The organism is Pseudomonas sp. GWSMS-1, assembly GCF_049847425.1.
Lineage (GTDB): Bacteria > Pseudomonadota > Gammaproteobacteria > Pseudomonadales > Pseudomonadaceae > Aquipseudomonas.
The window spans coordinates 2,110,050-2,166,008 of the sequence record NZ_JBMHHV010000005.1 but is presented as its reverse complement, the minus strand read 5'-3'; the positions used below and the strand labels follow the sequence as shown (position 1 = coordinate 2,166,008).

The window sequence follows — 55,959 nt, the reverse complement described above, 5'->3', positions numbered from 1 at the left end:
CTGGTCTATCTCTCTGTCGTATCCCTCACTTATTTGGTTTATCCGCTGATGAGCCATCACGTCAGTGGCTGGCAGGGGCTGGGTGACTTGGTACAAAAGGAAGAGTGCGTACACTAGGGTCATAAAAGTGAGTAGGCACAGCGAATTATTAAAGAAATTGAGCATATGGGAATTATTCCTATTTTAAATGTCTGTAAATTTGAATGATGGTGCTAAATTTATAAGGTAGAAGCATCCTGCTTAACAGATAGTGTGCTAAAACCTGATAGTATGGGGCTATAGACGTGCTACAAATAAAGACTCATTGTAGATACCTTCAATACTGACAATAATTGGCATGTTAAAGCAGGTTTTAGTTAGTTAAATTGCTTTACATCAGTCGGTACTGCGAGTACGCCAGCTTGTAGCTTTCAAGTTCCTCAAGCGTGGTGTGTGTGGCATTGCGTGGATTTGCGTACAGCAGACGTGTAAAGGTCGGGAAGACTCCTATATCAAACTGTTCTTCGATGAGCCCTAATGGAAATTCTGTAGAGAGTGTAAATTCTACAATGTTATCCGTGTGCTGTTTCTGGTCGAAGTATTCCGGGTTGAAGACTCGCTTGATGTAGTCCGTAGTGTTCGGAATGTGCGTTGTACTTACCCAAAGCCAAATGTAGAACATGTTGCTCCTTATTTTTGTGTGTGAAAGGGGTTGTATTTCAAACCCCTATCGGTAGATTACTTGTATTTAGATTTCAGAAGAGCCATCACGCCATTGAAAGCTGGTGATGGTGTTTTCTCTTTAGCTTCTTGAGCTTTAGCAATCTCACTCTTTGTAGAAGCAAGATTCTTTTCGATAGCTTCTTTTTCGGCTTTTACTTTCTTGATCTGAGCTTCAACGCGGTCAATCTCAAACCTGAGTGCATCCATACTCATCTTGCCCTTTACAAGAATAGTTTGAATGTCTGTAGGGAGGGATTGCATCGATTTACTGAAGTCTTGAATAGTGCCTTTGCCGGCTGCTTTATCCATTAGCACTGTTAGAAAAGACATTACTTAGCCCCCAGCTGCGATTGAATAAACTTCTCGGCTTGTGCATGAGCTGCCGCTAATGTTTTAGAATCCTTGTCTTCTTGAATCTTGCGCTCTTTAGCTTTCTTTTGTTCAAATAGCTGAGTAGTAAGAAGCTCGATCTGCTGTTGATTGAATGCCTCAATATCGGCCTTGTACTGCTGTTCTACATCAAGATCAGATTGGGTTAGTAGTACGTCGATTTCTTCTTGTGGGCGATAGAACGTAATGCTCCAGTGAGCTGGGCTGTGGCTTGGACTATCAAAAGGAAAGATAGGAATTCCAGCAACTGCCATTTCACCGACATAGGCAAGGAACTGTTCAAAGTTATTGAAGAATTGACGCTCTGCTGCTGCTGGGTAAATCCATCGGCCTGCACCGTAATCAGAAGATTGATAATGTCCTTCCATCACTGTGTTGCGAGCTTCGGCCTGAAGGGCTTCAAGGTCAGATTGATTGAATTGCTTAGCCATCTGAACGTGCTGCTTAACTTGGTTTGTCATTGTGTTTCCTCTTCTTTATTTAAATTTGGGCTATGCACAGGATGCACAAAGCCCGGTAGTTTGATTATTGCTAATCAAATTCTGTTTGTTGTTTAGATTGTTGGTTGTCTGAAAGCCTTATGGGAGTAGGCTTAGAGTTAGTTAAATGTACATATTTACATACTACCTATTGATTAAGCATTGCACTTAAAATGGTAGTGTTTGGAGCCAGCTATCAGAACTAGAAAGATGTGTGTGATTATCGTCTTCTACCTGAATGTTGTACTCGCTATAGTCGTATTGGTAGTAGTCACGATTCTGTATATCAGCTTGGTATGCCTGCAAGAAGCTAGATGCTTTGGCGTTATTGCTGATACGGGCCAAGGCTGCGCTGTCTACCAGACCAACAAGATTTAGAGCGTCTTTTACCTTTGGTACGTTGGATAGAAATTCTTCTACCTCTTCTTTCAGATAGCTGAAGTCTGTGTATGTCTCATGGCGGCGGCAAAAACTGAGTGCAACACCTGACCTTTCCGGTACGGTGCTGCCCCTATGTCTTATTCCGAACTCAGCGTTGAAGAACGCGCCACCATTCAAATCAGCCGTGCCCAAGGGTTCAGCCTGCGCAAGATTGCTTGCTTGATCACCCGATCCCCTTCGACCATCAGCCGGGAGCTGCGCCGCAATCGAGATGTCTGTGGTGGCTACTCGGCCCGCATGGCCCAGCAGCAGATGCAGGCCCGCCGCCAAGGCTGTCGACCGAAACGAAAGCTGTTGCCGGGTGGTGAGCGCTTTCAGTTGGTGGCCCATATGCTGCGCGAGCGTTTGTCTCCCGAGCAGATTGCCGGCAAGCTGCGCAGCATGAACATTCCCAGCCTCAGAGATGCATACGTCTGTCGCGAGACGATCTATAACGCCATCTATGCCTTGCCGGTCGGCGAGCTGCGTAAGGAGCTGATCATCTGCCTGCGCCAAAGTAAGACGACGCGCCGGCCGCGCTCTGGCGGCGTGGATCGGCGTGGCCAGATCCCCGAGATGGTCAGCATCCATGTGCGCCCACCGGAGATCGAAGACCGACTGATGCCAGGGCATTGGGAAGGCGATCTGATCAAGGGCAAGGCCAACGCCTCGTCTGTAGGCACGCTGGTAGAGCGCACCAGTGGCTACCTGATGCTGGTAAAGATGAACGACGCGACGGCGACCTCGGCGATGGAAGGCTTCAGTGCAGCGCTCAATGGCATGCCGCTGGCGATGCGCAAGAGCATGACCTACGACCAGGGCCGAGAAATGGCGCGGCATGCTGAAATCACCCAGCAGACCGGGGTGGCGATTTACTTCTGCGATCCGCATAGCCCTTGGCAACGCGGCAGCAACGAAAACATCAATGGCCTGATCCGCCAGTACCTGCCCAAGGGCACGGACTTGTCGGTACACAGCCAAGAAGAACTCGACGCTATTGCACTGCAACTGAACATGCGACCGCGTAAGCGCTTCGACTTCAAGTGCCCCATCGAAGTTATGGGTGAGGTGATGCAGAAGGCCATGGCTATGCGGCATGATGCTCCAGCTTCAATTCAATGACCGTGTTGCACTCAGCTCCTGCAACCGCCCATCGTAAGCAGGAACGCCATTCTCTGTTACTGTAAGCGTGTCTACTTGCAAATACTTGCGCAGAGTGTTGGTAATCAATGCTCTATCAACATCTGCCCCCTGGAGAGTGCTGAATGCTGTAAAACCTATGAAGTCTCGGAGCTTACCCATATCTTTATTAGGCTTGGCTGTCAGTGGGTTAAATTCATAATACCAGCGGTAACTTGTTGCGGTGATGCTGTCTAAGCCGTGTTCGCCACGTTGTTGGGCAAGATACTGGGCTACAACACGAACAGCGGCAGATACAAATAGGTAATCGTCTTTCTTTTCTGTGTCATAGCTGGCGAAGCGTTCAAGCTCTTCAAGGTACACGACAAGGCTACGGCGAGCTGTAAGCTTGATGTTGTAAACGTCTTTCTCTGTTAAGTCAGCCTCAAGATTCATTAGAACTTGTGTTCCCATCTTGCGAAGATCAGAGAGCGGGAGAGTGTTGTTCTCAAGCTTGGAGATTCTTTCAGCAATTACAAAGCGATTGGCCTTGGTAATCTTATTGGCCTTGGCATAATCAGTGAGCTTAGAACCTAGATACTTTTGAATCTTTGCAAATACTTGCTTGTCGGAATCGTCTTTACCTACTCGCCACTTTGGTAAAAGCTTGTTACTACGAATGCTTAAACCAGCGCCCTTATACGATTTTGTACCCTGTACCTGATTTGGTAGGCTGCCACCGATGAAAAGGTTCTTGTGGTGGAGAAGACCTACAGAGCCATCACCGGATACGGGGGATATGTGGCACAAGTGAAATTTACTTTGCTTCTTGTCTGAATCCCAGCCGTAGCACTTGTATCGGCGGTTGTAGACTTCAAAGAGCTTTTCTAAATCTACGTCTTGCAGAACTTCTACTGTGCCAGCTCTGCGACATTCCCGAGCAATCCATAGCCAGTTATCAGAGTAAGGAATCTTTTCTATTCGCTTGTTTGCGGTCTTGATAGAGCGGGCTTTAGAGCGGCAGGAAGGGCTGCAATAATGTGTCTTGCTGTAGCGGGTGGTAGGGTAGCTGGTGCTGCATACTGAACAGATGTAAAAGCGTTCAAGCTTATTCTTGTTTTTGTTTGTCTCGATGTTGGGCATAAGTAATTGCCTCCTGGGAATGATGAGTGCTGATAAAGCTGATAAGTAGATTGTTGAGGTGTGTGGGATTATTTACCCCTGTCTCATCAAGTAGCTTGAGGAACTGTTCTTCTGCTTTTCCTGTAATGGCTAAGCGCATTTTGATAACTCCTTAAATTGTTGGAAGCCTGATGTACACTGGGCTGGAGTGAGTTAAATGTACAAGATTACATACTACTGGCTGTTTAACTTCGCAAACTCAGACTTTAGCTGTTGAGTCACTAGCCAACTTTCCAGCAAATCATTCATTAGAAACGAAAGAGAGGGTTTGTCTGTACTTTGAAGCTCTTCATATTGACGAATAAAATTATTATTCATCTTAAGCCGTACGGTTTTTATGATGCGTTCGCTACCATCTTTCAGATAATCACTCATTCTTACTTTTCTCCACTTCAGTTACATATTCATCAAGCAAATCATTCAACAGAAATGACAACGTAGGTTGATGATGTGAGTCTGAAAAAACAATGTTGATTCGATCTAGTAACCGAGTGTCGAGGTAGCATCTAAAAGATTGGAATGGGCTTAGCTCACCGTTACTCAGTTTGCGCATTGTCTGCATTCTCCTTTGCCTCTTTGATTAGTTTGTTCACAATCTCGCTTGGGGTGGTTCCCTGATTAATGCTGGTGCGGTGAAGGTGGTGTAGATTTTCCAAGCTGACTAAAAGTAGTTCTTTAGAAAACACATCATTTCCTATGTGTAAGTATTCGTTGCTGGTATCTCTCATTATTTATTTCCTTATGAATTTAGGCCGTAAAAGGCCGTTAGCCTAAAGTGGCTATGGTTGTATGGGTTATGGGGTGATCGTTGAAAAGAGGGGGTAAAAACTTAACAAACAATTGTTTATTGATTGGCTTCTAAAGTCTCTTTCGGCGTGTCTTTGTTAATGCTGTCTAAAAGCTCTTGTAAGCTCTGTAGTGAGGCGTTATCACTGGTGCCATAGGCTAGGGTGGTGAAGGTATCAATCATCGCTCTGCGCTTTCTGTGGAGGCGGCAGCGTAGTGTGGATGGTGCGGGTGTATTAGTTACTGGTCGTGCCATTTTGTATTTCCTTTTGTTGTAGTTGGTTGTAGTGCGTGACAAGTTCAGCCAGTGACCAATCTTGTTTCTTGCGTAGTCGTGCAGCTTTTCCGTGACAGGAAGCACTACAGATATTTTTGTTGGCCCGTTCTGTAGTCATTGGCGAACCACAGACGAGACAAGCTCTTTCGACAAGTGCCATTTGTGGCCCTCCGTAATGTTAAAAACGATAAATAAGAATGTTTATGCAAACAAAAAGCTCAACACACATTCCAGCCCTGTGCCTGAAATAACCCAATGGGAATATGTGTGAGCTATAACAAAGCAGTGCTTGTACAAAGCTTTGGTTTAGGGTGCTGGTGCTGGAGAAGAAGGCCAGCAGTCAGCGGGGGTTGCCAGTGCTTTTGATGTGGTGGAGGTGAACCACGCACTGACAGGAACAAGAAAGAACAATGATTACAGCGTGAGAAGCAAAAACGCCCAGGAACACGAACGCCCGCACTAGACGGGTTATGTTTTCGAGGTGGGGTAGAACAATTACAGCGGAGGGGTGAATCTTTAATTCTGGTACTTGGTTAGACGCAAGAAAAGAACGTTTTCTTGGTACTCTCATATGTGAGACGCTTTTCAAACCTGAAAAGTCACACTTTTGCAAAATATATTTTCAATTGGCGACGGACGGTCAAATTTTCCGGGCCACAAACTGACTTGACTTTAGAAAGAATAGCACGTTTTTCGGCTTTTTGTCAAGCATTATTTGAAACAAAGAGCAAGTAGTTTTTATCTACCATCGTTAATTAGCTGATAGATAGGGCTGGGAAGCCGATGTTTACTGGCTTCGCTACTGATTGGTTATAAAGTAACCAGAATCAGCGATTGAAACTTTAGATTGCCTGATAGCTATATTATACACTATTTCTATTGATCAATCAATCGTTATTTGTTTTGTTAATCGCGTTCTAAGCCGTGTCCTTCCTTACCCTGCGTTCACGTTGGATAAAGGGAAGGAGTGGGCCGGTAGCTTTGGACTGAGTACGCTGGAAAGCATCAAGAGCCTCAAGCTGTGACTGTCTGAGCATTGGGAGTCTGATTTCCTGCCCCAGGTTCTCAAGAAGGTAGTGACCTGTCAGCCGATCTACACCCTTGTACAGCCATGGGTACAGCTCGCCACTCACGAGAATCAAACCATCTGCATAGCATGTGATGCTGTAACCGACGCTCTGTAGTAAGGCGTTCAGCTTCATAGGGTCATCATCAAGAAGGGATGATTCAAGGCTAACAGCGTCTAAATTGCTTACCAGCGAACTAGCGTTGTCCTGTAGCAGTAGGGTGCGTTCTGTCTCTAGCTCCGTGCGCTTCTGCTGGTGCTGGGTCAAAGCGTCTTGAATTTCACGTATCAGGCCAACGCTCGTAATCGTAGTGGCGAGTGCGCTGATTGACTTAGATAGGTGCGATAGCTCGCCGTCTATTTCGACAAGCCGTTGCTGGCTGATTGTGAGCTGCTGAGACTCAAGTGCCTGCTGCACGAAAGGAAGTGATGTAGTGATCCTTATGTACTCAAGCACCTGCTTGGGAATACTCCGGGCGTTGTCGCACTCAGCCTTAACCCTTGATCGTGTGGCACACCCGTAAACAGCCGGGCTGTGTTTATGCTGCCTGATGCCGAAATTCTTATGACAGTGGCCACACTTCACCACACCGGTTAGCAAGAATTTTGTAGGGGCAGCGACCGTTCTACTGTTGTCTTGAAGCTTCTGCTGTACACGGTAGAAGAGGTCAGCCGGGATAACAGCAGGGTAGACGTTCGGAATGTCGCCCCAGTACCCGATTACCTGACGATCACGTAACCATCGCTTAATTGTTGAGGGTTCACCGTAGTCATAACGGCTGGTGTGGCTTCGTCAGCGCGTAACCTGTTAATGATCCTGCGTTCACCTATGCCGCTGGCGTAGTCTTCAAAGATTCGCTTTATATGGGGCTGAATCTCGGGGATCAGTTCACCGTCTGACGTTAACCACACGGGTGTACGGCGTTTGATTGGCTTCCCTTCCTTTGCCTTAATCCGTCTGCCTTCATACGATGCTTTGACACGGCGACTCAGACTTTCGCTGTAGGCGTTGGCCTGTTGAATCTTGGCAAGAAGTAAGAACAGGTGATGACCATTGACGCTCTCGCGGGTGTACTCGGTGCCATCGTCCAAGGTTGTGATCGTAACGCCAGCCAACAGAATCTCTGACAAGACGGGGATCATCTTCATCGGCTCGAGACGCCCAGTGCGGTCTATGGCTTCGACAATGATGCAATCACCAGGGACGATAGCCCCGGCTTGGATGGCAGATAGTAGGCGACCAAAACCGTTCTCTAGGTGCTGACCACTCCAGCCAGATTTGCCCAGGTCTTCAAATGTCAGTGGCGATAGGGTGTATTGAGGATGGGCTTCTAACCATCGGGCTTGAAGGTCTTTCTGCCTTCTGAGGCTGTCACCATAGGTTTGCTTAGTAGATGAAAACCGTGTGTAACTGATGGCGCTGGGCATAGGACGTGCCTAAAGAATGTCGTATTAGCATTGTAGCTTATAGCCAGCAGGGTGAGCGTTACATGGAGTACCTGTGTGACCACGGGCAATTTGCCGATGTGCCGGAGCAGCTGTTCTTCGAGCATTTGGCTGTTTGCTACCCGCATTTATTTAGCGAGCAGGGGTTGTCGATCGACGGAGATTTTGCCGCTGAAGTGGCCTCGTCTTGAGTGAACGCAGACGAAGGTATCGATAGCCCTGATAGGCACCATCGCAAATGCTCGGGTTTATTCCGCCGCCGGCACTGGTAGGCTGTTGCCAGCCTCGGGCGTATCAGTATTCCCGTAAAGGGCTGCGATAGAGAGCGTCCAGGCGCTAGACTTGGGCAGCTTTGCGCTGCGTAGCGCAGCCTCCTCTTATATTTCTTCTATTTATCAGGTGCGCGCATTTTTATGAGTACCGCTCTGTCTATTCGCCAGTTGACCAAGACTTACGGCAACGGCTTTCAAGCATTACACGGCATCGATCTGGATGTGGCGGAGGGCGATTTTTTCGCCTTGCTCGGCCCCAACGGTGCCGGCAAATCCACCACCATTGGCATTCTCTCGACCCTCGTAACCAAAAGCAGTGGCACAGTGAATGTGTTTGGTCACGACCTTGATAAACAGCCCTCGGCGCTCAAGCGCTGCCTGGGTGTGGTGCCGCAGGAATTCAACTTCAACCAGTTTGAAAAGGCCTTCGACATCGTCGTGACCCAGGCCGGCTATTACGGCATCCCCGCGAAAATCGCCAAGGAGCGTGCCGAGCAATACCTCAATCAGCTCGGTCTGTGGGGTAAGCACAACGTGCCGTCGCGCGAGTTGTCTGGCGGCATGAAGCGGCGTCTGATGATTGCTCGCGCGCTGGTGCATCAGCCGCGCTTGCTGATCCTCGATGAGCCAACCGCTGGGGTCGACATCGAACTGCGCCGCTCGATGTGGAGCTTTCTCACCGAGCTGAACCAGCAGGGCATCACCATCATTCTGACCACGCATTACCTGGAAGAGGCCGAGCAGTTGTGCCGCAATATCGGCATCATCGACCACGGCCGGATTGTCGAGAACACCAGCATGAAGGACCTGCTCAAGACCCTGCATGTAGAAACCTTCCTGCTTGATCTGAAGGAGTCCTTGCTGGTGCCGCCGCAACTGGTTGGCTACGCGGCGCAGCTGCTGGACCACCACACCCTTGAGGTGCAGGTGGACAAAAGCCAGGGCATTACCGAGTTGTTCCGCCAGCTGGCCCTGCAGAACATTGAGGTGCTCAGCCTGCGCAACAAAACCAATCGCCTGGAGGAGCTGTTCGTGTCTCTGGTAGAGAAGAACCTGGCAGGAGGCGCGGCATGAGCACGACTTATCTGAACTCAGAGCTGGCCGCCAATATGGTGGCCCTGCGCACCATTGTTTACCGCGAGATTCGCCGTTTCACCCGCATCTGGCCGCAAACCCTGCTGCCGCCAGCGATCACCATGGTTTTGTACTTCGTGATCTTCGGCAACCTGATTGGTCGGCAGATCGGCGACATGGGCGGCTTCACCTACATGGAGTACATCGTGCCGGGGCTGATCATGATGTCGGTGATCACCAACTCCTACGGCAACGTGGTGTCGAGCTTCTTTGGCAGCAAGTTCCAGCGCTCCATCGAGGAGCTGATGGTCTCGCCGGTGTCGCCGCACATCATCCTCACCGGCTATGTGATCGGCGGTGTGCTGCGCGGTCTGGCGGTGGGCTTTATCGTCACCATGCTGTCGATGTTCTTCACCAAGCTGCAGGTGCATCACTTGGGCGTGACGGTGTTGGTGGTGCTGTTGACCGCGACCATCTTCTCCCTCGGTGGTTTTATCAACGCCGTGTTTGCGCGCAACTTCGATGACATTTCGATCATTCCGACCTTTGTGCTGACGCCGCTGACCTATCTGGGCGGAGTGTTCTACTCAATCACATTGCTGCCGCAGTTCTGGCAGACGGTCTCCATGGCCAACCCGGTGCTGCATATGGTTAACGCCTTCCGCTACGGCATCCTCGGCGTTTCCGATATCCGTATCGGTGTGGCGATCAGTTTTATGCTGGTGGCCACCGCCGTGCTCTACGGCGTGTGTATCCGTCTGCTGGTGAGTGGCCGGGGTATGCGTCAGTAGCAAGTTGCAGGCCCTAATATGGGGAAACATTTTTAACGGCTGATCTGCCCGGCTCGGCCGTTAGACTCAGCCTCTACAATAATTAGGGGTTGTATATGTTTGCTCGCGCGCCTGCTCTCTCAGTTATCGCCGCTGTAGTGTTTTCATGGGGCAGTCCGCAGGTGTCAGCCAACCCAGGACCACTGGTCGAAGTGGTCACGGTCGAGAGCAGCTTGGTGCGCGACGAGTTGGTGACCTTTGGCTCACTACGCCCTGACGAGTCGGTGATGATCCGCCCGGAAATTGCCGGCCGCATCGCCCAGCTGCATTTTCGCGAAGGTCAGCGCATCGAGGCAGGCGCCTTGTTGGTCAGCCTGGATGATTCGATTGCCCGGGCTGAATTTGCCCAGGCACGGGCCAACCTGAACTTGGCGGAAAAGAATTTTCAGCGGGCGCAAATGCTCTTCAAGCGCGGCGCCAGCAATGCGCAGGCGCTTGATGAGGCCAACGCTGAACAGCAAGCCGCGCGGGCCAGCCTGGCGCTGTCGCAGGCGCGCCTGGACAAGACCCGTATCCTCGCTCCCTACGATGGCGTGCTGGGCTTGCGAGCAGTCAGCCCTGGCGATTACCTCAGCGAAGGCCAGGACATCGTCAACCTGGAGGTGCTCGATCCGCTCAAGGTGGATTTCCGCATTCCGCAAAAAGCCGTCAGTCAGATACGACTCAAGCAGGTCATCGAGATCAGCCTGGATGCCTATCCGGGCGAGCGCTTCAATGGCGAGATTTTCGCCATCAACCCACGCCTCGACGAAGCTGGGCGCAGCCAGGCGATTCGTGCGCACATCAGCAACAGCGAAGGCCGTCTGAGCCCGGGGCAGTTTGTGCGGGTGTCGGTCATCCTGGCTGAACGACCGGATGCCCTGGTGATTCCCGAAGAGGCAGTGATGCCGGTCGGGGAGCGTTTGCTGGTCAACCTGGTGGTGGAGGGCAAGGTCGAGCTGCGTGAGGTCACGCTGGGCAAGCGTCTAAACGGTAAGGTCGAAGTGGTTAGCGGCTTGCAAGGGGGTGAAACCCTGATCAGCGCCGGCTGGCAGAAGGTGCGTGCCGGTGCGCCGGTGCGCATCAAGGCGGTGGAGCGTGCGCTATGACCCTGTCGGATATCTGTATCCGGCGGCCGGTGTTTGCCACCGTGCTGTCGCTGATTGTGGTGCTGCTCGGGTTAATGGCCTACGACCGCTTGGCGGTACGTGAGTATCCGAATATCGATGTGCCGATTGTCACGGTCAACGTCAGCTATCCGGGGGCCAGCCCGGAAATCATGGAGTCCCAGGTCGCCCAGCCGATCGAGGACGTGTTGTCGGGGATCGACGGGCTGGACTTTGTCAGCTCCATCAGCCGTTCGGAAAATACCCAGATCACTGCGCAGTTTCGCCTGGGCAGTAACTCCGATGAAGCCGCCAACGATGTGCGCGACCGCTTGGGTCGGGTGCGCGGTTTGCTGCCGGATGAAATTGCCGAACCCATCGTGCAGAAGGTCGAGGCCGACGCCCAGCCTGTGATCTGGATCGCCTTCTACAGCGAACGCTACAGCGCCATGGAGATCACCGACGTGCTGGAGCGGGTGATCAAGGATCGCTTGCAGACTATTCCCGGCGTCTCCGAAGTGCAGATTCGTGGCGCGCGCACCTTCGCCATGCGTATCTGGCTTGACCCGGAGAAGCTCGCGGCGCACAACCTCACAGTGCAGGACGTGGAAGACGCCCTGCGCCGACAGAACGTCGAGATTCCGGCTGGGCGCATCGAGTCGCAGCAGCGCGAATTCACCGTGCTCTCGGAAACCGACATGAACACCCCGGAGCAGTTTAATCAGCTGATCCTCGACGATTCGCGCGGTTATCTGCTGCGCCTGGCGGATGTCGGCTATGCCGAAATTGGCGCGCAGGATGAGCGCAGCATCGTCCGTTACAAAGGTCAGCCGGCGGTGTCGATGGGCATGATCAAACAGGCCACCGCCAATCCGTTGGACATCTCCGATGGGCTGGAGGCCGCCATGCCGGATGTGCGCGCGTTACTGCCCGAAGGCATGGAAATGGCGGTGGCCAACGACAACTCGCTGTTTATCCGCGAGTCGATCGATAACGTGTTTATCACCATCTGGGAAGCGGTGGGGTTGGTCATCCTGATCATCTTTATCTTCCTGCGCTCGCTGCGCGCCACCATCATTCCGCTGGTGACCATTCCAGTGTCGCTAATCGGCGCGTTCGCCCTGATGTCACTGATGGGCTTCACCATCAACACCCTGACGCTGTTGGCCATGGTGCTGGCCATCGGCCTGGTGGTGGACGATGCCATCGTCATGCTGGAGAACATCCACCGGCATATCGAGGAGGGCATGCAGCCTTTGCAGGCCGCGCTCAAGGGCAGCCGTGAGATCGCCTTTGCGGTGATCGCCATGACCCTGACCCTGGCCGCGGTATTCGCGCCCATCGGCTTTATGCAGGGCACCACCGGCAAGCTGTTTACCGAGTTCGCCTGGACCCTGGCCGGCGCGGTGCTGGTCTCGGGCTTCGTTGCCCTGACCCTGACGCCAATGATGTGCGCGCTCCTGCTCAAGCCACACCAGGCCGGCGAGCGGCATAACCGTTTGTACAACCTGATCGAGAATTTCCTCAACAACCTGACCTACAGCTACAAACACCTGCTGGCCAAGGCGCTGAGTGCCTGGGTGCTGGTGGTCGGCGTGTTGCTGCTGACCGTGGTGGCCTGCGTATTGCTGTTCTCCGGGCTTAAGTCCGAGCTGGCGCCAACCGAGGACACGGGCACGATAATCGGTGTGTTCAATGGCCCGGACGGCGCCACCATCAATTACACCGGGCGTTATGCCAAGGAGATTGAGGATGCCTACGCCAGCATCGTGGAAACCAACCGCTATCTTGTCGTGGCAGGCTTTCCCACCGTGGCCCAGGGCATTTCCTTTATGAAGCTGGAGGACTGGGCTGATCGCTCGCGTAGCCAGTTCGAAATCCGTAACGAGCTGTTGCCCAAACTGCAGGACATCGCCGGGGTGCGTGCCTTCCCGGTCAATCGCCCGCCGCTGGGGCAGAGTGCGCGTAACCAGCCTGTGAACTTCGTGATTCGCTCCTCCATGGAGTACAGCGAGTTGCAGGGTTATGTTGATGAACTGCTCAACACGCTGCGTGATTATCCGGGGCTGGAAAGCCTGGACAGCGATCTGAAGCTCAACGCGCCGCAGCTCAAGGTGGCGGTTAATCGCGAGCAGGCGGTGGCCGTGGGCACTGATGTGGCCACCATTGGCCGCAGCCTGGAGAGCCTGTTCGGCAGCCGTCAGGTGACCCGGTTTAAGCAGAATGGCGAGCAGTACGACGTGCTGGTGCAGTTGCAGGGTGTGGACCGCAGCAACCCGCAGGATCTCGACCGCGTCTATGTGCGCGGCCGCGATGACGGCATGGTGCAGCTGTCCAACCTGATCGAGGTGCGTGAAACCGTGGCGCCGCGCGAGCTCAACCACTTCAACCAACTGCGTGCGGTGACGGTGAGTGCCAACGTCGGTAGCGGCTACACCCTCGGCGAAGCCCTGGCGCACCTGGAAAACACTGCGCGCACGGTGTTCCCAGCCGAGACCCAGTACGACTACACCGGCACCTCGCGCGACTTCAAGGAGTCCAGCGCCGGAATTGCGCTGATCTTCGCCCTGGCCCTGGCGTTTATCTTCCTGGTGCTGGCGGCGCAGTTCGAGAGTTTCACTGACCCGTTGATCATCCTGTTCAGCGTACCGTTGTCGATGGCCGGCGCCTTGCTGGCGCTGACGATGTTCGGCGGCACCTTGAACATCTACTCGCAAATTGGTCTGGTCACGCTGATTGGCCTGATCACCAAGCACGGCATCCTGATTGTCGAGTTCGCCAACGTGTTGCTCCGTCAGGGCCATGAAGTGCGCAGTGCGGTGATCGAGGCGTCGGTGGCGCGTCTGCGACCGATCTTGATGACCACCGGGGCGATGGTGCTCGGCTCGCTACCATTGGCGATTGCCACGGGCGCGGGGGCGGAAAGTCGCCAGCAAATCGGCATGGTGATTGTCGGCGGCCTGCTGGTTGGCACCTTCTTTACCCTATTTGTGATCCCGACCCTGTACATGCTGCTGCGCCGTTGGCAGCCGATTAAACCGCACGATGAGGGCATGACAGCAGCCTAGGCTGGGGTGACCGGCGCGTTGCGTTAAGCAACGCGCTATCATCGGCGTTTTGCACCGCTAACCCTCCTACGCAAGCGTATTAATCGGGATGTGTTATGTACCAACTTAGCGATTTGCTGCACCTGATGGCCCGTCTGCGCGATCCGCAGCATGGTTGCCCGTGGGACCTCAAACAGAGTTACGCGACCATCGTGCCGCACACGATTGAGGAAGCCTATGAGGTGGCCGACGCCATTGAGCGTGGCGACTTTGACCATTTGCCGGGTGAGTTGGGCGACCTGCTGTTTCAGGTGGTGTATTACAGCCAGCTGGCGCGCGAGGAAGGGCGTTTCGAGTTTGCCCAGGTGGTCGATGGGATTACCCGTAAACTGCTGCGCCGTCATCCCCATGTATTCCCTGATGGCGATCTGTATGGCGAGCCGGATGTCGCCATGCTCGAAGAAGCCGCCGTCAAGCAACGTTGGGAAGAACTCAAAGCCGAAGAGCGCGCCGAGAAAGCCGCGGCGCCTGAACAGCTTTCGTTACTGGATGATGTGCCCACCGCGCTGCCTTCGCTGAGCCGGGCGATCAAATTACAAAAGCGTGCCGCTCAGGTCGGGTTTGACTGGCCGGAAGCCCTGCCGGTGGTCGACAAGGTGCGCGAAGAGTTGGATGAAGTGCTGGAGGCCATGAGCGAAAACGATCCCGAAGCCATTAGCGAGGAGATCGGCGATTTGCTGTTTGTGGTCAGTAACCTGGCGCGACACCTCAAGGTTGACCCGGAAACGGCCCTGCGCGCGGCCAATGGCAAGTTCGAACGGCGCTTCTGTTTTATCGAGCAGAGCTTGCGCGAGCAGGGGCGGGCTATGCAAGATTGCGCCCTGGATGAATTGGATGCGCTGTGGGGCGAAGCTAAAAAGCTGGAAAAGCTCACCCCAAGTTGCTGAACCCGTAGGGTGGATGACGCTCTTTTCATCCATCACTGCCAGGGACACGGTGGATGGGGGAAGCGTCATCCACCCTACGAATAACGCGTTACGATTACGCTGGGTACGCCCACTCAATATTGATGGTTGGAAAGGTAGGTTATGGCTCTCTCACTACGCGATCAGTTGCTTAAAGCCGGGCTGGTCAACGAAAAGCAGGCCAAGCAGGCCAGCAAGGAAAAACAGAAGAAGCAGCGTCTGGAGCAGAAAGGCCATATCGAGAAGGACGAGTCGCAAAAGCTCGCCGCTCAACAGGCCATGGCCGAAAAGGCGGCGCGTGACCAGGAACTCAATCGCCAGCAGCAGGAGAAGGTCGAGCAGAAGGCCCGCGCCGCGCAAATCAAGCAGTTGATCGAGGTGTCACGCCTGCCCAAGCTGACCACCGAGGATTACTACAACTTCGTTGACGACAAGAAGGTCAAGCGCCTGTCGGTCAACACGCTGATGCGCAACAAGCTCAGCAGCGGGTCGCTGGCCATCGTGCGCCACGGCGGCGGTTATGAAGTGATCCCGCGTGAGGCCGCGCTGAAGATTCAGGAGCGCGACGCGCAGCGTGTGGTGCTGCTCAACACACCGACCGAAGCCCCAGATGCCGATGATCCGTACGCGGCGTACCAAGTGCCGGATGATCTGATGTGGTGAGTGGCTGAGCAGGGCCGAGTAACACTTAGCCCTGCTTGTCGAAATCAGCACAATAAAAAGCCGAGCATTAAGCTCGGCTTTTTTTATTGCGCTCTGTCTCAGTCCTGGCGGCCTTCAACGGCTCGGCCGTCAACGCTGCCTTGCTTGAGCATGATCTGGTATTCCTTGCCGTCTGTTTCGACCTGATGCAGGCGTACCAGTAGGAAGTCCCAGTCCTTGGCGAACCATAGGATGGTCTTGCGGCTGCTTTGGGTCGGGTCACGCACGCGCTCGACCTTGATCGCATCGATCAGCCCCGCCTTGGTACGCACCACTTCCTCACCCAGCACGCGGAAGTCATACGTCTCCACTTCGTCGCCATCGACCACCTGGTAGCTCATGCTTTTCTTGCCGGCGGCCACATCGTATTGCAAGGCCAGTTGGTAGGTCGATTTGTCCAGCAGGCCGCGGTTCAGCGGCAGGCGCACCGGGGTGTCGCGGTCGCTGCCGATGACTTGCTTGGCCTCCCAGTCAAAGTCCTGCTCGATTTTCTTGGCTTTGCCCAGGCCGCCGCGCTGATACAAATAGGTCTGGGGTAGGAAGGTGGTGTTATCCACGCGCAGAGTGCTTTCTTCGGTCAGGCTGGCGACCAGCATGGAGGCTTCAAAATTGAGCTTCCAAACGCCATTGTCCAGCGCTTGCAGGCTGCGCTCGGCGCTGCCGCTGACGGGCAGTTGCTTCCAGTCGGCGGTGTAGCTGGCGGAAAAGGGTTTTAGCTCAACGGCGAATGCCGGCAGGCTCAGTAGTGTCAGTGCGAACAGTAAGGCGCGACCCATGGTGTCTCCTGTTTACGTTCGAATAAGGTATCCGGTACTCGGTAACAGCTGCTCGTCCAACATCGCCCCTTGCGCCGTTAGGTGCAAGCGGCCTTCGGCAAACCAGCGGACTGCCATCGGGTAAATTACATGTTCTTGCTGGTGTACGCGCTGCGACAGACTGCTTTGTGTGTCATCTGGCTCCACCGCGACCACAGCCTGTACGACCAGTGGTCCGCCATCGAGTTCCTCGCTGACGAAGTGCACGCTGCAACCATGCTCGCTGTCACCGGCTTCCAGTGCCCGTTGATGGGTATGCAGGCCTTTGTACTTGGGCAGCAGAGACGGGTGGATATTCAGCAGGCGCCCCGCGTAATGACGGACAAACGTCGGGGTGAGAATACGCATAAAACCAGCCAACACCACCAACTGTGGATCGTAGCCGTCGATAGCCTCGACCAGTGCAGCGTCGAAGGCCTCGCGGCCCTCGAACTGTTTGTGGTCAAGAACCACGGTGGCGATGCCGGCGGCCTGTGCACGTTGCAAACCATAGGCATCGGCGCGGTTACAAACCACCGCGCTGATCCGGGCCGGGCTGCGTTCGGAAGCGTCAGCGTCGGCCTGGATGCTGTCAATCAGCGCCTGCAGGTTACTGCCGGAGCCCGAGATCAGCACCACCACATTGCACGGTGCCGGCATTAGTGCTGTTTCAGGTTGTTCAGCACGACCTGAGCAGCGCCTTCGGCCGCTTGGTTGATCTGGCCGATCACCCATGGCTGTTCGCCGGCGGCGGTCAGGGTTTGCAGGGTAATGTCGACCTGATCCTGTGCCACGCAGATGACCATGCCGACGCCACAGTTGAGTACGCGGTGCATCTCGTGCTCATCCACGTTGCCTTTTTCTTGCAGCCAGTCGAATACCGCTGGGCGCGTCCAGCTGGCCACGTCGACCACCGCTTGTGCGCCTTTTGGCAGCACGCGCGGGATGTTGTCGAGCAGGCCGCCGCCAGTGATGTGGGCCATGGCTTTAACCGCGCCGGTGTCTTTGATCAGCTTGAGCAGCGGTTTAACGTAGATGCGCGTCGGCGCCATCAGCAAATCGGCCAGCGGCTTGCCATCAACCTCAGTGGCTTCGATTTCGCAGCCCGAGACTTCGATGATCTTGCGGATCAGCGAGTAGCCATTGGAGTGCGGGCCGGAGGACGGCAGGGCGATCAGGGCGTCACCGCTGGCGACTTTCGAGCCGTCGATGATCTCGGCTTTTTCCACTACACCGACGCAGAAACCGGCCAGGTCGTAGTCTTCGCCTTCATACATGCCCGGCATTTCAGCGGTTTCACCGCCAACCAGGGAGCAGCCAGCCAGCTCGCAGCCGGCGCCGATGCCGGTGACTACGGTGGCCGCTACATCAACGTTGAGCTTGCCGGTGGCGTAATAGTCGAGGAAGAACAGCGGCTCGGCACCGCAGACCACCAGGTCGTTGACGCACATGGCGACCAGGTCTTGGCCTATGCTGTCGTGCTTGTTCAGGTTCAGTGCCAGGCGCAGCTTGGTGCCGACGCCGTCGGTGCCGGAGACCAGTACAGGCTGCTTGTAGCCAGCCGGGATCTCGCACAGCGCGCCGAAGCCGCCCAGCCCACCCATGACTTCCGGACGTGCGGTGCGCTTGGCCACGCCTTTGATGCGTTCGACCAGGGCTTCGCCCGCGTCGATATCTACACCTGCGTCCTTGTAGCTGATGGAGGGTTGCTTGCTCATAGATCCAGGCCTTTAGGGAAAGTTCGGATAGGCGCCGCCAGGTAGGTTGGCGGTCTGCGAAGGCGCGCGATTTTATCAGGCTTACCCGGCAGCGGCCAGCCGCCACCGTTGCGGGCGTTAGGCGCGCTGTTTAAGGTGACCACACGGGCGCAATCTGCTCGCTGCGGGCCATACGCCGCTTAAAATGGCTTTGGTATGCCCTTTAACAGCCCCTAAACTCGTGACACTGTGCTGTTTTCGCCTGCCTTGCGTGCGAGCGCTGGCCGAAATTGTTGTTAAATCTGCCCGGTATGCCACTTTCCGTCCGTCGAGAATCCACCCATGCGTTTGACCGCTCGCCTGCTTCTTGCCTGTTTGACACTGTCCGGCCTGCCAGCCTTGGCCGCCCCCGTGAGTGATCTGTACCAAGTCCGCGAGGCGGTCAGCAGCCAGCAGCCAGAGGAGCGTGCGGCTGCTCTGGGCCGTGCTCTGGATACCCTAGTGCTGCGTTTGACCGGCAAAACTGATGCCGCGCAAAGCCCAGCACTGGCGGCGCTGCGCAAAGACCCGCAACAGATTGTCAGCCAATATGGTTATGAAGGTGACACCTTGCTGGTCGACTTTGACCCTCACAGTACCGAGCGCAGCCTGCGTCAGGCGGGGCTGGCGTTGTGGGGCGCGAATCGTCCAAGCATCCTGCTCTGGTGGTTGAGTGATGCCAGTGATGGCAGCCGCCTGCTTGGCGATGGTCAAGCCGCCGCTGCAATGTTTAATCAGGCTGCGCAACACCGTGGCCTGCCGCTGCGCCTGCCGTTGGCCGACCTCTCCGAGCAACTCCTGGCCGTACCGGAAAACCTTGCCAGCAATGACCCTGCTGCCTTGCGTGAAGCGTCCGAGCGCTACGCTGCCGATGCTTTGTTGGCGGTTGTCGCGCGTGAAGCAAACGGCCAGTGGCAAGCCGAATGGCGGCTGTGGCTGGGTGACGAGCGTGAGCAGGGCAAGGTTCAGGGGGCTGATCAGGCCGCGCTGGCAGATGCCATCCTGTTGGCGGTTAATCAGCGTCTGGCGCCGCGTTTTATTGTCGCCCCCGGCGCTGCCAGTCGTTTGACTGTAGAAGTGCAGGGCGTTGATCTGGCGCGTTACGCCGAATTGCAGCGCATGCTTGAGCCATTCGCCGCGCAACTGCTCAAGGTACAGGGCGACACGCTGACCTTCGCGGTCAATGCCAATGCCGAACAACTGCGAGCACAGCTGGGCCTGGCGCAGCTGCAAGAGCTGCCGGCCGAGGCGGCGGTGGTCGATACTGAGCCGGCGGTTACGCCGCCCGCCACAGGTGCTGAGTCTGCACTGCCAGCGCCGCCGCGTGACCCTGTATTAAGGTTTCGCTGGTAGGCTATGGCAGTCGCACACACCCTGATTGACCAAACCGCAGCCCGATAGCTGCGGTTTTCTTATACCGCGCCCCTAAGCGTGGGGCTTTCTGGATAACGCGTTGGCATATGGAGCGCAGAGCATGATCGACTCGCATCGTTGGATATGGATAGTCGCAGCGTTGCTGCTGGGCGGCCTGTTGTACCTGCTCGCCCCGATTCTCTCGCCGTTCTTGATTGGTGTGCTGTTGGCCTACATGGGCGACCCGCTGGTCGATCGATTGGAGCGTTGGAAGTTCTCGCGGACCTGGGGCGTGGTGGTGGTCTTCGCGTTGATCACCCTAGTCATGGCCATTCTGTTGCTGGTCCTGGTGCCGTTGTTGGGTAAGCAGCTGGTGCGCCTGTATGAGCTGGTGCCAGAAATACTCGACTGGATGCAGCACCAGGCGTTGCCATGGGTTCAGCTAAAACTGGGCCTGAGTGAAGGGTTCTGGCGTTTTGATCAGTTGAAGGAAGCGATGTCCGGGCAGCTGGGTAAAACCACCGATATCGTCGGCATGCTGTTGTCCACGGCCACGGCTTCTGGGCTGGCATTGATGGCCTGGTTGGCCAATATGCTGCTGATTCCGGTGGTGAGCTTCTACCTGATGCGCGATTGGGACCTGATGGTCGCCAAGCTGCGCAGCCTGTTGCCGCGTGGCCGTGAAGGTTTGATTGTGCAGCTCTTCTCGGAGTGCCACGAAGTGCTGGGGGCGTTCTTGCGCGGCCAGTTGCTGGTGATGCTGGCGCTGGGTGTGATGTACGCCACCGGGCTGATGCTGATTGGCCTGGAGCTTGGCTTGCTAATCGGTGTGTTGGCTGGCTTGGCCAGCATCGTGCCGTACCTGGGGGTAGTCGTGGGGATTGGCGCGGCAATGACGGCGGGGCTGTTCCAGTTCGGCGTGGATTTCTACCCGTTGCTGGGCATCGCCACGGTATTTATCGTCGGGCAAATGCTCGAAGGCATGCTGCTGACCCCCATGCTGGTGGGTGATCGCATCGGCCTGCACCCGGTGGCGGTGATCTTCGCGATCATGGCGGGCGGTCAATTGTTCGGCTTCACTGGCGTCCTTCTGGCGCTGCCGGTCGCTGCGGTGATTATGGTGTTAGTGCGTCATTTGCATGAGTTCTATAAACAGTCGAATACCTATGGCGCATCGCCGGAAAGTGACTGAGTTGTAAGGTTTACGATTCGATTGATTTGCGTGTGTTTAAACGCTCTAACCGGTTTAGGCGCAACGCATCATGCAAATAAGAAGGGGGCATAGCGCATGGCCATGCGCGGCGACGGATGCCCCCCGTGCCACCTTGTAAGGTCAGGATATTGCCGCCGCTCATAATCAAGTGACGGGCAAGCGTTTGGCGCAGTACGCGCGAAGCGAAAGGGAGAGGTCAGCATGAAGGCAGAGTGGGACGACGCCCCCGAGTGGATCAATAGCCGCCGCAAAAGAAGCACAGCAGCGGTGCTGCTACCCGGTTTGCTTGGAACGTGCATCACCGTTGGTGCCCTGTATTTCGCTAGCCAAGCGCTGTTAAAGGGCACCGTGCAGCAGATCGTAGAAAAGCGACAGCCGCTAAAGCCCGTTCCAGTGGCCGAAATAACACGAGCAGAACCCGTAGCTGATAAAGACTGGGACAGCCTCGTAAACGAGGCAGCAAGCCGGCATATAGAAGCTGAGCCGTCTAGGGCAACAGAACAACCCACCCCAAATGCCAAGCAGACGGTATTCAGTGATTTAAATTACACACCGCAAGGTGCTGTAAATATTATCCAGGCGACCAGCACCTACCCCATTGAAAAGCCAGCGCCTAAAACCAATGGGCCAAAAGAAATCGTTGTGGTCGGCAAAGAGCCACGATTAAAAGATTACTGCCCGTACAGAGAGGGCAGCATAGAACGCAGAAATTGCAGAATGAGAATGGACTTAAACGGTAGTCGGTAGCGATCAAGCCAAGGTCCTGATGCATGCCGTCTCAGCTAGCGGTTAGAGCGCCTGGTTAGATACCGTAGTCACGCTCAACCTTGGATATTCGTACCTTAAATGCAGAATACCAATGTTCTTTTCCCGATATTTGCGCCTGCTGGTGTTCAATATTGGCTTTCCAGTTTTTAATTGACTCAATATCTGACCAGTATGAAACAGTAATGCCTAACTCTTCTCTTGCGGACTCCATGCCGAGAAAGTCGGGCTGTTGAACTGCAAGCTTAATCATTCGAGTTGCTATTGCGCCGTAGCCGTTATCACCTTCAGTGCGCAAAGATGTAAAGATAACAGCGTAATAAGGTGGGGTTGGCGTATTGGCTATGGTCGACACAGTTTTCCCTGTGGCTATTTGAACTACTAGTTAGGTTTCATATGCTGATGAATAATGTTGGGGCGTACGCAGACCAATATAAGGCTATTGTGCCTAGTGCACTTGCCGAAATAGCGAATAACGATATTGATTTTGACGAACGCTTAATTGCAAGTATGCCAAGTGCTAAACATATGACCGGCAGCACTGCCCACCATTGGATAGTTTTGAAAACAAATTTTGAGTAAGACGTTTGCTGAACACCAAAGCTTGACCAGAGACTAGCAAAATAATTATCTGTTTCAGGCTGGAGAAGTGCATAGATGAAAAATGCTTGGGCCAATACAAATATGGCTATGGTTGCTGCGAGTACGAATTTCTTCACTATGATACCTAACGTTTGGTTAAGGGGCGGGCTTTAGCCCGTCCCAGTGAGCGAAACGAACGGTTTGAATGCTGTAATGGACTCTCCCCGCACCACGGTTCTATACCTAGAACTGCGGTGACTGATCATTGGGAGAGACGTTATGAAGCGAATTGCGGTTGATCTGGCCAAGTCCGTTTACCAAGTTGCCGAGAGTGTCCGTTCCGGCCAGGTGGTGCAGCGCAAGCGGCTGAACCGAGAGGCGTTTAGGCGATATATACAGGAGCAGGGCGAGCCGGTCGAGTGGGTGATGGAGGCTTGTGGCACGGCCCATTACTGGGGGCGCGTGGCGCAGGCACTGGGCCATTCGGTAAAGCTGATCCACCCGCGCTATGTGCGCCCGTATCGGCGCCGCAACAAGACCGACCGCAACGACTGCGATGCGATGCTAGAAGCCTCGCGCTGCAAGGATATCCATCCGGTGCCGGTGAAAACCCATGAGCAGCAACAGGTGCAGCAACTGCATGGGCTGCGCGAAACCTGGAAGAAAAGCCGTACCGGCGTTTTGCAAGGTAGTTGTCGCGTCAGCCGTGTTTTTAAGCTGCTATTTTCAGTGCCGGCTGCTCCCTTTCCGGGTTGAGTGTGACGGTGCCGATTGGTTGCCAATTTCGCGTTGCACCTGACCAGCGATGCGGGTGTTTAAAACGGGCTTGCTGATACAGCACATGACGCTTGGCCAGCACCTCTTGATCCTCTCCACGATGGCGCTGCGCCGGGGTCACGAAGCGGATGCGGCTGTGGCGGTGCTCATGGTTGTACCAGCGGATAAAGTCGCGCACCCAGCTGCGTGCTGCGTCCAAATCGGCAAAGCCATCCTGCGGCCATTGCGGGCAGTATTTCAGGGTTCTAAACAGCGATTCTGAGTAGGGATTGTCGTTGCTCACCCGCGGTCGTCCGCGCGAGGGGGTGATGCCCAGATCGTACAACTTGCTCAGCAGTGTCACCGATTTCATCGGCGCGCCGTTGTCCGAGTGCAGCACCAAGGGTTGGCCCACGCAGCGCTCGCCGAGCACGGTACGCTGCATCAGTTCGGCCGCACGCTCGCCGCTTTCTTGCTCGTAAACCTCCCAGCCCACGGCCTTGCGGCTGTAGATGTCCTCGATCAAATACAGGTAGTAATACTGCCCGCGCACCGGCGATTGCAGATAGGTGATGTCCCATGACCAGACCTGGTTACTCTTCGTTGCACTGTGCGTGGTCGGCGCGGCGTGCCTCTGCGGCGCATGGCTGCGGCCGCGTTGGTGCTGCTGATCGGCGGCCTTGAGGACACGGTAAAAGGTGGCCTCTGAGGCCAGGTAACGGCCTTGGTCGGCCAGCCTTGGCACGATCTGGCTCGGCGGCAAGCTGGCGAATGGCGGGCTGTTGCACACCTCCAGAATGGCGCGGCGCTCATCAGGACTCAGGGCGTTGAGCGGCCGTGGACGTAGCGTGGTCGTGCGCTCATCGGCCTGTATAACAGGCATCAGCGCCCAGCGTTGCAGGCTGCGCAGCGACAGGCCAATCTCTGCGCAGGCCACCGCCTTGCGCGCGCCAGAGGCGACGGCATGGTTAAAGCGTTCAACGAGTTGTTGCCGTTCTGGCAGCGAGGTCAAACGTCCTCGCTGTCGTTTCCCCAGAAGGCATTCATCTTTTTTCTCAGTACCAATATGGCGGCGGTTTCCGCCAGCGCCTTGTCCTTGCGCCGCAACTCGCGCTCCAGTTCGGTAATGCGTTTCTTGTCGGCCCGTGCTTGATCTCGCTCTGCCTTGAGCTGCGCTTTGGCGGACATCTGGCCCGTGATGCAGGCTTGGCGCCACGCGCTGATTTGCTCGGGGTACAAGCCCTTGCTGCGGCAGTATTCGCTGAGCTCGATCTCGCTCAAGGCAGCGGCATGTAGCACAGCCGCAAACTTAGCTTCGGCCGGCCAGTCATCGGCGTTGTTCTTGTCTCCGGGCACTACCGCGCCTCCTGCTTTGAGCTTTGTGCGCCAAGCATACAGGGTGGCTTGGGAGATGCCTTCTTGGCGCGACAACTCGGCCACGGACATGTTTTGCGGCGGCAGTAATTTACGGATAAGGGCCGCTTTACGCTCAGGTGAATAGCTCGACATTACAGCTCTCTTTGACGCCCCCGATCTATCGTTTTGATAAATCAGCTCAGGCGACAACTAGCCTGACACCGGGGGTACCCAGCGGATCAACCTACTGCGCGGCATCCTGCGCGAAGCGGGCATCGAAGCTCCAGCCTCTACCGCCGCTTTTATCCGTGCCGCCCATGAGTTAGTTGAGCGCCCAGAAATCGCCCCCTTGAGCCATCAACTGCATATCGTCCTGGCGGAAATCAACCTGCACGAACAGTGCATGGTCGAGTGCGAACAGCAACTCAAGCGCTGGCATGCCGACGATGAAGTGGTACGTAAACTCGATGAGGTCAGCGGTATTGGTCTGCTGACCGCCAGCGCCCTGAAAACCGCAGTAGGCAAGCCTGAGCGTTTTACTAATGGCCGCCAACTCAGCGCTTGGTTGGGCATGACACCGCGTGAATTCAGCAGCGGCGACCGACGTAAACTGGGCCACATCAGCAGACAGGGCAACGTCTATGTGCGTACCTTATTGATCCACGGTTCGCGAGCAGCCTTGCTGGCGGCACAGCGATGTCAGGCCCGCACGCCGGAGAAACTGACCCAGTTACAACGCTGGGCCGTCGAGACAGCGTCACGTATCGGCCACAACAAAGCAGCTGTGGCGCTGGCTAATAAATTGGTAAGGATTTGCTGGGCTGTGTGGTGCAACGAGCGGCGTTTCAGTGGTGACTGGCAAAGCGTAAAGCCCGCCTGACGGCGGAGCAATCAGTAAGATGTGATGGTTTTCTTGTGGTTGTGGTGAGCAGCAACACTGTCGAAACAGGCGAGTCCTGCAACGGAATAAGGCCGATAACAATCATGATCTTCGTGATCGATTGAACGCTTGGCCCCCGCTGCGCGAACTACAGAGTGGCCAGGGCAGTAAAGCCCAAAATAGGCCGGATATACGAATGCAACCGCGCTGACGACAGGGTTAGGAAAGCTTTGCTCACTACTTGTGGGAAGAGTCCATATACCATTTGTTACATGGCATCTGTGCCGAGTATCAGCTCTTTGAGTTCCTCAACTGTATTCTCGCTTTGGTCCCATTCCACATCGCCAGATTTAAGGTGGCTAATCAGCTTTGATAGTGATGATACTTTGTGAGCGATGTCTCTAAGTATTCTTGCCATTTCCAACTCACAGTTGTGAGGGGTTCTATACACAATCTCAATTTTTTTGACTGGCTCACTGAAATTGTTATAGGAGTCTTGAGGTTCGGACTCTTTTAAAAGACTCAATCGCAAGTCTTGTGAACTATCGAAGTTGGGTAGTAATTTCGTATAGCTCTCTACGTCTTCACGGGTGTTAAATGCAAGAAAATAAAGCAGGGATGAATCATTGAGTCTGAACTGGTTGTTCCGGGTGGAAAACTCAACAACCAAGGTGAGAAGCTCGGAAATTATATTGCGTAGATATTCGCAATATTGGTGCAGTACAGCGTCCCTCTTAAATGACTCTATCTCTAGTGATGCCTTTGAGTGGATAAAGCATAGCATTGTGTCAATATATATATTTGCAGTGCTTTCTATTGCTTTTATGGTGCATAAGTTTTCGGCCGGTGTTCCGTTTCGTCCGCGTTTGTATTGGGATTTGTAGCTGTCAATTTTGAATTGAAGTGAAACTATCAATTCGTTGGAAAGCATTGATAGGCTTTCAAATTTTGGCAGTTTTATTTGTAAATTTGAATATGATTTTGATTCTTGCCAGTAATTGAATACTGAGTTGTACTTTTCACGCAGTGATTGCTCGGTGGATTTTTCGTGAGCTGAATGCAGAATCTCAATTACAGGTGAAAAGTCTACAAGAACATTGCCTTTGTCTTCGGTAGGGCGAATTAAATCAAAGAATTCAGGTATTGAGAGGGCGGTTGCAGGAGCTGAGTGCAACACGGTCATTGAATTGAAGCTGGAGCATCATGCCGCATAGCCATGGCCTTCTGCATCACCTCACCCATAACTTCGATGGGGCACTTGAAGTCGAAGCGCTTACGCGGTCGCATGTTCAGTTGCAGTGCAATAGCGTCGAGTTCTTCTTGGCTGTGTACCGACAAGTCCGTGCCCTTGGGCAGGTACTGGCGGATCAGGCCATTGATGTTTTCGTTGCTGCCGCGTTGCCAAGGGCTATGCGGATCGCAGAAGTAAATCGCCACCCCGGTCTGCTGGGTGATTTCAGCATGCCGCGCCATTTCTCGGCCCTGGTCGTAGGTCATGCTCTTGCGCATCGCCAGCGGCATGCCATTGAGCGCTGCACTGAAGCCTTCCATCGCCGAGGTCGCCGTCGCGTCGTTCATCTTTACCAGCATCAGGTAGCCACTGGTGCGCTCTACCAGCGTGCCTACAGACGAGGCGTTGGCCTTGCCCTTGATCAGATCGCCTTCCCAATGCCCTGGCATCAGTCGGTCTTCGATCTCCGGTGGGCGCACATGGATGCTGACCATCTCGGGGATCTGGCCACGCCGATCCACGCCGCCAGAGCGCGGCCGGCGCGTCGTCTTACTTTGGCGCAGGCAGATGATCAGCTCCTTACGCAGCTCGCCGACCGGCAAGGCATAGATGGCGTTATAGATCGTCTCGCGACAGACGTATGCATCTCTGAGGCTGGGAATGTTCATGCTGCGCAGCTTGCCGGCAATCTGCTCGGGAGACAAACGCTCGCGCAGCATATGGGCCACCAACTGAAAGCGCTCACCACCCGGCAACAGCTTTCGTTTCGGTCGACAGCCTTGGCGGCGGGCCTGCATCTGCTGCTGGGCCATGCGGGCCGAGTAGCCACCACAGACATCTCGATTGCGGCGCAGCTCCCGGCTGATGGTCGAAGGGATCGGGTGATCAAGCAAGCAATCTTGCGCAGGCTGAACCCTTGGGCACGGCTGATTTGAATGGTGGCGCGTTCTTCAACGCTGAGTTCGGAATAAGACATAGGGGCAGCACCGTACCGGAAAGGTCAGGTGTTGCACTCAGTTTTTGCCGCCGCCGAGGCTTTCAGACAGATAGCCAATCTGACCATTCCCACGGCGAAGGCCAATAAATAATTGGGTTTTCTCTGACATGTGATCTTCTCTAGAGATAAATTTGGAGTTCGCGACGATTTTTGTATGACATGTAACTATTATTAGGCGACATTGAATGTCGCATTTGATGTCGTAAAAACATGTCGGATAACGTTCCTTGTCGTCTTGTGAGTCTACGTCTAGCTTGAAGGTGGTCGCGGCAAACGCGACATCATTCAGGGAGAAAAGCGACATGGAAGACGACAAGCCTCGGCTGCTCGATCAAGTCCGCCAGCAAATCCGCATCAGGAACTATTCCATTCGCACTGAAAAAATCTACGCCGAGTGGATAAAACGTTATATACGGTTTCACACGTATCGTCATCCTGTAGAGATGGGGGTGGTGGAGGTTGAGGCGTTTCTAACTCACTTGGCCGTGACCCGTAATGTGGCGGCGGCCACGCAGAATCAGGCGTTGGCGGCGCTGTTGTTTCTGTACAAGGAGGTGTTGAAAGTTGAGTTGCCCTGGCTGGAGGGGGTTGTACGGGCGAAGAAGCCGGCGCACTTGCCTACGGTCTTAACGCGTGAGGAAGTGGCTCGGGTATTGGCCGAAATATCCGGTGTGCACGGTTTGGTTGCCAGTTTGTTGTATGGCTCTGGGCTCAGGTTGATGGAGGCGCTGCGCTTGCGGGTAAAGGATGTAGAGTTTTCCCGTGGCGAGATTTTAGTGCGTGACGGTAAGGGCCAAAAGGATCGCGTGACCATGTTGCCGCGCTCAGTGGTGATTAGCCTGCATGAACATTTAGAGGCGGTTAAGGCGTTGCATCAGCAAGATCTTGCTGAGGGGTTTGGTCGGGTTAATCTGCCGTTTGCGTTGGCGCGTAAGTACCCCAATGCGGCTGCGGAGTGGGGCTGGCAGTTTGTGTTTCCGTCAGGTAATCGCTCGCAAGACCCACGGGGTGCCGGCACGTTTCGTCATCATTTGCATGAAAAAACTATTCAGCGCGTATAAAAAAGCCCCGCATGTGCGGGGCTTTTTAGGCTGTAGGCTTTAGATCAGCTCGGCCCACATGTCGTATTCATCCGCATCAACGATACGCACGCGTACTTTTTCACCTGGCTTAACCTCGGTGCTGGCAATAAATACGCTGCCGTCGATTTCCGGGGCATCGGCGTAGCAGCGGGCGACGGCGCCTTGGTCGTCGACTTCGTCGATCAGCACGTCCATTTCCTTGCCGACCTTCAACTGCAGGCGGGCGCTGCTGATGGCTTGCTGGTGGGCCATAAAGCGGTCCCAGCGATCTTGCTTAATGTCGTCCGGCACGTGGTTGTCGAGCAGGTTGGCCGGTGCGCCTTCGACGGGCGAGTACTGGAAGCAGCCGACGCGGTCGAGCTGGGCTTCGGTCAGCCAGTCGAGCAGGTATTGGAAGTCTTCTTCGGTCTCGCCAGGGAAGCCGACGATAAAGGTCGAGCGGATGGTCAGTTCTGGGCAGATTTCACGCCAGTTCTTGATCCGCGCCAGGGTCTTGTCTTCGAAGGCGGGGCGCTTCATGGCTTTCAGCACTTTCGGGCTGGCGTGCTGGAAGGGGATGTCCAGGTACGGCAGGATCTTGCCGGCGGCCATCAATGGGATCAGTTCGTCGACGTGCGGGTAGGGGTAAACGTAGTGCAGGCGCACCCACACGCCCATGCTCGACAGGGCTTCGCACATTTCGGTCATGCGGGTTTTCACCGGCTGGCCGTTCCAGAAGTCGGTCTTGTACTTGACGTCAACGCCGTAGGCGCTGGTGTCTTGGGAAATTACCAGCAGCTCTTTAACGCCAGCTTTGACCAGGCGCTCGGCTTCGCTGAGCACTTCACCCACAGGGCGGCTGACCAGCTTGCCGCGCATGGAGGGGATGATGCAGAAGCTGCAGCTGTGGTTGCAGCCTTCGGAAATTTTCAGGTAGGCATAGTGGCGCGGGGTGAGTTTGATGCCCTGCGGCGGCACGAGATCGATCAGTGGGTTATGGTCTTGGCGCGGCGGTACGACTTCATGCACAGCGTTGACCACTTGCTCGTACTGCTGCGGGCCGGTGACCGAGAGCACGCTAGGGTGCACGTCGCGGATGCTGCCTTCTTCAACGCCCATGCAGCCGGTGACGATAACCTTGCCGTTCTCTTTGATCGCTTCGCCGATCACTTCCAGGGATTCAGCCTTGGCGCTGTCGATAAAGCCACAGGTGTTGACCACCACAACGTCGGCATCGTGGTAGGTCGGTACCACTTCATAACCTTCCATACGCAACTGAGTGAGGATGCGTTCGGAGTCCACCAGCGCCTTGGGGCAACCGAGTGATACAAAGCCGACTTTCGGCGTGGCGGGGGTGGACATGGCGTTAACCTCAGGCGTGTACGGACGGATGCTGGACGCTTGTTGCGTCTCTGATCAAAAAGTGCGCAATTCTAGCGGCGACGCTGCCAATTGACCAGCGCTGAGCGTCGCCTCTGTAGGGGATGAATGGTTCAGACGTGCTTGCTGGGGAGGATGCGCGTCAGGGTGTTATCGCGTACGAAGAAGTGATGGAACAACCCGGCGACAGCATGCAGGCCAATCAGCCAGTAACCGGCGCTGCCAGCCAGCTCGTGCCACTCTTTTATGTCGCCAGCCAGTGGCTTGTTGGTTGCGAGCAGCGCGGGCAGTTCCAGGCCGAAGAACGGGATGGGTTTGCCGGCAGCGCTGAGAATCAACCAGCCAGCCAGTGGTGCGCCGATCATCAGGGCGTAGAGCGCCAGGTGCATCAGCTTGGCCGTGATGGCCTGCCAGGCTGGCGGTGCAGGAGTGATTGTTGGTGTGGGTGCGATTGCACGTGCCAGCAGGCGCAGCCAAACCAAGGCGAATACCGCGAGGCCGAGCATAAAGTGCCATTGCTTGAGCAGTTCGCGCATGTCGCTGCCTTTAGGGAAGTTGCCCTTGAGCTCGATGCAGGCATAAACGCCGGCAATCAGAATCAGCATCAGCCAATGCAACGCGATGGACAGGCTGCCGTAGCGCGATTCGGTATTTTTCCAGGACATGATGGTGTGGGTTCCGAGTGGGGTAGGTGATGGCCCCTACAGTTTAGGCTGGCAATACTTAAGCGTTGCTGAGCTCGATCACTTAAATCGCGGCCAAAAAAAAGACCACTCATTGAGTGGTCTTTTTAATATTTGGTTGCGGAAGCCGGATTTGAACCGACGACCTTCGGGTTATGAGCCCGACGAGCTACCAGACTGCTCCATTCCGCGCCGTTGATTCTATACAGAAATCGCCTGCTGTCAACAAAAAATGTGTTCTTAATCAAATGCTTAGGCGTGCGATAGGCGAGAAACAAAAAAGGCCACTCGTTTGAGTGGCCTTTTTTGAGTATCTGGTTGCGGGAGCCGGATTTGAACCGACGACCTTCGGGTTATGAGCCCGACGAGCTACCAGACTGCTCCATCCCGCGCCGGCTATTCTATATAGATACGACCTCTTGTCAATCGATTAGTGGTTTTTAATCAATAACTTAAATCGCTGGGGTGGCGATATCGAGGGAGGGCTGAGTCGCAGTTGATCGCTGTCGCGCGTTCAGCCCTTGGCAGGCGAGGGCTGTGGCGGTTAAGAGCGGTCGATGGGTATTGCATCGAGGTCGCTCTGCTGGCGTGTGCAGAAGCGGTGGGTTCGGATTTATGGCCTTCGATTAAATCGCGGCCAAAAAAAAGACCACTCATTGAGTGGTCTTTTTAATGTTTGGTTGCGGAAGCCGGATTTGAACCGACGACCTTCGGGTTATGAGCCCGACGAGCTACCAGACTGCTCCATTCCGCGGGGCCAATTGTAGCGCCTGAATAAGTCATGTCAACCTGAATGTGGGTTTAAGTCGTTTTTATTCGGGTTTTAGCCATTTTGCGCAGTTTTATGCGTTTGATCTCGAGGTCGGGGCTCAACCGCTTAGCTGAGAATGCTTTGGCCATAGCCTGTGGCGGGACTGTTGGGCTAGAGTCCGTGCCCATTGAATGGGAGCAGTTTTATGAGTGGTGAATGCAAGTCCTGTGGTGCCCAGGTCTCAAGCGACGCGAAGACCTGCCCAGGGTGTGGCGCGGCGCTGGCGGCCAAGACCAAGCTGTTGCCATTGGCAGCGTTTATGTTGATCGTGATTTTGATTATCCAGTCCTATATCAGCAAGCCAGACGATGCGGAGCGCGACGCCAAGCCAGCTGCCCCCGTGAGCTCAGCCGCACAGTAGCGGCAGGATTGATGGCGTTGACCATGAACAGCCGCAAAATCATCCATATTGACTGCGATTGCTTTTATGCCGCCATCGAGATGCGTGATGAGCCAAGCCTGGCGAGCAAGCCGCTGGCGGTCGGTGGGCTGGCGGATCGGCGTGGGGTGATTGCCACCTGTAACTATGAGGCGCGCAGTTACGGTGTGCGCTCTGCGATGGCCTCAGGCCAAGCGCTGAAACTGTGCCCGGATTTGCTGATCGTCAAGCCGCGCATGGAGGTCTACAGGGCGGTGTCACGGGAGATTCAGGCGATTTTTCGTGATTACACCGAACTGATCGAGCCCTTGTCGCTGGATGAGGCTTACCTGGATGTAAGTGACAGCCCGCACTTTGCTGGCAGTGCCACGCGCATCGCCCAGGATATTCGGCGGCGCGTGTCGCAGGAGTTGCACATCACTGTTTCTGCGGGGGTGGCGCCGAATAAGTTTCTCGCCAAGATCGCCAGTGACTGGAAGAAGCCCAATGGCTTGTTTGTGATCACGCCCAGTGAGGTGGAAGATTTTGTCGCCGCTTTACCGGTTAATAAACTGCACGGCGTGGGGAAGGTCACGGCGGATAAGCTCGGGCGGTTGGGCATTCGTACCTGCAGCGACCTGCGTGAGTGGAGCAAGCTGGCCTTGGTCAAGGAGTTCGGCAGTTTCGGTGAGCGTTTGTGGGGGCTTGCCCAAGGTATTGATGAGCGCCTGGTACGCAACGACAGCCGGCGTCAGTCGGTTAGCGTGGAAAATACCTTCGACAAGGACCTGCCCGATCTGGCCGCTTGCCTGGAGCAACTGCCTGCGTTGCTGGAACAGCTGGAAACGCGCATGGCACGGCTGGACCCGACGTATCGGCCGGACAAGCCCTTCGTCAAAATAAAGTTTCACGATTTCAGTCAAACCACCCTGGAGCAAGCCGGGGCGCGGCGTGATCTGGACAGCTACAGGCGGTTGCTGAGCGCGGCTTTTGCCCGAGGCAACAAGGCCGTGCGCCTGCTCGGTGTTGGTGTGCGCTTGCACGACCTGCGTGGGGAGCATGAACAGTTGGAGTTGTTTGCGCCCTGACGGCAGGCGTTTGTTAGATGTTGCGTGCGGTGTGCGCTGCAAAATAGCCAGCCTGCGCAAACCGCCGGTAACCGCGAGCTCAAATACCTGGCATAAAAAAGGCGAAGCCTCGCGGCTTCGCCTTTTTCGTTCCGCGCTGATCAGTTCTTGCGCGGCACCGGCTTAAGCAGCTCGTCAGGCGGCATTTCGCAGGCGATCTTGCGGCCCAGCAGCGCCTCGATGGCGGGCAGGGCGTAGGCGTCGTCTTCGCCGGCAAAGCTGATCGAGGTGCCACTGCTGCCAGCGCGTCCGGTACGACCGATACGGTGTACGTAGTCGTCTGGCGTTTCGGGCAGGGTGAAGTTGATCACGTGGCTGATCGCATCAACGTGGATGCCGCGGCCGGCCACGTCGGTGGCGACCATGACGCGGATTTTGCCTTCACGGAAGCCTTCCAGTGCACGAATGCGCTTGTGCTGCGGCACGTCACCGGACATTTGCACGGCGCTGATGCCGTCGCGGGTCAGGCGCTCTTCGATGCGGCGCACTTCGTCCTTGCGGTTGGCGAAAACCATCACGCGGATCCAGTCGTTCTGGCTGATCAGGTTGTACAGCAGCTTGTATTTGTCACTACCGGCTACGGCATAGACGTGCTGCTCGACCGTGTCGCTGGCGACGTTTTCCGGCTCGATTTCGACGATCGCCGGATCGGTGGTCCACTGTTTGGCCAGGTTCATCACGTCTTCGGTGAAGGTCGCGGAGAACAGCAGGGTCTGGCGTTCGCCCTTCATCGGGGTCTGGCGGATGATCTGGCGTACTTGCGGGATAAACCCCATGTCGAGCATGCGGTCGGCTTCGTCCAGCACCATCACTTCGACCATATCGAGGTGAACTTCACCGCGCTGGTTGAAGTCGAGCAAGCGACCCGGTGTGGCCACCAAAATGTCGCAGAAGCGCGATTCGAGCAGTTTGAGCTGCTTGTCGAAGTCCATGCCGCCGACAAAGCTCATCACGTTGAGGCCGGTGTACTTGGTCAAGTCGGCGGCATCTTTGGCAATCTGCACCACCAGCTCACGCGTCGGCGCGATGATCAGCGCCCGTGGCTCGCCCATGTAGCGCTCTTTTGGCGGGGGCGTTTGCAGCAGCTGAGTGATGATCGAGACCAGGAAAGCAGCTGTCTTGCCCGTACCGGTTTGGGCGCGGCCAATGGCGTCGCGGCCGTTGAGCGTGTAACCCAGCACTTGCGCCTGAATCGGCGTGCAGTAAGGGAAGCCAAGATCATGGATGGCGTGCATCAGCTCGGGGGAGAGCTTGAAGTCATGAAAGCGGGTTTTGCCTTCGGCTGGTGCTACGGCGAAGTCTTCCAGTTTCCATGTGTCGATTGGTTTGGCAGCGCGTTCGCGGCGCGGTTTCGCCGGTTTTGCTTTGCTCGGTAACGGTTTCTCCACGCTTTTACTCTCGCGTGGTGCAGCGCTTGGGCTGGGTTTTTCAGCAGTGGCGTCATGCTGGGCGCGCGGTGTGCTGGGCGTTACAGGCGTTGTTGTTATTGGGCTGGATTGCTCGCCCTCGGCCTTGCCGAACATTTTCTTAAGTGCTTTGAGCACGGTCATCTCATCAATTGGTTAAGGAGTGAACAGCCGCCAGTGTAATGCAAGAAGCCGGCGCGGCGAAGTGCCGCGCCAGATCGCATCTGTTAGCAGACCATTACAGGTTTCAGTTGGCTGGCAGGCTGCTGAGCAGTAAACGCTGCACATTGCCGCCCATGATGGCGGCAATCTCGGTATGGCTGAAGCCAGCTTTAAGCAGGCCTTCGGTCAATTGCGGTAAGCCGGTAACGTCGAAGGGAGCATGGATGGTGCCATTGAAGTCCGAGCCCAGCGCCACATGTTCGATGCCAATCGTGTCGACGGTATAGCGAATGGCGTTAACGATGGCTTCGACCGAGGTGGCGCAGACGGCAGCATCCCAGTAACCGATGCCGATTACTCCGCCGGTGGCGGCGATGGCCTTCAGGTGTTTGTCGCTCAGGTTGCGAGTGCCTTTGCAGGTGCCTTCGACGCCTGTGTGCGAGACCAGCACTGGGCGCGTGGCCATGCCGAGTACGTCATCAATGAGCGGGCGAGAAGCGTGGGCCAGGTCGATCAGCATGGCCTTCGCTTCCAGGCGCTTGATCACTTGGCGGCCCAGCGGCGTAAGGCCGCCTTTTTCCAAGCCGTGGGCGGAGCCGCCGACTTCATTATCGAAAAAGTGGGTGAGGCCCGCGATACGGAAACCGGCCTCGTAGAGCGCATCGACGTTCTCCAGCTTGCCTTCGATCGGCTGCAAACCTTCGGTGGCGAGGATTGCCGCCACGCGTTGCGGGTCTTGTTGCCAGGCGCTGATAAAGCGGGTCAGGTCGCTGCGGTTCTTGATCAGTACCAGGCGGCCATCGCTGTTGAGGCTGGCTTGGTTGAGCTTGTGCGCCTGGTAGAGCGCCCGTTGCAGCAGGCTGTTCCAGGTTTCCCGAGGCCAGCGCTGGGCCATGGCCAGCAGGGTGATGTTGTCGCTGTCACCACTGTTGCGCTCGTAATTGAGGCCGCGGGGTGTTTTGGTGACGGTGGAGAACACCTGCAAGCCGACGTGGCCTTCAAGCATGCGCGGCAGGTCGGAGTGGCCAAAGTCATAGCGCTTGAGCAGATCGCGCTCCCAGAGCAAGGCATCGTCGTGCAGGTCGGCGATAAACAACTGTTTATGCAGTTGCTTGGCCGTTTCGCTGGCGGGGTAAGGCGCTGGGGACTCGACGCTGTTCATCTTGCGGTCAAGCAAGGAGGGCAGGGCCAACACGCTGCCAGCAGCGATCAGTAAAAGAACCAGGAGAGTAAGCAGGGTTTTGCGCATAGTCAGGAGCCATCCGGCGTTGTTGTTATGCGCAGCACTTTAGCAAGGGTGGCGAATAAATGTGATGGATGGCGAGCGCGCCGCTGTGGGGCTAAAAACCCAGCAAGGACGACGCGCAGCCGCTCGTATGGGTTAGCCGCAGAGGCAGTCGCGGCCTTGCTGCTTGGCCTGATACAGCGCGCTATCAGCGCGGGATATAAGACCTTGCAGGCTGTCCTTTGGCTGCATCTGCGCCAGGCCAATGGACACGGTTACACCTGGCAGTACGCCAATCGGTGAGTGGAAGGAGCTGATCTGGTGCAGGGCTATACGCAGCCGTTCACCAATGCCGCGGGCCTCTTCGGCGCTGATTTCCGGCAACAGAATGAGGAATTCTTCACCGCCGAAGCGGGTCAGGCTGTCCATGGGGCGTAATTGGTTGCGCAGGGTATTGGTTAGTAGGCACAGCGCATAATCACCGGCCAGATGACCGTGCTGGTCGTTGTAGGCTTTGAAGTGATCAACATCGAGCATCAGGATGCACAGGGGCTTGCGGTTGAAGGCGCAGCGGGTGCTTTCGCGCTCGAAGATGTGTTCCAGCCAGCGGCGGTTATAGGCGCCGGTCAGGGCATCGATATTGGCGGTCTGTTCGCTGTCGAGAATAAGCCGGTTGCCCTGGCGCACGCGCTCGCAGAGCAATTCCAGCAGGTTTTGCATGAGCGTGGGTGATTGCTGGAATAAGTTGAACAGCGATTCACGGTGCAGGCGTAGCACGCAGCAGGGCTCGGTTGCGACGACAAAGGCAGAAGGGTGTTCGTTGTCGATAAAGCTGATTTCCCCCGCGCAGTCGCCAACTACTAGAGTGCTGACAGCCTGGCTGTCGAGTGAACCCAGGTAGACCTTGAGTTGGCCTTTGAGCAGCAGGTAGAGGTATTGGTTGCGATGGTCGGGCGAGAGCAGCACATCGCCGGCTTCTAGGTCGCAGGCCCGGAAGTCTTTGAGCAGATGGTCGATGCTGCTGGCGGCAACGTTATTGAACAAACGCAGACGGCGCAGTTGTTGCAGGTCGGCCTGCCAATGGGCGTGTTTCATCTGGCCAACAAGTGCAACGGTGTGTTCGGTGGACGGGGCATCGCTAACGCTCCCTGCTTTTAGGACGATTACCATGCACGACCATATTCCGCTGCCTGTGGGCTGACAATCCTTGTCGTGCCCTGGCGCGACCAGTGGTACTGAAGTTGAATGGTCGGTCACAACTCCAGCGCAATCCTTGCGCTGGCCTATTGCTTAGTCGGCTGGATGCAGCTCTATGGCCACGGCAAAACCGGCCAGACGCTGAGTCACGGCCCCTGCCAGAGTGGTTTGTCCGGAGGGCAGGTGGATGTGGGCGACTTGACCACGTTTGTCATCGCTGAGGACTTCAACGCGCAAGCGCTGATCCAGCTCCGCCAGTGCCGCCTGGTAAACGCGTGCAATGGCGTCAAAGCGCAGCGCCGGCTTGAAGGTTTTACCCACGGCGGTCAGCGGAATGTTCTCGATGATCCAGGCATCCTTGGGGATCGCCGCGCGCTCCGGGATGTGCTGGGCGGCATGCGCCAGTAGCTCGGCTTCGTCGGCGTGCGCGCCGGGCTTGAGCTGCACATACACCACGGGCAGCTCGCCGGCCTTCTCGTCAGGCTTGCCGACTGCCGCCGCCATGGCCACGGCAGGGTGCTTGTGCAGCGCTTCTTCAATCATCTGTGGGTCGATGTTGTGACCGCCGCGAATGATCAGATCCTTGCTGCGGCCGGTCAGCCAGATGTAGCCATCGGCATCTATTCGGCCCAGGTCGCCCGTATTGAACCAGTTGCAGTCGACCCAGATGCCAGCATTCTTGCTGTTCTGCAGGTAGCCGTTGAACACCGTTGCACCGCGGATGCACAGGTTGCCAATTTCATTGGGCGCGGCATCCCTTAAATAGGTGCCTTGTTCATCGAGTACCTTGATCGCCACTTCGCAATACGGCATCGGCAGACCGATGGAGCCCGGGCGGCGCTCGCCGGCGGGTGGGTTGGCACAGCTACCGCAGGTGCCCTCAGTCAGGCCGTAGCCTTCGATCAGGGTCAGACCGGTTTTGCTCTCGAACTGGCGGATGAGTTCCACCGGCATCGGCGCGGCACCGCACAGGGCATATTTCAGCGAGCTGAGGTTATGGCCTTCGCTCGGCACCTGGAGAAGGCCAGCATAAATAGTCGGAACACCGCTGAAGAAGCTGACGTTGTGGCGTTCGATGATTTTCCAAAAATTGCTGATTAATGCGGTGTTGCGATAACCCTGCGGTGTTGCCAACAGCACTTCGGCGCCGCCGATAAAGGCGGCCAGCCCCGTGACAATCACACCATTAACGTGGAACAGCGGCAGACCACAGAGCGTGACATCTCCCGGGGCGAAGCGGGTTACCAGGTTCATGCTGTACGCCATGGCGACTTCGTTGCCGTGGCTGTGCGGGGCCAGTTTCGGCGTGCCAGTGGTGCCGCCGGTATGGAAATAACTGGCAATGTCGTTTGGCGAAATCACCCGGCAACTTTCCAAGTGATCAGCCGGGCAACTGGCGATCAGCTCATCGAAATCCACTACCCCGTCGGGCAAAGGCCCGCGCTGTGCTTTGACGGCGCTGCGCTGCGGCTCGGGCAGCAGGTTGGACATGTCTACGCAGATGATTGCCTTGAGCGCTGGCAGCTGCTCGCGCAGGCCTGCAACTTTGGCCCACAGGTCGGTGCCCGGGAAGGGGGCGAGGGTGACCAGTAACTCTGAGTCGGAGGCCTGGATCAGCTCGGCGATATGCTCCGGGTCGAGCAGCGGGTTGATCGCGTTAACAATCCCGGCGGCCTCGCCACCCCAGATGGTGAAGTGGGTCTGCGGTAGGTTGGGCAGCAGAAACGAGACGGCCTTACCTGGGCGCAGGCCCAGGCGATGAAAGGCGTTAGCGGTCTGGGTGATTTTGCCCAGTAACTGCCCGTAGGTGAGGCGGTAAGCCGCCTCATCAGCCGTGCCCTGAAGGATAAACGACAGGGCCGGTGCATCCATTTGCCGTGCGGCGCTGCGGCGGATCAGCTCATAGGTACTGGCCGGCAAGTCGCGCTCGGCCAGTGGGGTTTGCTCGATCTGGCGGATGTCGCGCAAGGTCTTGATCGCAGGGATGTCCGGCATAGGCGTTCTCGCTCTTAGGCTGTCAATTGCCCAAGCGTTGCTCCAGCCAATCAGCAATGTCGCGGATTTCCTCGTTCACCACTTCGTGGCCCATCGGGTAATCGCGCCATTGCACGCTGACGCCGGAGGCGCTCAGGTAGTCATGGGCTGCACGGCCCATGGCCGGCAGTACGATGTCGTCGAATGTGCCATGCAAACACAGGACCGGCAGTTGTCTTTTTGTATCTGCGAGGCTGACGTCGTCGCTGAAGGTTGGCGCGTAGGTCGATAGGGCGATAACTCCGCCTAAGGCGAACTGCCAGCGCAAGAAGGCGGTGTGCAGGACCACCGCGCCACCCTGGGAGAAACCGGCGAGGACGATGCGCGCCGGGTCAATGCCACTGTCGCGTTGCGCCTCGATCAACTCGATAACCTGTTGGGCTGACGCTTCCAGCTGCTCGCGGTTGATCGCACGGGCTGGGCTCATGGCCAGAATGTCGTACCAACTGGGCATGGCGTAGCCACCATTAATCGTCACTGCCTGCGTTGGCGCTTGCGGCAGAACGAAGCGGGTGGTGTGCAGGCGCTGTTGCAAGGCTTCGGCGACAGGCATGAAGTCGTAACGGTCGGCACCGAGGCCGTGCAACCAAATGACGCACGCGTCGGCGGCAAGTGTGGGCTGAAGAATCAAGGGTTCGGTCATCTGAAGCTCCGCTGTGGTGCGATCGCACTGATTTAGTGCGAAGTGAAAAGTAGGGGGTGGTGATTATGGAAAGAAGATGTCGCCAGGGTGAAAGTTTTGCTCTTGTACTGCCTGTTTGGGGCTTGGTCGACGAGGCTGGTACGGCCCTTGCTATAAACCCTGGAGGCTGATGCTGCTGCCTGGTCGTGGTAACAGTGCCGCCCAATTGGGTGCGGAAACTGAGTCGCCTTTAACGGTGCTTCATGGGTTCGCAAGGTGCTGCAGGCTGTGCGACATGTCACTTGCTACCTGTCTCTCGCTCATTCAAACAATGAGCCGGTAAGAGTTTATGGCCGCTGGAGCAATCGGCAACTAGACTCGAACCATGGTTTTACCCCCGGTTGAGTGTGTTGCTGCCGACACAGTCAACGAGCCCCACAAGGGTACGGTGGAAGAACCGAGACTCCAAACACAACAAAAGCAACTGGAGGTTTTAATGAAGATGGTGAAATCCACATTGGCAGTACTGACCACCGCCGCGGTTCTCGGCGTTAGCAGTTTTGCTCAAGCTGGCGCTACTTTGGACGCAATCCAGAAGAAAGGTTTTGTTCAGTGCGGCATCAGTGATGGTCTGCCTGGCTTCTCCTACGCCGATGAGAAAGGCAATTACATGGGCCTCGACGTCGACGTATGCCGCGCAGTTGCTGCTGCAGTATTCGGTGATGCGACCAAGGTCAAGTACAGCCCGCTGACCGCCAAAGAGCGCTTCACCGCGCTGCAGTCTGGCGAAGTCGATGTTCTTTCGCGTAACACCACCTGGACCAGCTCGCGCGATTCCGGCCTGGGTCTGAACTTTGCCGGCGTTAACTACTATGACGGTCAAGGCTTCCTGGTTAACAAGAAGCTGGGTGTTTCCAGCGCCAAGGAACTTGACGGTGCAACTGTCTGCATCCAAGCCGGTACCACCACCGAGCTGAACCTTTCCGACTACTTCCGCGCCAATGGCCTGAAGTACACCCCCATCACTTACGACACCTCCGACGAGAGCGCCAAATCGGTTGAAGCCGGCCGTTGCGACGTGCTGACGTCCGACCAGTCGCAGTTGTATGCACAGCGCATCAAGCTGGCTGATCCAGACTCCTACGTGGTGCTGCCGGAAGTGATCTCCAAAGAGCCGCTGGGCCCGGTTGTTCGCCAGGGTGATGAAGAGTGGTTCGACATCGTGCGCTGGTCGCTGTACGCGATGGTTAACGCTGAAGAGCTGGGTATTACTTCGGCCAACGTCGAAGAGCAAGCCAAATCCACCAAGAACCCTGACGTAGCACGTCTGCTCGGTGCTGAAGGTGAGTTTGGCAAAGACCTGAAATTGCCGAAGGACTGGGCCGTACAGATCGTCAAGCAAGTCGGTAACTACGGCGAAAGCTTTGAGCGCAACGTCGGTGTTGGCAGTCAGCTGAAGATTGAACGTGGCCTCAACGCCCTGTGGAACAAGGGTGGTCTGCAGTACGCACCGCCGGTGCGCTGACCGTCTGTTGCCGGCCACTCGCCCTGAGTGGCCGGCATTGTTCTGATTGATGTGAACCCTATGCCCGCCGACGCGGGCATAGGGTTCCAAGAGGGCTCCTATGCAAACTACTGCAAATGCCCCGCGCCCCGGTGGATCGGTCTGGACCGACCCCAAGGCACGCGCTTGGCTATTTCAAATTATTGCCGTTATCGCCGTTGTGGCGCTCGGCTGGTTCCTGTTTGACAACACCCAGACCAACCTCGAGAAACGCGGGATTACCTCTGGTTTTTCCTTTCTCAATAACAGTGCCGGCTTCGGTATTGCCCAACACCTGATCGACTACGACGAAAGCAACTCCTATGGGCGTGTTTTCGTGGTGGGCCTGCTCAACACCTTGTTGGTGTCGGTGATTGGTATTGTCCTGGCGACGCTGTTGGGTTTCCTATTGGGTGTGGCGCGTCTGTCGCCGAACTGGTTGATCAGCAAGCTGGCAACCGTGTACATCGAGATCTTCCGTAACATCCCGCCGCTGCTGCAAATCTTCTTCTGGTACTTCGCCGTGATGCTCTCCCTGCCAGGGCCGCGGCAAAGCATGGGCGTGGGTGAGACGTTTTTCCTCAACAGCCGTGGCTTGTATATGCCGGCGCCGAGCCCTGCGGATAACTTCGGTCTGTTTGCTGGCGCGGTGATTGTCGCCATCATCGGTGTGGTGCTGCTGTCGCGTTGGTCGAAGGCGCGTTTTGAGGCCACCGGCAAGCTGTTTCCGGTGTCCATGGGGGCGATTCCACTGTTGATCGGCTTGCCGGGGCTGGCCATTCTGCTGGGCGGTAACCCGCTGCAGTGGAGCGTGCCGGAGTTGAGCGGCTTCAACTTCCGTGGTGGCTGGGTGCTGATCCCGGAGTTGATGGCGCTGACCCTGGCGTTGACCATCTATACCGCGGCCTTTATCGCCGAAAACGTGCGTTCCGGGATCATGGCGGTCAGCCACGGGCAAACTGAGGCCGCCCGCTCGCTGGGCATGCCTGCCGGCAAGACCTTGCGTCTGGTGATCATTCCGCAGGCGCTGCGGGTCATCATTCCGCCGCTGACCAGCCAATACCTGAACCTGGCGAAGAACTCCTCGCTGGCCGCCGGTATTGGTTATCCGGACATGGTCTCGCTGTTTGCCGGAACGGTACTCAACCAGACCGGGCAGGCCATTGAAGTGATTGCCATCACCATGAGCGTGTACCTGGCGATCAGTATCAGCATTTCCATGTTGATGAACTGGTACAACAAGCGCATTGCGCTGATCGAGCGGTAAGGAGCAGCCATGCAAACTCATACCTTCAAACCTGATCTACCGCCACCCGCGCTCAGCGTCGGGGTTGTCGGTTGGCTGCGCGCCAACCTGTTTTCCAGCTGGTTCAATACGCTTCTGACGCTGTTTGCGGCTTACTTGGTCTGGCTGATTATTCCGCCGCTGATTCAGTGGGCCTTGATCGACGCTGACTGGACCGGTACTACCCGCGCAGATTGCACCAGCGGCGGTGCCTGCTGGGTGTTTGTTCAGCAGCGCTTTGGTCAGTTTATGTACGGCTTTTACCCGACTGAACTGCGCTGGCGCGTTGACCTGACCCTGTGGTTGGCGGTAATCGGCGCCGCACCATTGTTCATCCCACAAATGCCACGCAAAGCCATCTACGGCCTGGTTTTCCTGGTGGTTTATCCGCTGCTGGCTTATTGGTTGCTGCACGGTGGCTTCTTCGGCCTGACGACGGTGTCGACCAGTCGCTGGGGTGGCCTGATGTTGACCCTGGTGATCGCCGCTGTCGGTATTGCCGGTGCTTTGCCGCTGGGCATCGTGCTGGCGTTGGGGCGGCGCTCGGATATGCCGGCCATCCGGGTTATCTGCGTAACCTTTATCGAGTTTTGGCGCGGCGTACCGCTGATTACCGTGCTGTTTATGTCCTCGGTGATGCTGCCGCTATTCCTGCCTGAGGGCTTGAGCTTTGACAAGCTGGTGCGGGCATTGATCGGGGTAATTCTGTTCCAGTCGGCCTACATCGCCGAAGTGGTGCGCGGTGGTCTGCAGGCGATTCCCAAGGGCCAATACGAGGCCGCTGCGGCCATGGGCCTGGGTTACTGGCGGATGATGGGCCTGGTGATTCTGCCGCAAGCCTTGAAGCTGGTGATCCCTGGCATCGTTAACACCTTTATTGCGCTGTTCAAGGACACCAGCCTGGTGATCATCATCGGCCTGTTCGACTTGCTTAACAGCATCAAGCAAGCCACCACCGATCCGGCTTGGCTGGGCATGGCCACTGAAGGCTACGTGTTTGCAGCGCTAATTTTCTGGATTTTCTGTTTTGGTATGTCCCGCTACTCCCAACATCTGGAGCGCAAGCTGGACACCGGCCATAAGCGTTAGGAGACCTTTCAATGCCTGAAGCAATTAAACAAACCAGCGCTGAGCCGATGATCCTCATGGAGGGTGTGCACAAGTGGTACGGCCAGTTCCACGTGCTCAAGGACATCAACCTGAGCGTGCAGCAGGGCGAGCGCATCGTGCTGTGTGGCCCGTCCGGCTCTGGGAAGTCGACCGCGATTCGCTGCCTCAATCGTTTGGAAGAGCATCAGCAGGGTCGCATCATCATCGATGGCACCGAGCTGACTCATGACCTCAAGCACATCGAAGCGGTGCGCCGCGAAGTGGGCATGGTGTTCCAGCACTTCAACCTGTTCCCGCACCTCACCGTGCTGCAGAACTGCACTTTGGCCCCGATGTGGGTGCGCAAGATGCCCAAGCGCGAAGCTGAAGAAGTGGCCATGCACTACCTGGAACGCGTGCGCATTCCGGAGCAGGCGCACAAGTACCCGGGGCAACTCTCCGGTGGTCAGCAGCAGCGCGTGGCGATTGCCCGTGCGCTGTGCATGAAACCGAAGATCATGCTGTTCGACGAGCCGACCTCGGCCCTCGACCCGGAAATGGTTAAAGAAGTTCTCGACACCATGGTCGGCCTGGCTGAAGACGGCATGACCATGCTCTGTGTCACCCACGAAATGGGCTTTGCCCGCACCGTGGCGAACCGGGTGATATTCCTCGATAAAGGCGAGATTGTTGAGCAAAACGAGCCCAACGCCTTCTTCACCAACCCGCAGAACGAACGCACCAAGCTGTTCCTCAGCCAGATCATTCACTGAGTTTCGGCTGCAACAAAAAAGGGAGCCCTTGGGCTCCCTTTTTATGGCCTGCCATCCATGGCAGCGACCCTGCGGGCCGTCGCTGTGCGCTTAGTTGCTTTCCGGCCAGAGGCGCAGTGGCTTGCCTTGTGCGGGCCAGAGACGCAGCTGCTCAGTGGGCGAAAAGTCCCAGCGCTGCACCGTGCTCAGGCTCTCGAGAAAGCGCGCTTCCTGCTCCATCAGGGCCGGCGCGCACATTTTGCGCGTGCTGCCGGCAGCACTGAAGCTGAGCTTATCGCCTTGTAGCGTGTAGCCAGCAAACCAATGGTTGCAGCCGGCGTTACCGTAGGCGCGGCCATCATCACCCAGAGTGATGGTTAGGTGGCTGTTGTCGATCAGCGGGCGCTCACCGATCCATTCCACCTGGTAGGTCTGTTCGGTTTCCAGTTGCGGTGCGGATGTGGCGCAGCCTGCAAGGCTTGCAGCCAGTAAGCTTATGGCTAATGTGCGGTTCATGGAGCCTCCTTGTTGATGCACGTCGGGCATAGGTGCTTGGCGTTCTTCGACAGCCAACCGAGCTCTTTGATCCGTGCTTCGGCGGCGGGTGCCTGAGCTTTTTTGCCGAGGGCGGCATCGACCGCGAATTCGAAATCCAGTTGCGCATTGCAGCTGTCGCAATTGACCTGCCAATTGAAGATGGCCAGTTCGCCGAACGCCGGGCCGGTGGCCACGGCCACCCACTGGCCGCGTGGGTTGATCAGGTGGCGAACCTTGTCAGCTTGCAGGCGCATGGACAGCTCGCGACTGCCTTTGAGGGTGACCAGCAGGGTGTCGCCGCTCTGGATCGAGCCGCCATTGCCGGTGACCTGATAGCGGCCGGGTGCCAGTGCGCGGCATTCGATCAGGGTGTGCTCGGGGTTGAGCAAGTTGTAGCGAAAATCGTGTTCAGCCATGGATCCTCCAAATGTGTGCGCGATGCTATCACGCGGCAGGAAGTAGCTGATTGATTGGCGCTCCGCTCAGCCAGGCGGCGATATTGTCGCGTGTGGTGCCGGCAATCGCCGCCAACGCTTCATGGGTGAGAAAAGCCTGATGCGCGGTAATCAGCACATTGGGGAAACTCAGCAGGCGCGCCAGAACATCATCCTGCAGCGGTTGCTGCGAGTGATCCTCAAAAAACAGCTCGGCCTCTTCTTCATAGACATCCAGGCCCAGGTAGCCCAGTTGCCCACTTTTCAGCGCGCCAATCAGTGCCGGTGTATCGATCAAGGCCCCGCGCCCAGTATTGATCAACATCGCGCCACGCTTCATTTGTTGTAAGCGCGCGGAGTCGATCAGGTGGTGAGTGGCCGTGTTGAGCGGGCAGTGCAGGCTGATGATGTCGCTGGTTTCGAGCAGTTGATCCAGTTCGACTTGCCGCGCGCCAGCGGGTAGGTCGGCAATGGGGTGTGGGTCATGGATCAATAAGGTGCAGCCGAAGCCGGCCATGATCCGCGCAAAGGTCAGGCCGATTTGCCCAGCGCCGATGATGCCGGCGTGTTTGCCATGCAGGTCGAAGCCGATCAGCCCGTGCAGGGAGAAGTCACCTTCGCGGGTGCGGTTGAAGGCGCGGTGGGTGCGGCGGTTGAGGGTCATGATCAGCGCCACCGCATGCTCGGCGACGGCATGCGGTGAGTACGCGGGCACCCGCACCACGGTCAGGCCAAGGGCGTGTGCGGCGTGCAGGTCAACATGGTTGTAGCCGGCCGAGCGCAGGGCAATTAGCCGGGTGCCGCCCGCCGCGAGTTGCTGCAATACCTCAGCACTGAGGTCGTCATTGATAAAGGCGCACACCACGTCGTAACCGGCGGCCAGGCCGGCGCTGTCCTGACGCAGATGGGCTTCCTGAAAGCTCAATTGCCAGTCGTCAGGGAATCCCGCGGCGTCAAAGCTCTGTTGGTCATAGGGCTTGCTGCTGAACAGAATGATGCGCATGGAGTTCCTCGGCTTGTTGATTCGATCTGCCTGATTCAGGCACTGAGCTGTGAATGCTGAGCCAGCCGGTCGATGGCGGCCTCCAGTTGGTCCAGCGCTTGTTGGGCGGCTGGATCGTTCTGTTTCAGTAGCGTTTCACTGCGTTGGCAGGCCGCGCGCAGTTGCGGCACGCCGCAATAGCGAGTGGCCCCGTGCAGGCGGTGTACGCGCTCAATCAAGCTGTTGCGTTCGCCGCTGTCGCGGGCTTGGCGAATGGCTTGGCGGTCACCCGGTAACCCTGCCAGCAGCATGCTCAGCATATCGGCGGCCAGGTCCGCTTTACCGGCAGCCAGGCGCAGGCCTTCTTCGGCATCCAGCACGCTGAGGTTGTTATGTGTCGCACTCATGCCGGTGTGCTCGCTGCTCTGGCTACGCAGGGCAAGGCCGGTCCATTTGAGCACCACCTGGGCCAATTGGCGTTCACTGATGGGTTTGGTCAGGTAGTCGTCCAGCCCGCTTTGCAGCAGGGCACGCTTTTCGTTGGCCAGGGCGTGTGCCGTCAGCGCGACAATCGCGACCGGGGGCTGGCCATGCTCATTTTCGTGCAGGCGAATCGCTTCGGTGGCCTGGCGACCATCCATGCCGGGCATTTGTACGTCCATAAAAATCAGGTCGAAGGTTTGTTCGGCGGCTTTTTCCACGGCTTCATAGCCGCTGTTGGCGATGCTGACCTGGGCGCCCATATCGTCCAGCAGGGTTTGCACCAGCAGCAGGTTCGCCGGGTTGTCGTCGACGCAGAGAATCAGCGGTGGTCGGCTGGGCGCGGCATGTTTGTAGTCGGCTCGGTTCTGCCTCGGGCTAATCAGCTCGGCCAGGCCACGTTGCAGCTTGCGTGTACAGGCGGGTTTAGCTTGCAGCTGGCTGTACGCATCCGGCAAAAAGCTGTGGTAAAGCGACTGCTCAGTGGTCGGGCAGAGCAACAAGGTTTTGCAGGCCAGTCGCTCAAGCTCCCAGATACGCTGGTCAAGGCGCTCTGGCGGCAGGGTCTGGGTACTGACGCCGAGCACCGCCAGCTCAATCGGTTGAGCGCTATGTCGGGCTTCGGCCACCGCGCTGAGCAAGCTGTCGAGGCTGTCAAAACCACTGACCTGCAGGCCACAGTCTTCCAGCTGATGCTGCAGGGCCTGGCGAGCCAGGTCGTGGCTTTCCAGTGCGGCCACGCGGCGCCCGAGCAGCGGTGGACGAGGCAGGTCTTCGGCATCATCACGGGCTTTTGGCAAACTTAGGGTGATCCAGAATTCCGAGCCTTCTTCGGGGGTGCTGTCGACACCGATCTCACCGCCCATTTGCTCGATCAGACGTTTGGAAATCACCAGGCCCAAGCCTGTGCCACCGGCCTGCCGGCTGAGCGAATTGTCGGCCTGGCTGAAGGCCTGGAACAATTCACGCAAGTCGTCATCGGAGAGGCCGATGCCGGTGTCCTGCACGCTGATGCGCAGCTGGGCGCGGTCGGCGCTTTCGTCTTCGAGCATGGCGCGGATAACAATGCTGCCAGCGCGGGTGAATTTGATCGCGTTGCTCACCAGGTTGGTCAGCACCTGCTTGAGCCGCAGGGGGTCGCCGATTAGCGACAGCGGCGTGTCGCGATAAACCAGGCTGAGCAACTCCAGCTGCTTGGCGTGGGCGGCGGGGGCGAGAATGGTCAGGCTTTCCTGAAGCAGATCCCGCAGGTTGAACGGGATGTTTTCCAGGACCAGCTTGCCGGCCTCGATTTTAGAGAAGTCGAGGATCTCGTTGATGATTGCCAGCAGGCTGTCGGCGGATTTTTCGATGGTGCCCAGGTAGTCCTGCTGGCGCGGGGTCAGCTCGCTTTTTTGCAGCAGGTTGGTGAAACCGAGGATGCCGTTGAGCGGTGTGCGGATTTCATGGCTCATGTTGGCCAGGAATTCAGATTTTATCCGGCTGGCCTCCAGGGCCTCTTTGCGCGCCAGGTCCAATTCGATGTTCTGAATTTCGATGGTTTCCAGGTTCTGCCGCACATCCTCGGTGGCCTGGTCGACACTGTGTTGCAGTTCTTCCTGAGCGTTCTGCAGGGACTCGGCCATGCGGTTGATGCCCGACGCCAGCTCGTCCAATTCATGGCTGCCGAGTGGCGGCAAACGGGTTTCCAGATGGCCGTCCTTGAGCTGGGCGACGCCGTGTTTGATCCGCCGCAGTGGTTCGTTGATGGTGTGGCTCATGCGCACGGCAAGCAGGGCGGTGACCATCAGGCCGGCAGCAATCAACAGCAGGCTGGCGAGCAGGCTGCGGTAGCCGATGATCAGGGTGCTGTGATGTGAGAGTTCCAGCTCGACCCAGCCGAGCAACCGGGTGCCCGGGTTACTGGTGGCCTTGCCGGTCAGGCTCAGATGCTGCTCATACACCGGCAGAAGAAAGCGCGTCGCGTTCTGGTTGCTGTTTTGTACAAGCTGCTGCTCACCTGTCGCTGGCGAGGGGTTTAGCATGCTCGGCCCGCATGGGCGAGGGCATTACGATCGGCGCTGAGGAAGCTTACGGTGCGCACGTCGGGCTGCTCGAGTGCCTGGCTGGCGATGCGCTGCAACAGCTCGGCGTCGCCGCTTTGCAGGGCTGGGGCGGCGAGGGGGGCGAGTTGCTCGATGATCATCTGCCCGCGCTGCAGCAACTGCTCCTGCAAACCGGACAACTGCATCCAGGTGAAATAGCCACCGAGCACCAGGGCCAACAGGCTGGTGGGCAGTAGGGTGAGCATGAGCACCCGGCCTTTGATGCCTAAATCCGTTATCACGCGCTGCCTCCTGTACTGACGTCGCGGCAGTTTAGCGGTTGCGCCCGCTCTCATGGCAAATGCTGTCGTGCAAAGCGGGTCTGTTATATAGCCGAGGGTGGTTTGCCGGTATCATGAGGGCCTTCTTCGCTTCTGGATCCTCTTGTTCGCCATGAGCCTGCATTACCCAACCATCGCCGATTGCGTCGGCAACACCCCGCTGGTTCGCCTGCAACGTTTGCCGGGTAACACCAGCAATACCTTGCTGCTGAAACTTGAAGGCAATAATCCGGCGGGCTCGGTAAAAGACCGTCCGGCCTTGTCGATGATTAGCCGCGCTGAGCAGCGTGGTGATATCACCCCCGGTGATGTGCTGATCGAAGCCACCAGCGGCAATACCGGCATTGCCCTGGCCATGGCCGCGGCGATCAAGGGTTACCGGATGGTGCTGATCATGCCGGACAACTCCACCGCCGAACGTAAGGCGGCGATGACGGCCTATGGCGCGCAGTTGATTCTGGTCAGCGGTATGGAAGAGGCCCGCGACCTGGCCTTGCAGATGCAGGCCGATGGCAAGGGCAAGGTGCTCGATCAGTTCGCCAATGGCGATAACCCGATTGCGCACTACACCAGCACCGGCCCGGAAATCTGGCAGCAGACCGGCGGGCAGGTCACCCATTTCATTAGCTCTATGGGCACCACCGGCACCATCATGGGGGTGTCGCGCTTCTTGAAAGAACAGAAGCCTGAGGTGCAGATCGTCGGCCTGCAGCCGATGGAAGGCGCCTCGATTCCTGGTATCCGTCGCTGGCCGCAGGAGTATCTGCCGAGCATTTATCAGGCTGAGCGGGTTGATCGCATTATCGACATGGGCCAGCAGGAAGCCGAAGAGGTGATGCGCCGTTTGGCGCGTGAAGAGGGCATCTTCTGTGGGGTGTCTTCCGGCGGTTCGGTGGCGGCCATGCTGCGGTTGTCGCAAGAAGTTGAGAATGCGGTGATGGTGGCGATTATCTGCGATCGCGGCGACCGTTACCTGTCCAGTGGCATTTACGCCGAACCGAGTAACTGATGGCTAAGAAAGACGGCGGTCTACGCTTTCAACCCAGCGGTGGTTCCCGTGCGCCGCAGGTGCCGGTGGGCAAGAAACAGAAGCTGGCCATCGAGCGCCTGGCTAACGATGGCCGCGGTATCGGCTTTGTCGAGGGCCGTACCTGGTTTGTCAGCGGCGCGTTGGCCGGTGAGCAGATTGAGGCGCGTGTGTTGGGTGCCCACGGTAAGGTGGTTGAGGCACGCACTGAGCGGATTCTCACCGCCAGCGCCGAGCGGCGCAGCGAGGCCTGCGCCCATGCCAAGGTCTGTGGCGGCTGCAGCTTGCAGCATATGCCCCATGCCGATCAGCTTGCCCTGAAACAGCGCATGCTCGCCGAGCAGCTGAGCCGTCTGGCCAACCTTGAACCGCGCGAATGGTCCGCGCCACTGGTCGGTCCTGAGCTGGCGTATCGCCGCCGCGCGCGGATTGCCGTGCGTTGGGACAACAAGGCCAAGCGTTTGGACGTTGGTTTCCGCGCCGCGGCCAGTCAGGACATCATCGCCATTAGCGAATGCCCGGTATTGGTACAGCCTTTGCAGCCGATCATGCGCGCCTTACCTCAAGTATTGCGTGAGTTGGATAAACCCCAGGCGATTGGTCATGTTGAGTTGTTCAGTGGCAGCAGCAGCGCGGTGCTGGTGCGGCATACCGCAGCACTGAGCGAGGCTGACCTCGACCGCTTACAGGCATTTTGCACCGCGCAGGCGGCCCAACTGTGGTTACAGGGCAGTGCTGAGCCGCAGCCGTTGGATCCTCAGCAGCAACTGAGTTATCGCCTGGATGCCTACGACCTCAACCTGGCCTACCGGCCTGGGGACTTTGTTCAGGTCAACCAACCGGTTAACGACGCCATGGTCGCGCAGGCGCTGGAATGGCTCGCGCCGCAGGCCGATGAGCGGGTGCTGGATCTGTTTTGCGGTCTGGGCAATTTCGCCTTGCCGCTGGCCCAGCAGGTGCGTGAGCTGGTGGCGGTAGAGGGCGTGCAGACCATGGTCGAGCGCGCCGCGTTGAATGCCGAAAGGAATAACCTGGGCAACGCGCACTTTTTCCAGGCCGACCTGTCCAACCCGCTGGCCGAGGCCGGCTGGGCGCAGGGTGGTTTCGCTGCCGTGCTGCTGGATCCACCGCGCGATGGTGCGTTACAGGTGGTTAAGCAAATGACCGCGCTGGGCGCTAAACGGGTGTTGTATGTATCGTGTAACCCGGCGACCCTGGCCCGCGACAGCGCTGAATTACTGGCGCAGGGGTATCAGCTCGAACGGGTTGGTGTCCTCGATATGTTTCCGCAAACCGCGCATGTTGAAGCCATGGCGCTGTTTGTTAAGCCGTAGATAGACGCATCGAAATATGGCGGCAGGCTCTGGCTTATAAAGGGCTTGCACTGTTCTCGATGCAGCAGGGGTGCACAGGGATTGCGCCTTAAGTGGTTAAACCGACCAGCCCGTAGAAGGCTGGCGACTGTTCGGTGTGCATATCACGCACTGTAGGGAAGGTAAGCAAGATGGTTCAGGTCAGAGCGCATCAGCCGATCAACGATGACGGCAGTATCAATCTTGAGGTATGGCTCGAACATGTACTAAATGTCGACCCCGCGTTGGATCGCGACGCCCTGCGTGAGGCGTGTGAGTTCGCCCGCGCGGCTGAGCAGCAGGCCAATGCCGCGAAGAATTTATGGACTGAGGGCGCGTCGAGCTTCCGCGCCGGTCTGGAGATCGCCGAAATTCTCGCCGATCTCAAACTCGATCAGGACTCTCTGGTCGCCGCCGTGATTTACCGCTGCGTGCGTGAGGGCAAGGTGCCGTTAGCGCTGGTCCATCAGCGCTTCGGTCCGGTGGTGGCCAAGCTGGTCGAAGGCGTGCTGCGCATGGCTGCCATCAGCGCCTCGATGAACCCGCGTGACTCTCTAGTGCTGGGCTCCCAGGGCCAGGTGGAAAACCTGCGCAAGATGCTCGTGGCGATGGTCGATGATGTGCGCGTGGCGCTGATCAAGCTGGCCGAGCGCACCTGCGCGATCCGTGCGGTGAAAGAGGCCGACGACGAGAAGCGTCAACGTGTGGCCCGCGAGGTCTTCGACATTTACGCCCCGCTGGCCCACCGTTTAGGTATCGGGCATATCAAGTGGGAGCTCGAAGACCTGTCATTCCGCTATCTGGAACCCGAGCAGTACAAGCAGATCGCCAAGCTGCTGCACGAGCGCCGTCTGGACCGCGAGCACTACATCAATGAAGTGATGGGCCAGCTGCGTGGCGAGCTGGATACCACCGGAATCAAGGCCGACATCAGTGGCCGGGTGAAACATATTTATTCGATCTGGCGGAAAATGCAGCGCAAAGGGCTGCAGTTCAACCAGATTTATGACGTGCGCGCAGTGCGGGTGCTGGTGCCTGAAGTGCGTGATTGCTACACCTCGCTGGGTATCGTGCACACCTTGTGGCGGCATATTCCCAAGGAATTTGACGACTACATCGCCAACCCCAAAGAGAACGGCTACCGCTCGCTGCACACGGCCGTGCTTGGCCCAGAGGGCAAGGTGCTGGAGGTGCAAATCCGCACCCAGGCCATGCACGAGGAAGCCGAGCTGGGGGTGTGCGCGCACTGGCGCTACAAGGGCACTGACGTTAAGGCCGGCTCCAACCATTACGAGGAGAAGATTTCCTGGCTGCGTCAGGTGCTCGAATGGCATGAGGAACTCGGCGATATCGGCGGTCTGGCTGAACAGCTGCGGGTGGATATCGAGCCGGACCGGGTTTACGTGTTCACCCCGGACGGTCACGCCATCGACCTGCCCAAGGGCGCGACGCCGTTGGATTTTGCCTACCGGGTGCACACCGAAATCGGCCATAACTGCCGCGGTGCGAAGATTAACGGGCGCATTGTGCCGCTCAACTACAGCCTGCAAACCGGCGAGCAGGTGGAGATCATCACCAGTAAGCACGGCACGCCGAGCCGCGACTGGTTGAACTCCAACCTCGGTTACATCACCACCTCGCGGGCGCGGGCGAAGATTGTTCACTGGTTCAAACTGCAAGACCGTGATCAGAACGTGGCGGCGGGTAAAACCCAGCTCGAGCGCGAACTGCTGCGCCTGGCGCTGCCGCACGTAGACTTCGAAAAATTGGCGGACAAGGCCAATATGAAGACCAGTGAGGATCTTTTCGCGTCGCTCGGTGCGGGCGATTTGCGCCTGGCGCAATTGGTCAACCTGGCGCAGCAACTGGTTGAACCCGATCGGGTCAACGAGCAGTTAGAGCTGATCCCGCGTAAGGCGTTGGGTTTCAAACCCGGCAAGCGTGGTGATATCCAGATTCAGGGCGTGGGTAATCTGCTTACGCAGATGGCGGGTTGCTGCCAGCCGCTGCCCGGCGATCCAATTGTCGGCTATATCACCCTCGGTCGTGGGTGAGTATCCACCGCCAGGATTGTGCCTCGGTGCTGCAACTGGCCGGGCGTGAGCCGGAGCGGATCATCCAGGTTGGTTGGGGGCCGGTGCCGGTACAAACCTACCCGGTGGACATCATCATTCGCGCCTATGACCGCGCCGGTCTACTGCGTGACGTGACTCAGATGCTGCTCAACGAAAAGCTCAATGTGCTGGCGCTTAATACCCGCTCGAACAAAGAGGACAACACCGCTTCGATGTCCATCACGGTTGAAATTCCGGGGTTGGATGCATTGGGGCGGCTACTGGGACGTATCTCGCGCCTGCCAAACATTATTGAAGTGCGTCGTCACCGGGCTTAACCCGGTAGGGCGGGTTAGGCGCAGACATTGCGGCGCCTAATTGATGCAAAGGCTTTAGTCGCGACCTTGTGGGGGCACGGCTAAAGTCCTTGCTGTTTAAGCCGGCCAGTTAGTCGACTTTCAACACCAGCTTGCCGAAGTTCTCGCCGCTAAACAGCTTGAGCAGGGTTTCCGGGAAGGTTTGCAGACCGCTGACAATGTCTTCCTTGGACTTCAATTGGCCGCTGGCCAGCCAGCCGCCCATCTCCGCCGCCGCTTCGGCAAAGCGTGGGGCATAGGTCATCACCACCATGCCTTCCATGCGCGCGCTGTTGACCAGCAGGTTGAGGTAATTGGCCGGGCCTTTGACCGCCTGCTTGTTGTTGTACTGGCTGATCGCGCCACAAATGATTACTCGCGCCTTGAAGGCCAGGCGGGTAAGCACTGCATCGAGAATGTCGCCGCCGACGTTGTCGAAATACACGTCCACGCCTTTCGGGCATTCGCGCTTGAGGCCGGCGATCACCTCTTCATTTTTGTAATCGATGGCGCCATCGAAGCCCAACTCATCGATCAGAAATTTGCACTTGTCGGCGCCACCAGCAATGCCGACGACGCGGCAACCTTTGAGCTTGGCGATTTGCCCGGCCACGCTGCCCACGGCGCCGGCTGCACCGGAGATCACTACAGTTTCACCGGCCTTCGGCGCGCCCACATCGAGCAGGGCGAAATAGGCGGTCATGCCCGTCATGCCCAGCGCCGACAGGTACAGTGGCAAGGGCGCGCGCTTGGGGTCGACCTTGTAGAAGCCCTTGGGCTCACCGAGGAAGTAATCCTGCACACCGAGTGCGCCGTTGACATGGTCACCCACGGCAAAGCCCGGGTGCTGCGAGGCGACAACTTCACCCACGCCGAGGGCGCGCATGACTTCGCCAATACCGACGGGTGGAATATAGGATTTGGCATCATTCATCCAGCCACGCATGGCCGGATCCAGCGACAGGTAGGCGTTTTTCACCAGAATTTGTCCGGGGCCGGGTTCGCCGACGCTGGTTTCTACATAACTGAAGGTTTCGCGGCTGGGCAGGCCAACGGGGCGTTGGGCAAGCAGGAACTGACGATTGAGTGGGGCAGTCATGGCGGGTACTCACTGAGCGGAAAGACTGTTGATAGCCTTACGACCGCGATGAGCAAGATTTGCCCAGGCAACGAATGGTTGTTTATCCATTCGAGTGATAGGTGGCGTGGGGTGTTAATCACTCATTTGGATGAAGCCTTCACCGCTAGTTTGATAGTGCTGCCGTGGGCGTGGGCAGCTGATTAGACTCGGCGCAGTTTTTTATTCCTTGCGAGGACACGCAGATGAGCTTGAGCTTTTCCGGCCGGGTTGCCCTGGTCACCGGTGGTGCTGCTGGTATTGGCCGTGCTACCGCACTGGCATTCGCCAACGAAGGTCTGCAAGTGGTGGTGTCCGATGTTGATGTGGCAGGCGGAGAGGGCACGGTTGCATTGATCCGTGAGGCTGGCGGCGATGCGCTGTTTGTACGCTGTGACGTGACCCGCGACGCCGAGGTCCAGGTGCTTATGGAACGCACGCTGGGGGCTTATGGGCGCCTGGACTATGCCTTCAACAACGCCGGCATTGAAATCGAGAAAGGCAAGCTGGCTGACGGCAGCGAAAGCGACTACGACGCGATCATGGGCGTTAACGTCAAAGGTGTGTGGCTGTGCATGAAGCACCAGATTCCGTTGCTGTTGGCCCAGGGTGGCGGCGCCATCGTCAATACGGCGTCGATAGCTGGCCTGGGGGCTGCGCCGAAGATGAGTATCTACTCGGCGTCCAAGCATGCAGTGATTGGCCTGACCAAGTCCGCTGCGGTGGAATATGCGAAGAAGAAAATCCGCGTCAACGCCGTTTGCCCAGCGGTAATCGACACCGACATGTTCCGCCGCGCCTATGAAACCGACCCGAAGAAGGCTGAATTCGTAGCGGCCATGCACCCGGTCGGGCGTATCGGTAAGGTCGAAGAGGTTGCCACCGCCGTGCTTTACCTGTGCTGCGATAACGCAGCCTTTACCACCGGCCATGCGCTGGCTGTGGATGGTGGTGCAACGGCGATCTGATTTGCAGATGCGGCGATAAAAAAGGTGCCTTTATGGCGCCTTTTTGC

General features: G+C 57.0%; 48 protein-coding genes, 3 tRNA genes and 7 pseudogenes. 24 read left to right on the top strand and 34 right to left on the bottom strand.

From position 1 onward, the window contains the following. Positions 1-370: 370 nt before the first annotated feature. Genes ACEPAJ_RS13755 through ACEPAJ_RS13745 form a run of 3 tightly spaced genes read right to left on the bottom strand, consistent with a single transcriptional unit; the run spans position 371 to position 1,553 of the window. Entirely contained in the window at positions 371-661 is a 291-nt protein-coding gene (locus ACEPAJ_RS13755) for a hypothetical protein (RefSeq protein WP_425915406.1), read from the bottom strand. Positions 662-717: 56 nt separating this feature from the next. Then, positions 718-1,032 (bottom strand): hypothetical protein, encoded by a 315-nt coding sequence (locus ACEPAJ_RS13750; protein WP_425915405.1) that lies wholly within the window; start codon positions 1,030-1,032, stop codon positions 718-720. Beyond that, complete coding sequence (locus ACEPAJ_RS13745; protein WP_425915404.1) at positions 1,032-1,553, bottom strand: hypothetical protein; 522 nt, start codon at positions 1,551-1,553, stop codon at positions 1,032-1,034. Before ACEPAJ_RS13745 ends, ACEPAJ_RS13750 begins: the two co-directional genes overlap by 1 nt. A gap of 531 nt (positions 1,554-2,084) precedes the next feature. Between ACEPAJ_RS13745 and ACEPAJ_RS13740 the strand changes: the two genes are divergently transcribed. Continuing rightward, positions 2,085-3,113 carry an IS30-like element ISPa59 family transposase gene (locus ACEPAJ_RS13740; RefSeq protein ID WP_153376404.1) on the top strand — a complete coding sequence of 343 codons (1,029 nt, stop codon included), beginning with the start codon at positions 2,085-2,087 and terminating at the stop codon, positions 3,111-3,113. On the opposite strand, the gene ACEPAJ_RS13735 is transcribed toward ACEPAJ_RS13740, so the two are convergent. The 8 genes and pseudogenes from ACEPAJ_RS13735 to ACEPAJ_RS13700 form a co-directional block, all read right to left on the bottom strand. Further along, complete coding sequence (locus tag ACEPAJ_RS13735; RefSeq protein WP_425915402.1) at positions 3,102-4,253, bottom strand: hypothetical protein; 1,152 nt, start codon at positions 4,251-4,253, stop codon at positions 3,102-3,104. The two genes, ACEPAJ_RS13740 and ACEPAJ_RS13735, sit on opposite strands and share 12 nt — an antisense overlap. Next, positions 4,219-4,392 (bottom strand): hypothetical protein, encoded by a 174-nt coding sequence (locus ACEPAJ_RS13730; RefSeq protein WP_425915400.1) that lies wholly within the window; start codon positions 4,390-4,392, stop codon positions 4,219-4,221. Before ACEPAJ_RS13730 ends, ACEPAJ_RS13735 begins: the two co-directional genes overlap by 35 nt. Before the next feature lie 74 nt (positions 4,393-4,466). Next, positions 4,467-4,667, bottom strand: a complete 201-nt coding sequence (locus ACEPAJ_RS13725; RefSeq protein WP_425915398.1) for a hypothetical protein — start codon at positions 4,665-4,667, stop codon at positions 4,467-4,469. A 161-nt stretch (positions 4,668-4,828) separates the two neighbouring features. Then, on the bottom strand, positions 4,829-5,020 hold the full coding sequence (locus ACEPAJ_RS13720; protein ID WP_425915396.1) for a hypothetical protein: 192 nt from the start codon (positions 5,018-5,020) through the stop codon (positions 4,829-4,831). Between the two features lie 116 nt (positions 5,021-5,136). Further along, on the bottom strand, positions 5,137-5,262 hold the full coding sequence (locus tag ACEPAJ_RS13715; protein ID WP_425915394.1) for a hypothetical protein: 126 nt from the start codon (positions 5,260-5,262) through the stop codon (positions 5,137-5,139). Between the two features lie 1,010 nt (positions 5,263-6,272). Beyond that, positions 6,273-6,878, bottom strand: coding sequence for a hypothetical protein (locus tag ACEPAJ_RS13710; protein WP_425918151.1), 606 nt, complete (start codon positions 6,876-6,878; stop codon positions 6,273-6,275). Beyond that, positions 6,879-7,010 (bottom strand): annotated as a pseudogene (locus ACEPAJ_RS13705) (zinc ribbon domain-containing protein); the annotation flags it as partial. It abuts the gene before it with no gap. Positions 7,011-7,141: 131 nt separating this feature from the next. Next, entirely contained in the window at positions 7,142-7,849 is a 708-nt protein-coding gene (locus tag ACEPAJ_RS13700; RefSeq protein WP_425915392.1) for a recombinase family protein, read from the bottom strand. A gap of 38 nt (positions 7,850-7,887) precedes the next feature. Here ACEPAJ_RS13700 and ACEPAJ_RS13695 point away from each other — a divergent pair. The 7 genes and pseudogenes from ACEPAJ_RS13695 to ACEPAJ_RS13665 form a co-directional block, all read left to right on the top strand. Further along, positions 7,888-8,058 (top strand): annotated as a pseudogene (locus tag ACEPAJ_RS13695) (cysteine protease); the annotation flags it as partial. A gap of 222 nt (positions 8,059-8,280) precedes the next feature. Further along, complete coding sequence (locus ACEPAJ_RS13690) at positions 8,281-9,213, top strand: ABC transporter ATP-binding protein (RefSeq protein WP_274089527.1); 933 nt, start codon at positions 8,281-8,283, stop codon at positions 9,211-9,213. A gap of 11 nt (positions 9,214-9,224) precedes the next feature. Next, positions 9,225-10,004: an ABC transporter permease gene (locus ACEPAJ_RS13685; protein WP_425918039.1), complete on the top strand. Its 780-nt coding sequence runs from the start codon at positions 9,225-9,227 to the stop codon at positions 10,002-10,004. 95 nt (positions 10,005-10,099) lie between these two features. Next, positions 10,100-11,131 carry an efflux RND transporter periplasmic adaptor subunit gene (locus ACEPAJ_RS13680; protein WP_425915390.1) on the top strand — a complete coding sequence of 344 codons (1,032 nt, stop codon included), beginning with the start codon at positions 10,100-10,102 and terminating at the stop codon, positions 11,129-11,131. Further along, on the top strand, positions 11,128-14,196 hold the full coding sequence (locus ACEPAJ_RS13675; RefSeq protein WP_425915388.1) for an efflux RND transporter permease subunit: 3,069 nt from the start codon (positions 11,128-11,130) through the stop codon (positions 14,194-14,196). Before ACEPAJ_RS13680 ends, ACEPAJ_RS13675 begins: the two co-directional genes overlap by 4 nt. 95 nt (positions 14,197-14,291) lie before the next feature. Next, the gene (gene mazG / locus ACEPAJ_RS13670) at positions 14,292-15,122 is read left to right on the top strand and encodes a nucleoside triphosphate pyrophosphohydrolase (RefSeq protein ID WP_425915386.1); all 831 of its coding nucleotides are present in this window, start codon (positions 14,292-14,294) and stop codon (positions 15,120-15,122) included. Positions 15,123-15,263: 141 nt separating this feature from the next. Then, a complete protein-coding gene (locus tag ACEPAJ_RS13665) occupies positions 15,264-15,803 on the top strand; it encodes a DUF2058 domain-containing protein (protein WP_322950021.1) in 540 nt (179 codons plus the stop codon). 98 nt (positions 15,804-15,901) lie between these two features. On the opposite strand, the gene ACEPAJ_RS13660 is transcribed toward ACEPAJ_RS13665, so the two are convergent. From ACEPAJ_RS13660 to purM, 3 genes are read right to left on the bottom strand one after another with little or no spacing between them, the layout of a single operon-like run. Then, the gene (locus ACEPAJ_RS13660; RefSeq protein ID WP_425915384.1) at positions 15,902-16,618 is read right to left on the bottom strand and encodes a DUF3108 domain-containing protein; all 717 of its coding nucleotides are present in this window, start codon (positions 16,616-16,618) and stop codon (positions 15,902-15,904) included. Positions 16,619-16,630: 12 nt separating this feature from the next. Further along, entirely contained in the window at positions 16,631-17,296 is a 666-nt protein-coding gene (gene purN, locus ACEPAJ_RS13655) for a phosphoribosylglycinamide formyltransferase (protein ID WP_425915382.1), read from the bottom strand. Continuing rightward, positions 17,296-18,354, bottom strand: coding sequence for a phosphoribosylformylglycinamidine cyclo-ligase (purM, locus tag ACEPAJ_RS13650; RefSeq protein ID WP_425915380.1), 1,059 nt, complete (start codon positions 18,352-18,354; stop codon positions 17,296-17,298). Before purM ends, purN begins: the two co-directional genes overlap by 1 nt. A gap of 321 nt (positions 18,355-18,675) precedes the next feature. Between purM and ACEPAJ_RS13645 the strand changes: the two genes are divergently transcribed. The 3 genes from ACEPAJ_RS13645 (at position 18,676) to ACEPAJ_RS13635 (ending at position 21,685) form a co-directional block, all read left to right on the top strand. Next, positions 18,676-19,725 carry a DUF2066 domain-containing protein gene (locus tag ACEPAJ_RS13645; protein WP_425915378.1) on the top strand — a complete coding sequence of 350 codons (1,050 nt, stop codon included), beginning with the start codon at positions 18,676-18,678 and terminating at the stop codon, positions 19,723-19,725. A gap of 121 nt (positions 19,726-19,846) precedes the next feature. Further along, on the top strand, positions 19,847-20,917 hold the full coding sequence (locus tag ACEPAJ_RS13640; protein WP_425915376.1) for an AI-2E family transporter: 1,071 nt from the start codon (positions 19,847-19,849) through the stop codon (positions 20,915-20,917). A 222-nt stretch (positions 20,918-21,139) separates the two neighbouring features. Next, positions 21,140-21,685: a hypothetical protein gene (locus ACEPAJ_RS13635; protein ID WP_425915374.1), complete on the top strand. Its 546-nt coding sequence runs from the start codon at positions 21,140-21,142 to the stop codon at positions 21,683-21,685. 55 nt (positions 21,686-21,740) lie between these two features. On the opposite strand, the gene ACEPAJ_RS13630 is transcribed toward ACEPAJ_RS13635, so the two are convergent. Further along, positions 21,741-22,058, bottom strand: a complete 318-nt coding sequence (locus tag ACEPAJ_RS13630) for an antibiotic biosynthesis monooxygenase family protein (protein WP_425915372.1) — start codon at positions 22,056-22,058, stop codon at positions 21,741-21,743. 37 nt (positions 22,059-22,095) lie between these two features. After that, on the bottom strand, positions 22,096-22,422 hold the full coding sequence (locus tag ACEPAJ_RS13625; protein ID WP_425915370.1) for a hypothetical protein: 327 nt from the start codon (positions 22,420-22,422) through the stop codon (positions 22,096-22,098). A 142-nt stretch (positions 22,423-22,564) separates the two neighbouring features. Here ACEPAJ_RS13625 and ACEPAJ_RS13620 point away from each other — a divergent pair. After that, positions 22,565-22,960 (top strand): annotated as a pseudogene (locus tag ACEPAJ_RS13620) (IS110 family transposase); the annotation flags it as partial. 37 nt (positions 22,961-22,997) lie between these two features. Here the strand turns inward: ACEPAJ_RS13620 and ACEPAJ_RS13615 are convergent. Further along, positions 22,998-24,550, bottom strand: a protein-coding gene (locus ACEPAJ_RS13615) for an IS3 family transposase (RefSeq protein ID WP_236299687.1) whose coding sequence is annotated in 2 segments (ribosomal slippage) — positions 22,998-24,088 and positions 24,088-24,550 — 1,554 coding nt in all. Because the reading frame shifts where the segments join, the coding sequence is not laid out codon by codon here. 76 nt (positions 24,551-24,626) lie between these two features. Between ACEPAJ_RS13615 and ACEPAJ_RS13610 the strand changes: the two are divergent. Further along, a pseudogene (locus ACEPAJ_RS13610) lies at positions 24,627-25,277 on the top strand (IS110-like element ISPpu25 family transposase); the annotation flags it as partial. Positions 25,278-25,545: 268 nt separating this feature from the next. On the opposite strand, the gene ACEPAJ_RS13605 reads toward ACEPAJ_RS13610, so the two are convergent. Together ACEPAJ_RS13605 and ACEPAJ_RS13600 are read right to left on the bottom strand one after the other, a co-directional pair. Continuing rightward, the gene (locus ACEPAJ_RS13605; protein WP_425915368.1) at positions 25,546-26,460 is read right to left on the bottom strand and encodes a hypothetical protein; all 915 of its coding nucleotides are present in this window, start codon (positions 26,458-26,460) and stop codon (positions 25,546-25,548) included. After that, a pseudogene (locus tag ACEPAJ_RS13600) lies at positions 26,457-27,484 on the bottom strand (IS30 family transposase). The gene ACEPAJ_RS13605 and the pseudogene ACEPAJ_RS13600 overlap by 4 nt, the downstream one beginning before the upstream one ends. 323 nt (positions 27,485-27,807) lie before the next feature. On the opposite strand from ACEPAJ_RS13600, the gene ACEPAJ_RS13595 reads away from it, so the two are divergent. Then, a complete protein-coding gene (locus ACEPAJ_RS13595) occupies positions 27,808-28,566 on the top strand; it encodes an integron integrase (protein ID WP_425915366.1) in 759 nt (252 codons plus the stop codon). A gap of 39 nt (positions 28,567-28,605) precedes the next feature. On the opposite strand, the gene rimO is transcribed toward ACEPAJ_RS13595, so the two are convergent. The 5 genes from rimO to ACEPAJ_RS13570 all read right to left on the bottom strand — a co-directional run bounded on the left by rimO (position 28,606) and on the right by ACEPAJ_RS13570 (position 31,383). Next, positions 28,606-29,928, bottom strand: coding sequence for a 30S ribosomal protein S12 methylthiotransferase RimO (gene rimO / locus ACEPAJ_RS13590; RefSeq protein ID WP_425915364.1), 1,323 nt, complete (start codon positions 29,926-29,928; stop codon positions 28,606-28,608). A 131-nt stretch (positions 29,929-30,059) separates the two neighbouring features. Next, positions 30,060-30,611, bottom strand: a complete 552-nt coding sequence (locus ACEPAJ_RS13585; protein WP_425915362.1) for a cytochrome b — start codon at positions 30,609-30,611, stop codon at positions 30,060-30,062. Between the two features lie 133 nt (positions 30,612-30,744). Continuing rightward, a tRNA-Met gene (locus ACEPAJ_RS13580) sits at positions 30,745-30,821 on the bottom strand. A 123-nt stretch (positions 30,822-30,944) separates the two neighbouring features. Then, positions 30,945-31,021, bottom strand: a tRNA-Met gene (locus tag ACEPAJ_RS13575). A 285-nt stretch (positions 31,022-31,306) separates the two neighbouring features. Next, positions 31,307-31,383, bottom strand: a tRNA-Met gene (locus ACEPAJ_RS13570). A 202-nt stretch (positions 31,384-31,585) separates the two neighbouring features. On the opposite strand from ACEPAJ_RS13570, the gene ACEPAJ_RS13565 reads away from it, so the two are divergent. Together ACEPAJ_RS13565 and dinB are read left to right on the top strand one after the other, a co-directional pair. Beyond that, positions 31,586-31,801 (top strand): zinc-ribbon domain-containing protein, encoded by a 216-nt coding sequence (locus ACEPAJ_RS13565; protein ID WP_425915360.1) that lies wholly within the window; start codon positions 31,586-31,588, stop codon positions 31,799-31,801. 23 nt (positions 31,802-31,824) lie between these two features. Continuing rightward, the gene (dinB, locus tag ACEPAJ_RS13560; protein ID WP_425915358.1) at positions 31,825-32,886 is read left to right on the top strand and encodes a DNA polymerase IV; all 1,062 of its coding nucleotides are present in this window, start codon (positions 31,825-31,827) and stop codon (positions 32,884-32,886) included. A 140-nt stretch (positions 32,887-33,026) separates the two neighbouring features. Here dinB and rhlB read toward each other — a convergent pair whose 3' ends face one another. The 5 genes from rhlB to ACEPAJ_RS13535 form a co-directional block, all read right to left on the bottom strand. After that, complete coding sequence (rhlB, locus tag ACEPAJ_RS13555) at positions 33,027-34,469, bottom strand: ATP-dependent RNA helicase RhlB (RefSeq protein WP_425915356.1); 1,443 nt, start codon at positions 34,467-34,469, stop codon at positions 33,027-33,029. 109 nt (positions 34,470-34,578) lie between these two features. Continuing rightward, positions 34,579-35,742 (bottom strand): dipeptidase, encoded by a 1,164-nt coding sequence (locus tag ACEPAJ_RS13550; RefSeq protein WP_425915354.1) that lies wholly within the window; start codon positions 35,740-35,742, stop codon positions 34,579-34,581. A gap of 132 nt (positions 35,743-35,874) precedes the next feature. Further along, a complete protein-coding gene (locus ACEPAJ_RS13545) occupies positions 35,875-36,813 on the bottom strand; it encodes a GGDEF domain-containing protein (protein WP_425915352.1) in 939 nt (312 codons plus the stop codon). A gap of 195 nt (positions 36,814-37,008) precedes the next feature. Next, positions 37,009-38,910: an acyl-CoA synthetase gene (locus ACEPAJ_RS13540; RefSeq protein WP_425915350.1), complete on the bottom strand. Its 1,902-nt coding sequence runs from the start codon at positions 38,908-38,910 to the stop codon at positions 37,009-37,011. Between the two features lie 22 nt (positions 38,911-38,932). Beyond that, positions 38,933-39,592 carry an alpha/beta hydrolase gene (locus tag ACEPAJ_RS13535; RefSeq protein WP_425915348.1) on the bottom strand — a complete coding sequence of 220 codons (660 nt, stop codon included), beginning with the start codon at positions 39,590-39,592 and terminating at the stop codon, positions 38,933-38,935. Positions 39,593-40,067: 475 nt separating this feature from the next. Here ACEPAJ_RS13535 and ACEPAJ_RS13530 point away from each other — a divergent pair, with 475 nt between their 5' ends. The 4 genes from ACEPAJ_RS13530 to ACEPAJ_RS13515 all read left to right on the top strand — a co-directional run bounded on the left by ACEPAJ_RS13530 (position 40,068) and on the right by ACEPAJ_RS13515 (position 44,261). Then, positions 40,068-41,096 carry an amino acid ABC transporter substrate-binding protein gene (locus ACEPAJ_RS13530; RefSeq protein ID WP_425915346.1) on the top strand — a complete coding sequence of 343 codons (1,029 nt, stop codon included), beginning with the start codon at positions 40,068-40,070 and terminating at the stop codon, positions 41,094-41,096. Between the two features lie 100 nt (positions 41,097-41,196). Further along, positions 41,197-42,381, top strand: coding sequence for an amino acid ABC transporter permease (locus tag ACEPAJ_RS13525; protein ID WP_425915344.1), 1,185 nt, complete (start codon positions 41,197-41,199; stop codon positions 42,379-42,381). Between the two features lie 9 nt (positions 42,382-42,390). Continuing rightward, complete coding sequence (locus ACEPAJ_RS13520; RefSeq protein WP_425915342.1) at positions 42,391-43,488, top strand: amino acid ABC transporter permease; 1,098 nt, start codon at positions 42,391-42,393, stop codon at positions 43,486-43,488. Positions 43,489-43,499: 11 nt separating this feature from the next. Continuing rightward, positions 43,500-44,261, top strand: coding sequence for an amino acid ABC transporter ATP-binding protein (locus ACEPAJ_RS13515; RefSeq protein ID WP_274088415.1), 762 nt, complete (start codon positions 43,500-43,502; stop codon positions 44,259-44,261). A gap of 90 nt (positions 44,262-44,351) precedes the next feature. Here the strand turns inward: ACEPAJ_RS13515 and ACEPAJ_RS13510 are convergent, their stop codons facing one another. From ACEPAJ_RS13510 to ACEPAJ_RS13495, 4 genes and pseudogenes are all read right to left on the bottom strand, one after another. Continuing rightward, a complete protein-coding gene (locus ACEPAJ_RS13510) occupies positions 44,352-44,756 on the bottom strand; it encodes an META domain-containing protein (protein ID WP_274088414.1) in 405 nt (134 codons plus the stop codon). Next, a complete protein-coding gene (locus ACEPAJ_RS13505) occupies positions 44,753-45,193 on the bottom strand; it encodes a hypothetical protein (protein WP_425915339.1) in 441 nt (146 codons plus the stop codon). The genes ACEPAJ_RS13510 and ACEPAJ_RS13505 overlap by 4 nt, the downstream gene beginning before the upstream one ends. A gap of 28 nt (positions 45,194-45,221) precedes the next feature. Then, the gene (locus ACEPAJ_RS13500) at positions 45,222-46,214 is read right to left on the bottom strand and encodes a 2-hydroxyacid dehydrogenase (protein ID WP_425915337.1); all 993 of its coding nucleotides are present in this window, start codon (positions 46,212-46,214) and stop codon (positions 45,222-45,224) included. Positions 46,215-46,249: 35 nt separating this feature from the next. Next, a pseudogene (locus ACEPAJ_RS13495) lies at positions 46,250-48,999 on the bottom strand (ATP-binding protein). 151 nt (positions 49,000-49,150) lie between these two features. Here ACEPAJ_RS13495 and cysM point away from each other — a divergent pair. From cysM to relA, 3 genes and pseudogenes are all read left to right on the top strand, one after another. Next, positions 49,151-50,047 (top strand): cysteine synthase CysM, encoded by an 897-nt coding sequence (cysM, locus tag ACEPAJ_RS13490; RefSeq protein WP_425915335.1) that lies wholly within the window; start codon positions 49,151-49,153, stop codon positions 50,045-50,047. Continuing rightward, complete coding sequence (gene rlmD, locus ACEPAJ_RS13485) at positions 50,047-51,399, top strand: 23S rRNA (uracil(1939)-C(5))-methyltransferase RlmD (RefSeq protein WP_425915333.1); 1,353 nt, start codon at positions 50,047-50,049, stop codon at positions 51,397-51,399. The genes cysM and rlmD overlap by 1 nt, the downstream gene beginning before the upstream one ends. 170 nt (positions 51,400-51,569) lie before the next feature. Then, a pseudogene (gene relA / locus ACEPAJ_RS13480) lies at positions 51,570-53,809 on the top strand (GTP diphosphokinase). A gap of 109 nt (positions 53,810-53,918) precedes the next feature. Here relA and ACEPAJ_RS13475 read toward each other — a convergent pair. Continuing rightward, on the bottom strand, positions 53,919-54,926 hold the full coding sequence (locus ACEPAJ_RS13475; RefSeq protein ID WP_322947569.1) for an NADP-dependent oxidoreductase: 1,008 nt from the start codon (positions 54,924-54,926) through the stop codon (positions 53,919-53,921). A gap of 224 nt (positions 54,927-55,150) precedes the next feature. Here ACEPAJ_RS13475 and ACEPAJ_RS13470 point away from each other — a divergent pair, with 224 nt between their 5' ends. Next, the gene (locus ACEPAJ_RS13470) at positions 55,151-55,912 is read left to right on the top strand and encodes an SDR family oxidoreductase (RefSeq protein ID WP_425915330.1); all 762 of its coding nucleotides are present in this window, start codon (positions 55,151-55,153) and stop codon (positions 55,910-55,912) included. Positions 55,913-55,959 lie beyond the last annotated feature (47 nt).

Excerpts from the sequence above, each read along its gene's own strand:
- ACEPAJ_RS13715 (WP_425915394.1), bottom strand. The coding sequence starts at position 5,262 with ATGATTGATACCTTCACCACCCTAGCCTATGGCACCAGTGATAACGCC.
- ACEPAJ_RS13520 (WP_425915342.1), top strand. The coding sequence starts at position 42,391 with ATGCAAACTCATACCTTCAAACCTGATCTACCGCCACCCGCGCTCAGC.
- dinB (WP_425915358.1), top strand. The coding sequence starts at position 31,825 with ATGAACAGCCGCAAAATCATCCATATTGACTGCGATTGCTTTTATGCC.
- ACEPAJ_RS13745 (WP_425915404.1), bottom strand. The coding sequence starts at position 1,553 with ATGACAAACCAAGTTAAGCAGCACGTTCAGATGGCTAAGCAATTCAAT.
- ACEPAJ_RS13500 (WP_425915337.1), bottom strand. The coding sequence starts at position 46,214 with ATGCGCATCATTCTGTTCAGCAGCAAGCCCTATGACCAACAGAGCTTT.
- ACEPAJ_RS13540 (WP_425915350.1), bottom strand. The coding sequence starts at position 38,910 with ATGCCGGACATCCCTGCGATCAAGACCTTGCGCGACATCCGCCAGATC.
- ACEPAJ_RS13665 (WP_322950021.1), top strand. The coding sequence starts at position 15,264 with ATGGCTCTCTCACTACGCGATCAGTTGCTTAAAGCCGGGCTGGTCAAC.
- ACEPAJ_RS13700 (WP_425915392.1), bottom strand. The coding sequence starts at position 7,849 with ATGCCCAGCGCCATCAGTTACACACGGTTTTCATCTACTAAGCAAACC.
- ACEPAJ_RS13725 (WP_425915398.1), bottom strand. The coding sequence starts at position 4,667 with ATGAGTGATTATCTGAAAGATGGTAGCGAACGCATCATAAAAACCGTA.
- ACEPAJ_RS13755 (WP_425915406.1), bottom strand. The coding sequence starts at position 661 with ATGTTCTACATTTGGCTTTGGGTAAGTACAACGCACATTCCGAACACT.
- ACEPAJ_RS13525 (WP_425915344.1), top strand. The coding sequence starts at position 41,197 with ATGCAAACTACTGCAAATGCCCCGCGCCCCGGTGGATCGGTCTGGACC.
- ACEPAJ_RS13585 (WP_425915362.1), bottom strand. The coding sequence starts at position 30,611 with ATGTCCTGGAAAAATACCGAATCGCGCTACGGCAGCCTGTCCATCGCG.
- ACEPAJ_RS13475 (WP_322947569.1), bottom strand. The coding sequence starts at position 54,926 with ATGACTGCCCCACTCAATCGTCAGTTCCTGCTTGCCCAACGCCCCGTT.
- ACEPAJ_RS13545 (WP_425915352.1), bottom strand. The coding sequence starts at position 36,813 with ATGAAACACGCCCATTGGCAGGCCGACCTGCAACAACTGCGCCGTCTG.
- rimO (WP_425915364.1), bottom strand. The coding sequence starts at position 29,928 with ATGTCCACCCCCGCCACGCCGAAAGTCGGCTTTGTATCACTCGGTTGC.
- ACEPAJ_RS13720 (WP_425915396.1), bottom strand. The coding sequence starts at position 5,020 with ATGAGAGATACCAGCAACGAATACTTACACATAGGAAATGATGTGTTT.
- ACEPAJ_RS13595 (WP_425915366.1), top strand. The coding sequence starts at position 27,808 with ATGGAAGACGACAAGCCTCGGCTGCTCGATCAAGTCCGCCAGCAAATC.
- ACEPAJ_RS13730 (WP_425915400.1), bottom strand. The coding sequence starts at position 4,392 with ATGCGCTTAGCCATTACAGGAAAAGCAGAAGAACAGTTCCTCAAGCTA.
- ACEPAJ_RS13515 (WP_274088415.1), top strand. The coding sequence starts at position 43,500 with ATGCCTGAAGCAATTAAACAAACCAGCGCTGAGCCGATGATCCTCATG.
- ACEPAJ_RS13735 (WP_425915402.1), bottom strand. The coding sequence starts at position 4,253 with ATGCCCAACATCGAGACAAACAAAAACAAGAATAAGCTTGAACGCTTT.
- ACEPAJ_RS13690 (WP_274089527.1), top strand. The coding sequence starts at position 8,281 with ATGAGTACCGCTCTGTCTATTCGCCAGTTGACCAAGACTTACGGCAAC.
- ACEPAJ_RS13510 (WP_274088414.1), bottom strand. The coding sequence starts at position 44,756 with ATGAACCGCACATTAGCCATAAGCTTACTGGCTGCAAGCCTTGCAGGC.
- cysM (WP_425915335.1), top strand. The coding sequence starts at position 49,151 with ATGAGCCTGCATTACCCAACCATCGCCGATTGCGTCGGCAACACCCCG.
- ACEPAJ_RS13550 (WP_425915354.1), bottom strand. The coding sequence starts at position 35,742 with ATGCGCAAAACCCTGCTTACTCTCCTGGTTCTTTTACTGATCGCTGCT.
- ACEPAJ_RS13535 (WP_425915348.1), bottom strand. The coding sequence starts at position 39,592 with ATGACCGAACCCTTGATTCTTCAGCCCACACTTGCCGCCGACGCGTGC.
- ACEPAJ_RS13505 (WP_425915339.1), bottom strand. The coding sequence starts at position 45,193 with ATGGCTGAACACGATTTTCGCTACAACTTGCTCAACCCCGAGCACACC.
- ACEPAJ_RS13565 (WP_425915360.1), top strand. The coding sequence starts at position 31,586 with ATGAGTGGTGAATGCAAGTCCTGTGGTGCCCAGGTCTCAAGCGACGCG.
- ACEPAJ_RS13675 (WP_425915388.1), top strand. The coding sequence starts at position 11,128 with ATGACCCTGTCGGATATCTGTATCCGGCGGCCGGTGTTTGCCACCGTG.
- ACEPAJ_RS13530 (WP_425915346.1), top strand. The coding sequence starts at position 40,068 with ATGAAGATGGTGAAATCCACATTGGCAGTACTGACCACCGCCGCGGTT.
- ACEPAJ_RS13645 (WP_425915378.1), top strand. The coding sequence starts at position 18,676 with ATGCGTTTGACCGCTCGCCTGCTTCTTGCCTGTTTGACACTGTCCGGC.
- ACEPAJ_RS13660 (WP_425915384.1), bottom strand. The coding sequence starts at position 16,618 with ATGGGTCGCGCCTTACTGTTCGCACTGACACTACTGAGCCTGCCGGCA.
- ACEPAJ_RS13750 (WP_425915405.1), bottom strand. The coding sequence starts at position 1,032 with ATGTCTTTTCTAACAGTGCTAATGGATAAAGCAGCCGGCAAAGGCACT.
- purM (WP_425915380.1), bottom strand. The coding sequence starts at position 18,354 with ATGAGCAAGCAACCCTCCATCAGCTACAAGGACGCAGGTGTAGATATC.
- purN (WP_425915382.1), bottom strand. The coding sequence starts at position 17,296 with ATGCCGGCACCGTGCAATGTGGTGGTGCTGATCTCGGGCTCCGGCAGT.
- mazG (WP_425915386.1), top strand. The coding sequence starts at position 14,292 with ATGTACCAACTTAGCGATTTGCTGCACCTGATGGCCCGTCTGCGCGAT.
- ACEPAJ_RS13640 (WP_425915376.1), top strand. The coding sequence starts at position 19,847 with ATGATCGACTCGCATCGTTGGATATGGATAGTCGCAGCGTTGCTGCTG.
- ACEPAJ_RS13605 (WP_425915368.1), bottom strand. The coding sequence starts at position 26,460 with ATGACCGTGTTGCACTCAGCTCCTGCAACCGCCCTCTCAATACCTGAA.
- ACEPAJ_RS13740 (WP_153376404.1), top strand. The coding sequence starts at position 2,085 with ATGTCTTATTCCGAACTCAGCGTTGAAGAACGCGCCACCATTCAAATC.
- ACEPAJ_RS13470 (WP_425915330.1), top strand. The coding sequence starts at position 55,151 with ATGAGCTTGAGCTTTTCCGGCCGGGTTGCCCTGGTCACCGGTGGTGCT.
- rlmD (WP_425915333.1), top strand. The coding sequence starts at position 50,047 with ATGGCTAAGAAAGACGGCGGTCTACGCTTTCAACCCAGCGGTGGTTCC.
- ACEPAJ_RS13680 (WP_425915390.1), top strand. The coding sequence starts at position 10,100 with ATGTTTGCTCGCGCGCCTGCTCTCTCAGTTATCGCCGCTGTAGTGTTT.
- ACEPAJ_RS13635 (WP_425915374.1), top strand. The coding sequence starts at position 21,140 with ATGAAGGCAGAGTGGGACGACGCCCCCGAGTGGATCAATAGCCGCCGC.